The 57,671-nt window shown below is 50.5% G+C and carries 50 protein-coding genes and 1 tRNA gene (2 of these 51 cut by a window edge); 20 read left to right on the forward strand and 31 right to left on the reverse strand.

Translation table 11 applies throughout. From position 1 onward, the window contains the following. The 3 genes in view from L9P87_RS03240 to L9P87_RS03250 are tightly spaced (at most 59 nt apart) and all read right to left on the reverse strand, a layout consistent with a single transcriptional unit that may run on beyond the window. Window positions 1-595, reverse strand: partial view of an SDR family NAD(P)-dependent oxidoreductase gene (locus tag L9P87_RS03240; RefSeq protein WP_237443240.1) — the 5' portion only. The gene continues 326 nt to the left of window position 1, outside the view; 595 of the gene's 921 nt are visible here — the first part of the coding sequence; the start codon lies at window positions 593-595; its stop codon lies beyond the left edge, outside the window. Between the two features lie 59 nt (window positions 596-654). Beyond that, complete coding sequence (locus L9P87_RS03245) at window positions 655-1,116, reverse strand: MaoC family dehydratase (protein ID WP_237443241.1); 462 nt, start codon at window positions 1,114-1,116, stop codon at window positions 655-657. Between the two features lie 48 nt (window positions 1,117-1,164). After that, on the reverse strand, window positions 1,165-2,967 hold the full coding sequence (locus tag L9P87_RS03250; protein WP_237443242.1) for an acyl-CoA dehydrogenase: 1,803 nt from the start codon (window positions 2,965-2,967) through the stop codon (window positions 1,165-1,167). A 147-nt stretch (window positions 2,968-3,114) separates the two neighbouring features. On the opposite strand from L9P87_RS03250, the gene L9P87_RS03255 reads away from it, so the two are divergent. The 3 genes from L9P87_RS03255 to L9P87_RS03265 all read left to right on the forward strand — a co-directional run bounded on the left by L9P87_RS03255 (window position 3,115) and on the right by L9P87_RS03265 (window position 6,200). Further along, entirely contained in the window at window positions 3,115-3,954 is an 840-nt protein-coding gene (locus tag L9P87_RS03255) for a helix-turn-helix domain-containing protein (RefSeq protein WP_237443243.1), read from the forward strand. 143 nt (window positions 3,955-4,097) lie between these two features. Beyond that, window positions 4,098-5,267, forward strand: coding sequence for a GGDEF domain-containing protein (locus L9P87_RS03260; protein ID WP_237443244.1), 1,170 nt, complete (start codon window positions 4,098-4,100; stop codon window positions 5,265-5,267). Window positions 5,268-5,342: 75 nt separating this feature from the next. Then, window positions 5,343-6,200 carry an RluA family pseudouridine synthase gene (locus L9P87_RS03265; protein WP_237443245.1) on the forward strand — a complete coding sequence of 286 codons (858 nt, stop codon included), beginning with the start codon at window positions 5,343-5,345 and terminating at the stop codon, window positions 6,198-6,200. Between the two features lie 11 nt (window positions 6,201-6,211). On the opposite strand, the gene L9P87_RS03270 is transcribed toward L9P87_RS03265, so the two are convergent. Continuing rightward, window positions 6,212-6,907 (reverse strand): endonuclease, encoded by a 696-nt coding sequence (locus L9P87_RS03270; RefSeq protein ID WP_237443246.1) that lies wholly within the window; start codon window positions 6,905-6,907, stop codon window positions 6,212-6,214. 635 nt (window positions 6,908-7,542) lie between these two features. Here L9P87_RS03270 and L9P87_RS03275 point away from each other — a divergent pair. Next, window positions 7,543-8,943: an L-serine ammonia-lyase gene (locus tag L9P87_RS03275; RefSeq protein ID WP_237443247.1), complete on the forward strand. Its 1,401-nt coding sequence runs from the start codon at window positions 7,543-7,545 to the stop codon at window positions 8,941-8,943. 47 nt (window positions 8,944-8,990) lie between these two features. On the opposite strand, the gene egtD is transcribed toward L9P87_RS03275, so the two are convergent. The 6 genes from egtD to L9P87_RS03305 form a co-directional block, all read right to left on the reverse strand. Beyond that, window positions 8,991-9,947 carry an L-histidine N(alpha)-methyltransferase gene (gene egtD / locus L9P87_RS03280; RefSeq protein WP_237443248.1) on the reverse strand — a complete coding sequence of 319 codons (957 nt, stop codon included), beginning with the start codon at window positions 9,945-9,947 and terminating at the stop codon, window positions 8,991-8,993. A gap of 14 nt (window positions 9,948-9,961) precedes the next feature. After that, window positions 9,962-11,239 (reverse strand): ergothioneine biosynthesis protein EgtB, encoded by a 1,278-nt coding sequence (gene egtB / locus L9P87_RS03285; protein WP_237443249.1) that lies wholly within the window; start codon window positions 11,237-11,239, stop codon window positions 9,962-9,964. Next, entirely contained in the window at window positions 11,236-12,021 is a 786-nt protein-coding gene (locus L9P87_RS03290; RefSeq protein ID WP_237443250.1) for a PhzF family phenazine biosynthesis protein, read from the reverse strand. The genes egtB and L9P87_RS03290 overlap by 4 nt, the downstream gene beginning before the upstream one ends. A gap of 110 nt (window positions 12,022-12,131) precedes the next feature. Next, window positions 12,132-12,668 (reverse strand): DUF1415 domain-containing protein, encoded by a 537-nt coding sequence (locus tag L9P87_RS03295; RefSeq protein WP_237443251.1) that lies wholly within the window; start codon window positions 12,666-12,668, stop codon window positions 12,132-12,134. 87 nt (window positions 12,669-12,755) lie between these two features. Continuing rightward, window positions 12,756-15,842 (reverse strand): efflux RND transporter permease subunit, encoded by a 3,087-nt coding sequence (locus L9P87_RS03300; protein ID WP_237443252.1) that lies wholly within the window; start codon window positions 15,840-15,842, stop codon window positions 12,756-12,758. A gap of 2 nt (window positions 15,843-15,844) precedes the next feature. Next, window positions 15,845-16,975: an efflux RND transporter periplasmic adaptor subunit gene (locus L9P87_RS03305; RefSeq protein WP_237443253.1), complete on the reverse strand. Its 1,131-nt coding sequence runs from the start codon at window positions 16,973-16,975 to the stop codon at window positions 15,845-15,847. A 115-nt stretch (window positions 16,976-17,090) separates the two neighbouring features. On the opposite strand from L9P87_RS03305, the gene L9P87_RS03310 reads away from it, so the two are divergent. Continuing rightward, the gene (locus tag L9P87_RS03310) at window positions 17,091-17,696 is read left to right on the forward strand and encodes a TetR/AcrR family transcriptional regulator (RefSeq protein WP_237443254.1); all 606 of its coding nucleotides are present in this window, start codon (window positions 17,091-17,093) and stop codon (window positions 17,694-17,696) included. 124 nt (window positions 17,697-17,820) lie between these two features. Beyond that, window positions 17,821-18,210: a type IV pilus assembly protein FimV gene (locus L9P87_RS03315; RefSeq protein ID WP_237443255.1), complete on the forward strand. Its 390-nt coding sequence runs from the start codon at window positions 17,821-17,823 to the stop codon at window positions 18,208-18,210. 64 nt (window positions 18,211-18,274) lie between these two features. On the opposite strand, the gene L9P87_RS03320 is transcribed toward L9P87_RS03315, so the two are convergent. Then, a complete protein-coding gene (locus L9P87_RS03320; protein WP_237443256.1) occupies window positions 18,275-20,416 on the reverse strand; it encodes a TonB-dependent receptor in 2,142 nt (713 codons plus the stop codon). Between the two features lie 287 nt (window positions 20,417-20,703). Between L9P87_RS03320 and L9P87_RS03325 the strand changes: the two genes are divergently transcribed. Together L9P87_RS03325 and L9P87_RS03330 are read left to right on the forward strand one after the other, a co-directional pair. Beyond that, window positions 20,704-21,666 carry a YheT family hydrolase gene (locus L9P87_RS03325; protein ID WP_237443257.1) on the forward strand — a complete coding sequence of 321 codons (963 nt, stop codon included), beginning with the start codon at window positions 20,704-20,706 and terminating at the stop codon, window positions 21,664-21,666. 98 nt (window positions 21,667-21,764) lie between these two features. Beyond that, window positions 21,765-23,501 (forward strand): FAD-binding protein, encoded by a 1,737-nt coding sequence (locus tag L9P87_RS03330; RefSeq protein WP_237443258.1) that lies wholly within the window; start codon window positions 21,765-21,767, stop codon window positions 23,499-23,501. Window positions 23,502-23,575: 74 nt separating this feature from the next. Here L9P87_RS03330 and L9P87_RS03335 read toward each other — a convergent pair whose 3' ends face one another. From L9P87_RS03335 to L9P87_RS03345, 3 genes are all read right to left on the reverse strand, one after another. Beyond that, entirely contained in the window at window positions 23,576-25,039 is a 1,464-nt protein-coding gene (locus tag L9P87_RS03335) for an NAD-dependent succinate-semialdehyde dehydrogenase (protein ID WP_237443259.1), read from the reverse strand. Window positions 25,040-25,145: 106 nt separating this feature from the next. Beyond that, entirely contained in the window at window positions 25,146-25,709 is a 564-nt protein-coding gene (locus L9P87_RS03340; protein WP_237443260.1) for a regulatory protein RecX, read from the reverse strand. Window positions 25,710-25,721: 12 nt separating this feature from the next. After that, the gene (locus L9P87_RS03345) at window positions 25,722-26,600 is read right to left on the reverse strand and encodes a LysR substrate-binding domain-containing protein (protein WP_237443261.1); all 879 of its coding nucleotides are present in this window, start codon (window positions 26,598-26,600) and stop codon (window positions 25,722-25,724) included. 186 nt (window positions 26,601-26,786) lie between these two features. Here L9P87_RS03345 and cysC point away from each other — a divergent pair, with 186 nt between their 5' ends. Both cysC and sat read left to right on the forward strand, forming a co-directional pair. Beyond that, window positions 26,787-27,407, forward strand: coding sequence for an adenylyl-sulfate kinase (gene cysC, locus L9P87_RS03350; protein WP_237443262.1), 621 nt, complete (start codon window positions 26,787-26,789; stop codon window positions 27,405-27,407). A 48-nt stretch (window positions 27,408-27,455) separates the two neighbouring features. Then, window positions 27,456-28,646 (forward strand): sulfate adenylyltransferase, encoded by a 1,191-nt coding sequence (sat, locus tag L9P87_RS03355; protein WP_237443263.1) that lies wholly within the window; start codon window positions 27,456-27,458, stop codon window positions 28,644-28,646. A 163-nt stretch (window positions 28,647-28,809) separates the two neighbouring features. Here sat and recA read toward each other — a convergent pair whose 3' ends face one another. Next, the gene (recA, locus tag L9P87_RS03360; RefSeq protein ID WP_237443264.1) at window positions 28,810-29,892 is read right to left on the reverse strand and encodes a recombinase RecA; all 1,083 of its coding nucleotides are present in this window, start codon (window positions 29,890-29,892) and stop codon (window positions 28,810-28,812) included. A gap of 351 nt (window positions 29,893-30,243) precedes the next feature. On the opposite strand from recA, the gene L9P87_RS03365 reads away from it, so the two are divergent. Beyond that, the gene (locus tag L9P87_RS03365; RefSeq protein ID WP_237443265.1) at window positions 30,244-32,835 is read left to right on the forward strand and encodes a PDC sensor domain-containing protein; all 2,592 of its coding nucleotides are present in this window, start codon (window positions 30,244-30,246) and stop codon (window positions 32,833-32,835) included. Between the two features lie 94 nt (window positions 32,836-32,929). On the opposite strand, the gene L9P87_RS03370 is transcribed toward L9P87_RS03365, so the two are convergent. After that, window positions 32,930-33,005: transfer RNA gene (locus L9P87_RS03370), tRNA-Glu, on the reverse strand. Between the two features lie 315 nt (window positions 33,006-33,320). On the opposite strand from L9P87_RS03370, the gene L9P87_RS03375 reads away from it, so the two are divergent. From L9P87_RS03375 to L9P87_RS03385, 3 genes are all read left to right on the forward strand, one after another. Beyond that, window positions 33,321-33,857 (forward strand): YfaZ family outer membrane protein, encoded by a 537-nt coding sequence (locus L9P87_RS03375; protein ID WP_237443266.1) that lies wholly within the window; start codon window positions 33,321-33,323, stop codon window positions 33,855-33,857. Between the two features lie 223 nt (window positions 33,858-34,080). After that, window positions 34,081-35,361: an NAD(P)/FAD-dependent oxidoreductase gene (locus L9P87_RS03380; protein ID WP_237443267.1), complete on the forward strand. Its 1,281-nt coding sequence runs from the start codon at window positions 34,081-34,083 to the stop codon at window positions 35,359-35,361. Window positions 35,362-35,568: 207 nt separating this feature from the next. Then, window positions 35,569-36,852, forward strand: a complete 1,284-nt coding sequence (locus L9P87_RS03385; protein WP_237443268.1) for a dicarboxylate/amino acid:cation symporter — start codon at window positions 35,569-35,571, stop codon at window positions 36,850-36,852. Between the two features lie 416 nt (window positions 36,853-37,268). Here L9P87_RS03385 and sigZ read toward each other — a convergent pair whose 3' ends face one another. The 6 genes from sigZ to L9P87_RS03415 form a co-directional block, all read right to left on the reverse strand. Beyond that, entirely contained in the window at window positions 37,269-37,838 is a 570-nt protein-coding gene (sigZ, locus tag L9P87_RS03390) for an RNA polymerase sigma factor SigZ (RefSeq protein WP_237443269.1), read from the reverse strand. 3 nt (window positions 37,839-37,841) lie between these two features. Further along, window positions 37,842-38,489 carry a trimeric intracellular cation channel family protein gene (locus L9P87_RS03395; protein ID WP_237443270.1) on the reverse strand — a complete coding sequence of 216 codons (648 nt, stop codon included), beginning with the start codon at window positions 38,487-38,489 and terminating at the stop codon, window positions 37,842-37,844. Window positions 38,490-38,543: 54 nt separating this feature from the next. After that, the gene (locus L9P87_RS03400; protein ID WP_237443271.1) at window positions 38,544-39,413 is read right to left on the reverse strand and encodes a LysR family transcriptional regulator; all 870 of its coding nucleotides are present in this window, start codon (window positions 39,411-39,413) and stop codon (window positions 38,544-38,546) included. Window positions 39,414-39,499: 86 nt separating this feature from the next. Then, window positions 39,500-41,626 (reverse strand): NAD(P)/FAD-dependent oxidoreductase, encoded by a 2,127-nt coding sequence (locus tag L9P87_RS03405; protein WP_237443272.1) that lies wholly within the window; start codon window positions 41,624-41,626, stop codon window positions 39,500-39,502. Window positions 41,627-41,749: 123 nt separating this feature from the next. Continuing rightward, window positions 41,750-42,271 (reverse strand): SRPBCC domain-containing protein, encoded by a 522-nt coding sequence (locus L9P87_RS03410; RefSeq protein ID WP_237443273.1) that lies wholly within the window; start codon window positions 42,269-42,271, stop codon window positions 41,750-41,752. Between the two features lie 2 nt (window positions 42,272-42,273). Beyond that, window positions 42,274-42,993 carry a hypothetical protein gene (locus tag L9P87_RS03415; protein ID WP_237443274.1) on the reverse strand — a complete coding sequence of 240 codons (720 nt, stop codon included), beginning with the start codon at window positions 42,991-42,993 and terminating at the stop codon, window positions 42,274-42,276. A 151-nt stretch (window positions 42,994-43,144) separates the two neighbouring features. On the opposite strand from L9P87_RS03415, the gene nadE reads away from it, so the two are divergent. Continuing rightward, window positions 43,145-43,975 (forward strand): NAD(+) synthase, encoded by an 831-nt coding sequence (gene nadE, locus L9P87_RS03420; protein WP_237443275.1) that lies wholly within the window; start codon window positions 43,145-43,147, stop codon window positions 43,973-43,975. 77 nt (window positions 43,976-44,052) lie between these two features. Here nadE and L9P87_RS03425 read toward each other — a convergent pair whose 3' ends face one another. The 9 genes from L9P87_RS03425 to L9P87_RS03465 all read right to left on the reverse strand — a co-directional run bounded on the left by L9P87_RS03425 (window position 44,053) and on the right by L9P87_RS03465 (window position 53,948). Beyond that, window positions 44,053-45,558 (reverse strand): parallel beta-helix domain-containing protein, encoded by a 1,506-nt coding sequence (locus L9P87_RS03425; RefSeq protein ID WP_237443276.1) that lies wholly within the window; start codon window positions 45,556-45,558, stop codon window positions 44,053-44,055. 73 nt (window positions 45,559-45,631) lie between these two features. Next, complete coding sequence (locus L9P87_RS03430) at window positions 45,632-46,828, reverse strand: cytochrome-c peroxidase (protein WP_237443277.1); 1,197 nt, start codon at window positions 46,826-46,828, stop codon at window positions 45,632-45,634. Window positions 46,829-46,837: 9 nt separating this feature from the next. Then, complete coding sequence (locus tag L9P87_RS03435) at window positions 46,838-47,443, reverse strand: c-type cytochrome (protein ID WP_237443278.1); 606 nt, start codon at window positions 47,441-47,443, stop codon at window positions 46,838-46,840. A gap of 313 nt (window positions 47,444-47,756) precedes the next feature. After that, window positions 47,757-49,169: a molybdate ABC transporter ATP-binding protein ModF gene (modF, locus tag L9P87_RS03440; protein ID WP_237444363.1), complete on the reverse strand. Its 1,413-nt coding sequence runs from the start codon at window positions 49,167-49,169 to the stop codon at window positions 47,757-47,759. Between the two features lie 59 nt (window positions 49,170-49,228). Continuing rightward, window positions 49,229-49,471, reverse strand: coding sequence for a hypothetical protein (locus tag L9P87_RS03445; protein WP_237443279.1), 243 nt, complete (start codon window positions 49,469-49,471; stop codon window positions 49,229-49,231). 26 nt (window positions 49,472-49,497) lie between these two features. Further along, window positions 49,498-50,835: an MATE family efflux transporter gene (locus tag L9P87_RS03450; RefSeq protein ID WP_237443280.1), complete on the reverse strand. Its 1,338-nt coding sequence runs from the start codon at window positions 50,833-50,835 to the stop codon at window positions 49,498-49,500. 62 nt (window positions 50,836-50,897) lie between these two features. After that, window positions 50,898-51,431 (reverse strand): HugZ family pyridoxamine 5'-phosphate oxidase, encoded by a 534-nt coding sequence (locus tag L9P87_RS03455; RefSeq protein WP_237443281.1) that lies wholly within the window; start codon window positions 51,429-51,431, stop codon window positions 50,898-50,900. Window positions 51,432-51,436: 5 nt separating this feature from the next. After that, on the reverse strand, window positions 51,437-51,829 hold the full coding sequence (hutX, locus tag L9P87_RS03460) for a heme utilization cystosolic carrier protein HutX (protein ID WP_237443282.1): 393 nt from the start codon (window positions 51,827-51,829) through the stop codon (window positions 51,437-51,439). A 55-nt stretch (window positions 51,830-51,884) separates the two neighbouring features. Then, window positions 51,885-53,948, reverse strand: coding sequence for a TonB-dependent hemoglobin/transferrin/lactoferrin family receptor (locus tag L9P87_RS03465; protein ID WP_237443283.1), 2,064 nt, complete (start codon window positions 53,946-53,948; stop codon window positions 51,885-51,887). A 180-nt stretch (window positions 53,949-54,128) separates the two neighbouring features. On the opposite strand from L9P87_RS03465, the gene L9P87_RS03470 reads away from it, so the two are divergent. The 5 genes in view from L9P87_RS03470 to L9P87_RS03490 are tightly spaced (at most 6 nt apart) and all read left to right on the forward strand, a layout consistent with a single transcriptional unit that may run on beyond the window. Then, complete coding sequence (locus tag L9P87_RS03470; RefSeq protein WP_237443284.1) at window positions 54,129-54,848, forward strand: energy transducer TonB; 720 nt, start codon at window positions 54,129-54,131, stop codon at window positions 54,846-54,848. A gap of 6 nt (window positions 54,849-54,854) precedes the next feature. Next, a complete protein-coding gene (locus L9P87_RS03475; RefSeq protein ID WP_237443285.1) occupies window positions 54,855-55,457 on the forward strand; it encodes a MotA/TolQ/ExbB proton channel family protein in 603 nt (200 codons plus the stop codon). Then, window positions 55,450-55,878 carry an ExbD/TolR family protein gene (locus tag L9P87_RS03480; RefSeq protein ID WP_237443286.1) on the forward strand — a complete coding sequence of 143 codons (429 nt, stop codon included), beginning with the start codon at window positions 55,450-55,452 and terminating at the stop codon, window positions 55,876-55,878. The genes L9P87_RS03475 and L9P87_RS03480 overlap by 8 nt, the downstream gene beginning before the upstream one ends. After that, window positions 55,875-56,729, forward strand: coding sequence for a heme/hemin ABC transporter substrate-binding protein (locus L9P87_RS03485; RefSeq protein WP_237443287.1), 855 nt, complete (start codon window positions 55,875-55,877; stop codon window positions 56,727-56,729). Before L9P87_RS03480 ends, L9P87_RS03485 begins: the two co-directional genes overlap by 4 nt. Continuing rightward, window positions 56,726-57,671, forward strand: the 5' portion of a protein-coding gene (locus tag L9P87_RS03490) for a FecCD family ABC transporter permease (protein WP_237443288.1). 80 nt of this gene lie beyond the right edge of the window; only the first 946 of its 1,026 coding nucleotides appear in the window; it begins with the start codon at window positions 56,726-56,728; the stop codon falls past the right edge of the window. The genes L9P87_RS03485 and L9P87_RS03490 overlap by 4 nt, the downstream gene beginning before the upstream one ends.

Here is a 57,671-nt window from a genome sequence, read left to right on the forward strand (position 1 = left end):
TGGCGGCAGTGGGCGCCAGGCAGTTAATACGAATGTTGTTTTTTGCACTCTCATGCACCAGCGTATTCATCAAACCGACCACGGCCATTTTAGCGGCACCGTAGTTTGACTGACCGAAATTACCGTACAGGCCACTGGACGATGTGGTATTAACAATACGGCCATAGTCCTGATCTTTCATGATCTGCCAAACGGCTTTAATACAGTTGACCGTACCCATCAGGTGAACATCCATCACCAATTTAAAGTCAGCCAGCTCCATCTTGGCAAACGATTTATCACGCAGAATACCGGCGTTATTGATCAGTATATCGACCCGCCCCCATTTCTCCATCGCCTGGTTAACCATGTCTTGTACCTGATCGAAATCAGCCACGTTGGCACCGTGGGAGAATGCATCGCCGCCGTTGGCTTTAATCAGCGCAACCACTTCGTCTGCCGCTGCAGAAGACGTCCCTTCACCACTGCGGTTACCACCGAGGTCATTGACCACGACCTTGGCACCACGGGCAGCTAACTCAAGTGCGTGTGAACGCCCTAAACCATTACCGGCACCGGTAACAATGGCCACACGGCCGTCATAGTTAATCGTCATTCTTTTTTCCTTTTTGCATTATTTTAATACGTTGATAATGTGTTAATAGATTAAAAAAGTTATGCCACCATCTGGATACTAATCCATTCGGCGATCAGCGCCGGGCGATCTTCACCCTCGATTTCGATGGACACCTCAGTCATCACACGATATTGACCGGGCTTCTTCTGTTCAATTTGGGCAAACTTGGCATGAACTCGGATACGGCTCCCTACCTTCACTGGGGTGATAAAACGCACCTTATCGAAACCTGAGTTAATCCCCATATAGAAGCCGCTGATCAACAGGCTGTAACTTTCAGCAAAGTGAGACAGCATAGACAGGGTCAAAAATCCGTGCGCAATAGTGGTACCAAAAGGCGAGTCTTTGGCCTTTACCGGGTCGACATGGATGTACTGCTGATCCAGGGTGCAATCTGCAAACTGGTTGATCTGTTCCTGTGTCACCGTGTGCCATGGCGTTGGCTCTGCCTCGAAGCCGATATACTGTGCAACCTCAGCCTTCTCTATGATGGTGGGCATATTATTTTCCTTTTATTCATTTTTTATTTTAAAAATCCAACGAGCCCGTTAAAACCACTCAGCCTTCATGTCGTAACTGGTGGTATCCAGGTCGTTCAACAACTTCGCCCAGGCGCCGATTTCCGGCAGTTCAAAGCGGAAGAAATACTGCATCGCCTGCAACTTGCCGCGATAGAAGTTTTCATCGGTTTGATGCGGCTTGGCGGCCAATGCCTTATCGGCGACCATGCCTTGCTTAAGCCAGATCCAAGCGATGACCACATTGCCAAACAGCTCTAGGTATTTAACCGAGTTAGACAATGCCATATCGATATTTTCCGTCATCATTGCGCCAAGCAGCTTTTCGGTGGTCGATTTCAATACACTGATCGCCTGCGTCAGCTCCTCGGCAAATTCTGTTAACCCCTGCTGTTTCGCCGCGGCAGCGGTTTTCTCCATCTGGGCCACAAACGCGATATAACCGGCCATATTGTTCATCGGCACTTTACGCGCTAACAAGTCTAAAGACTGAATACCGGTGGTGCCCTCATGAATCGGGTTAAGACGGTTGTCGCGGTACATCTGCTCGACCGGATATTCATTGGTATAACCGGCACCACCCAATACCTGAATTGCCAAGCTGTTGGCTTTGGGGCCGTATTCTGAGGGCCAGCTTTTAATGATTGGTGTTAAGAAGTCGAGGATTAGATGCGCATGTTCTCGTTCTTGCTGCGTCGGCGCAGTGCGCTCGTCATCGGCTAGCTGAGTACCGTACAAGCACAGTGCATAGGCACCTTCTGCGTAGGCTTTTTGCGCCAACAACATACGACGAACATCGGCATGTTCGATGATATTGACCATCGGTGACATGGGATCTTTACACGACGCCAATCGGCCCTGTGGACGCTCTTTGGCATAATCCAGCGAGTATTGATAACCGGTCAGCGCCAATGTAGCAGCACCGGTACCCACCAAAATTCGAGCCTCGTTCATCATATGAAACATGTACATCAGGCCCTTGTTGGCCTCACCGACCAAATAACCCACCGCACCCTCATTCTCGCCAAAGCTGAGTGAGGTTGAGGTCTGTGCACGGCCGCCCATCTTATGGAACAAGCCGGCTAAAGCGACATCGTTGCGCTCGCCCAGTGAGCCGTCATCATTGACTAAGAATTTGGGCACGATAAACAGCGATATACCTTTAACACCTTTTGGTGCGCCCTTGATTCGGGCCAATACCAGGTGAACAATGTTTTCTGTTAGTTCGTGATCACCGCCTGAAATATAGACTTTATTACCGCTGACAAGGTAGTTGCCATCGCTGTCGGGCACTGCCGTGGTGATCAAATCACCCAAACCAGAACCGGCACCGGGCTCGGTCATCGCCATGGTGCCAGAAAAACGGCCAGCAACCATCGGCTCGACCCAGCGCTTAATCTGCTCGGCACTACCGTGCGCCTTAATGAGGTTGGAGTTGGCCGCCGTCAGCGCGTGATAGCCTAAAGCCGTACTACCCGCCGCCGTCATATAGGTACTAGCGGCACTGGAGACGATCGGCGGTAACTGCATCCCACCCATCTCATAATCCGCCGTTGCCGCACCGAAGCCTGATTCGGTCACCGCATCACAGGCCGCCTTTATCTCGGGCACCATTTGCACTTTTTCGCCATCAAATGTCGGCTGGTTTGAGTCTATTTTCTGACGTGTTGGCAACAGATACTTCTCGGCTATCGCCTTGGCGGTATCGATCGTTGCGGTGTAAGTCTCTTTGTTATGATCGGCGTAGCGCTCACGTTTATTCAAGCCCTCGGCATCAAATAATTCGTAGAGCATAAATTCAATATCACGATCATTGAGTATTGGAGCTGCCATGGGATATTCCTAGTCTGACGGTGCGTTCATATTCGTTTTGATTTCTCAACTGTAGTAGCATTGTGTAGTGACAAGGCTGCAGTGAACATGACATCGCATGTCCGGTTGCGTTTTAACGCTCATATGATTGACTAGAGAACTCCGAATATGTCGACAGAAGTCGCACCAGAACTAGCCTTTGGCCGTTTTTTGAAATTTTGGCGAGGCGTTCACTCTTTGAGCCAAGAAGACCTGGCTGAAAAATTAGATAGCTCGCCACGACATATTAGCCGACTCGAAAACGGCAGCGGCCGCGCCAGCGAGGCATTGGTATTAGATATCGCACGCGTATTAGACCTCGGCAAACGCGACCTTAACCACCTGCTTATCTCCGCCGGTTACGCTGCCCAAGAAGAAAAGGTCGACTTTCATTCGCCGGAGCTTAAATGGCTACGCAAGTCGATGATGTACACCCTCAAAGCCCTCGACCCCTACCCCACGACCATCATGGATGGCTCGACCAACATTCTGATGGTCAATCGTGCCTGGGTGGCCTTTTTTCAACACCGCATCCCTAAAGCGATGCTCGACAAGGTGGATAATCACTACGATTTTTTATTCAGCCACGAGGGCGCCGGTAAAGATGTCAGCCAATGGGAGGACACTCTCTCGGTTATTTTGATGTCGCTGCAACAAAAGGCGCTATTCAGTAATTCAGCCGTCGACCAAGCGATGCACGACCGACTCACCAAACTCCCCGTCGTCCCCAGCGACTGGAAGCAGCGCGCCAGTAAAATTGAACCCATGGCCAGCTTTCGGGTGCAGACAGAAATCAACGGCGCCCTGCATAAATTCTTCAGTGTCAGCAGTACCGTCGGTGCCATTGGCCCCGCTGCCTATGTGTCCGAACCACAGCTCACGATTAGTACCCTGTACCCGGAAGACGAGTCGATGGATTTAAGCTCGCTGATCCAGCCAGACCTCAGCCACCCACTCTTATTTTACTAAGGCGATGAGCCGCACAATTCTATTGTTTTTACCAAATGCTGGGCAGATAAAAAAAGGGACTAATTGATTGTTTCATGGTACGTTTAGCTATCGCCATCCAGTGACCGGATGGAAAGAATAAAAACAAAAGAAGAGCTGCTACCATGAATGGCGACCTCTCAGAACAGAAAAAATCTCTGATACTTCTTGATCTCTTTATTCACGACAGCCTGACACCGGACGGTGACATTCTTCATCGCACCCGCTCATTAGTCGGCTTGCTGTTAAGTTACAGCTTAATCTGTATTTTCACCTCTGTAATCATCGCCCTGACTATTTCCTTCGACAGTCACCTGGTCAGACTCGGCAGCGGTCTGACTGCCGCCCTTGCCGCGATATTTGTCACCCTGTTAATCTCAATACGAATTAACGGCCGCTTTGAATTACACACTAATATCACCGTCGCTACTTTCTTTACCGTTGTGCTGATTGCCATGCTGGTCTCGAGTGGACCACTTAACTCACCGGCGACCGTATTACTTACCGTCCCTCCTATTTTGGCTTTTTGCCTGCTCGAACGCCGCCAAGGCATGACCTGGTTTTACATTTGCGGTATCAACTTAGTCATCCTGCTGGGTGCCGATTTACTGAATATCATTCCATTCTTTAACCTTGTCGACCCACAATATGAACGGGCAACGGTGGCGCTGACAATAGTCGCCGCCTACACAGCCATCGTTTTGATGGTATTAATCAATGACTCCATCAGCCGCCACTATAAAGCCGAACTCGATTTTCAACATCGCTACATCGAACATTTGGCCAATCACGATCAACTCACCGAACTCTATAATCGCAGTAAATTCAATACTGAACTGAGCAAGGTGCTGAACAGCCAGCATCGCCGCCAGGACGATAATCACAACCCGGCAGTACTGTTTTATATCGACCTTAATGGTTTTAAGGCCGTCAACGATACCTATGGCCACAATGCCGGCGATGAATTGCTCCGTGTCATTGCCCAGCGGCTGCGCCAATGCCTGCGCAGCGATGATATTATTGGCCGACTCGGCGGTGATGAATTTGCCATACTCAGCTCTGGTTTAAGCGGCGACGATGACTATCAAGCGGTCTGCAAACGGTTGCTCAAGGCCATTGCCAGACCCGTCGACTACAAAGAGCACCACCTCCAGGTCAGCGGCAGCATTGGAATAGCCGTTGCTAAACAGTCTGATCACTGCGCCGACGAACTGACCAACCACGCCGACTCGGCGATGTATGTGGCGAAAAAACAAGGGTTGGGCTGGCACATAGTTGACAATGTCATCGCTTAATTCTCCGACCAATCGCCTCTGCCAATTCGCCCAATAGTCGATTATAATCGATGCTTTATTCAGAGCCTTCTGACCGTGTCTTCTTCTCAGCCCCCTACCAATACTGTTATCGAACATCACTGTCAACTTGAGCAGGGCTGTCCCGATGCTGCCGCCTTACTGGCGCTGGAAACAGGGCTCTCGAAACAACAGATTAAGCAGGCCATGCAAAAAGGTGCGGTCTGGTCCGGCAGTGGCAAAAAGCCCCAGCGCCTCCGGCGCAACAAGGCGCTCGCCGCAGGCCAACAACTACATCTCTACTTCAATCATAACGTGCTGGCACAAATGCCAGGGAATGCCCAGTTAATCGACGATAGAGGCAGCTACAGTATTTGGTATAAGCCCTGTGGCATGTATTCTCAGGGCTCTAAGTGGGGCGACCACTGTACCATAGCGCGCTTTGCCGAACTGGCCCTGCAGCGTCCGGGCTTTATCGTCCATCGCTTAGACCGTGCAACCTCGGGCCTGATGTTGGTCGGCCACAGCAAGACGACCACCCGCAACCTGTCCGAGCTGTTTCAGCAGCATGCTATCGACAAACAATATATGGCGGTATGTGAGGGTTTATTAACTGAGCCTGCGACAGTGACAAGAGACATCGATGAACGCAGTGCCTGCAGCCATATTACACCGTTAGAGCAGTGTCAACGCCCGGCACAAAGCCTGGTCAAGGTGGCAATCGAAAGCGGCAGAAAACATCAAATTCGCCGCCATTTACTCAGCCTTGGCCACCCCATTATCGGCGACCGCCTGCACGGTAATGCCAATAAAAACAGCCCCGACTTACAGTTGTTTGCCTACCGACTGGCCTTTGACTGCCCTGTTACAGGCCAACCATTAAGCTATCAACTCGAACCACAGTTTTTGCCGGCGCTGCCTGTGCTGGCCGGCTAAGCCCTCCCTGTCTACCAGCCTATTTGTTCACAGCGTGAGCGGACTACCTCATTACTATTGCCCTGTAAAGCCTCGATTAATACTGCCCGCTGGCACTCCCACTCAGTAACCGGGTACTGTTTATCCCAGGCCGTCATCAACTGACGCTGCGCTCGACTCATCCTGTAACGCGCATAGCTATCGTCCATATAAAAGTAGGTTCTGGCAATCACCCCGCGACTACGTTCAGGGGGCTGAGCTTTGCGGTTGTCGATTCGCATATCGCAGCTGCCAAAGCCGCTTTTTACATTGCTGAGCATGGCGAAGTTATAGTTGCTGCGCATCGCATTCACCGCTCCTATGGCAGGGAACAAATTGTGCATATCAGCCTGCATATAGCGATATTCGGTGTTGATTTTTTCGGCACATTTGCGACCTTTGAAATGCTTGCCACGGCTGTCAACACACTGACTATGCCCATCGCGCCATTCACCAAAGCTCTGACCGAAGTTTTGCGCAGGCACCACGTGCTCCCACTCTACACGCTTGGCACGTTTAACATGCTTGTCGGTTTTGAAGCCAGCAGGGGCAGTGATATTCTTTTTCTCATCATAGACCGCATCGCAATACAGGGTACGACGCACCGACTGGTGATTATAAACTTTGCGCTCAAGGGTTTTCTTGGCGCTATTAAATGACTGAACCGTTTCATTGCCAGCTTGAGACAAGCAAGAAACACTAAAAATAGTTAATAAAAAAAAGGGATAAAATTTATTTTTAAACAAAAAAAACAACTCATTGAAAAAACATCGTACAAAAAACTATTCACACAGTGTTAAACGCCATAACAACCAGCATCCCTTGCCGGAAACTTTATATTTATTTCAATAAAAGATTTTCTATATCGAAGATAAAAAATCCAATACCAAAGGGGCGACATACTATCCACTACCTTGTTAGCAGAGGTAAGAGCATTTTCTCACCCCCATGGCATAGATATCTTTTGACACCGTTCGCCCTGTTATTTATGTCAATCATAAGGCAAAAGAATTGTCCGTCAAAGCCCTTTCGAAGAGTATTCTTGCACTGGGCATCCACAGTGCCCTCATAACGACTGGCGACCTTGTGTACAACACATCTGAACCATTATCGATTCAGACATATCTTGATGACAATCAAGCTTTTTGGCAAAAACATCAGTGTTTTCATTCCACAACGCCTGCTACATTAACCGCAGCATTATCAACCCCAGCAAAACTCGTTATTTACCCATTGCCATGATAGTGTCGCAATAACGTTTCGCTCAAAAATCACTCAATGTCGCGATACAGGGATGACCTATATCGTCGCTCGGATAAATCCTATGACCCTCAGTGTTTTCGATGTATTCAAAACAGGCATTGGCCCCTCAAGCTCTCACACCGTTGGGCCAATGTGGGCAGGCTTACGCTTCGGTGAAGAGTTGCAGGGTATTGGTCTGCTCGACAACACTGATAGCATCAAAATCCATCTTTATGGCTCACTGGCACTTACTGGTGTTGGCCATGGCACGGATAAGGCCACCCTTCTTGGACTATCAGGTTTCCGGCCAGATAGTATTGACCCAGATCTTGCCGACAGCATTTTCGACACCGCCAAGAGTAGTGGCCGCTTAAACCTTGCCGGTCAGCGTAAAATCGGCTTTGACTATCAACAACAGGTTGTTTTTCATCAAAGCGAAGCACTGCCTGAGCACCCGAATGCGATGCGCTTATTTGCCCTCGACAGCAGTGGCATTATCGTGCATCAGCAAACCTATTTTTCTATCGGCGGTGGCTTTATTGTCACCGCTGACAAGTTCAATGGCGACGACAGCCTCGACCGCCACGAGCAGTGTGCAGTACCCTACCCCTTCGGCAATGCCGCCGAATTAATTGCTCAGTGCAAACAGCACAAGATATCGATTGCTGAGCTGATGTATGCAAATGAACTGGCCCTGCATCAGTGCGGTAAACAAGAGGTAGACGGTCGCCTCGACGAGCTTTGGCAAACCATGCACGACTGCGTTGAACGGGGCATGAGACAGACTGGCGTCATGCCTGTCAGCGGCATCAAACGTCGAGCTGCCGATATATATAACAAATTACTAGCCCATCCAGAGGCGATGCTGCGTGACCACTTTGCCATTATGGATTGGGTGACCTTATTCGCTATGTCAGTCAACGAGGAAAACGCCTGTGGCGGCCGCGTGGTGACGGCGCCAACCAATGGGGCTGCAGGGGTTATCCCCGCTGTTATCTCTTATTACCAGCGCTTTAATCATGAATCCAGCCCACAGGGAATTCGCAATTTCCTATTAACCGCTGCGGCTATTGGCGCGCTGTACAAAATGAATGCCTCGATTTCAGGTGCCGAAGTCGGTTGCCAGGGAGAGGTTGGAGTTGCCTGCTCGATGGCGGCCGCCGGACTTGCTGCTGTCAGCGGTGGCAATATCGATCAAATAGAAAATGCTGCCGAAATTGGTATGGAGCACCATCTAGGCATGACCTGCGACCCGATAAACGGGCTGGTACAGGTGCCCTGTATAGAGCGCAATAGCATGGGGGCTATTAAGTCCATTACCGCCAGTAGAATCGCGATGCGCGGCAACGGCGAGCACGAGGTTCCCCTCGACAGCGTCATCGAAACCATGTACCGAACGGGTATGGATATCCAGGCAAAATACAAGGAAACCAGTCAAGGTGGACTGGCTATCTATGCTAATAAAAACCACATTGCCTGCTAGCAAAAACACTTTTTCACCCAGCAGCACTCGTTGCGGCTGCATGATTACTAGTCGGCCAGCAGGTAATGTAGGCTGAACAGCCTATCATCATCGAGCCAACTCTTTACACCGATAAAGCCACACTCCGCCGCCAACTGGATAAAAGACTCGACAGTGTATTTATAGGAGCATTCCGTATGAATACGTTCGCCATTATTGAAATAAATACGGCCGCCACCACAGTCGATATGCTGCTGGCAATTACTGACTAAGTGCATTTCTATGCGCTGCATCTCATCATTATAAAACGCCAGGTGGGAAAAGTTTTTAGTATCAAAATTGGCGTTCAGCAATTCATTGGCATGATTAAGAATATTCAAGTTGAATGCCGAGGTAATACCCCCTTGATCATTGTACGCGGCATTTAACAGCGATGACTTTTTCTGTAAATCGACCCCAATAATTAAGCCGCCACCGTGCCCCACCAACGCATGCAACTGGCGCAAAAACAAGGCGGCAGCCTGAGGGTGAAAGTTGCCGATAGTTGAACCGGGGTAAAACACCACTCTGCGCCCCTGCGGCAGTGGTGTCGATAATTCCATGCCGGCAGAAAAGTCGCCGACGACGGGCTCCACATTCAACCAGTGAAACTGCTGTCTTAGCTCAGCCGTTGTCTGCTGCAAGAAGGCTGCTGAGATGTCCTGCGGCACATAGGCTTTCGGTCGCACGACAGGCAACAGGGCCTTAACCTTGTCGCAGTTGCCGGCACCGGGCTCAATTAAAACGACATCATCACCAATATAACCGGCAATTTCCATGGCGTTATCGGCCAGTATTTTCTTCTCTGTTCGGGTTGGATAGTACTCTTCAGTCTGAGTAATTTGATCGAACAATTCAGAGCCGCGCTGATTGTAAAAAAACTTGGGATCAATGATTTTTTTATCCGCCGACAAACCCTCATATAACTCTTCGGCCAGTGGCGAAAATATCTGTTGATCACACGGCTTTTGACTGATTCGCTGCATGGAAAACACCTTTTTTAAACGCTGTTTTTGGCCAATCGAATACCGCTGAACTGCCAGCGCTGACCGGGATAAAAGAAATTACGATAACTGCTGCGATAATGCCCGGGCGATGTGACACAACTGCCACCGCGCAGTACTAATTGGTTGGCCATAAACTTACCGTTGTATTCACCCACGGCACCGTCCTCAACAACAAAACCAGGGTAGCCACTATAGCTACTGCTGGTCCACTGCCAAAGCCCGTCACAGGCATTAGGCTGTGTCATCAGCTCGGGTCGTAACAACTGCTGCCGTCTTTCGCTGCCATTAATATGCCCTTGTTGTGCGGCCCACTCCCATTCCTGCTCAGTCGGCAGTCGTGCCCCAGCCCAACTAGCATAGGCATCCGCCTCATAGGCCGACACGTGACAGACCGGTCGATCAAGGTCAACCGGCAGCAATCCATGCAGGGTGAACTCATGCCAGCAATCATCGATCTTTTGCCAGTATAGCGGTGCCTGCCAGCCCTGTTGCTGTACCGCAGCCCAGCCATCTGCCAACCAAAATTGCGGCTGTCGATAACCTCCTTGTTCGATGAATTGAATATATTCGCCGCAGCTGACCAATCTATCGGCAATACAAAACCCACTGAGCTGATGCAGGTGTTGCGGTCGCTCATTATCAAAACAAAAGCCAGTACCGCCATAACCGATCGACACCAACGCGGGGTTAAATCGATGATAGCCTATCTCCCCCAAGGTGGCTGTTTCGCGGGTTGATAATGGTGCCTCAGTGAATACTGGTAACAGCGGGTTTTGTCCGAGGTTGTATTTGATATCGGTATAAAACAACTCCTGATGTTGCTGTTCATGGTGTATACCAAGTGTCAGCAGTGCGGTAATCACCTCAACGAACTCACTGTCAGCCCCCAACAGCGCTGAGATTTCGCCATCGACATAATCACGATACTGCATCACCTCGGCGACACTTGGCCGCGACAGCAAACCGCGTTTTTGCCGGGGGAATTGTTCGCCGACACCGTTATAATAGGAGTTAAAGACGTATTCATAGTGTTGGTTCAAGGGTTGGTAATCGGCCCGGTATGGTTTCAATATAAAGGTTTCAAAAAACCAACTAGTATGAGCTAAGTGCCACTTTGTCGGGCTGGTTTCCGCCACCGCCTGTAAGCCATAATCCTCTAACTGCAGGGGGCGACAGCTGTCTACCGACTGCAGGCGGACGCGCCGAAAATCTGCCAACAACGCCTTGTCAAAGTGTTTGTCGCTGGTCTGCTCGACCTCTCTAACGCTCATACCCGTTCCGCCTCACTAAGATAAATATAATCGTCCTCAACACTCACCTGTAACAACCCTCCGCCAGGTGAAAACTGTCTCACACGGTAGTGCGTCTGTGGCTGGTATTGCTGCCAATAGTCGGCCAATACACGCTGAGCCGACCCCGTCACCACATCCTCATCGACACCATACTGCGGGGCGAAATACCGTAAGCCATAGTCGGCTTCTTGTTGCCCCAGCCACTGGGTCACAATGATTGCCCGCTGGCTGTACTGCTGCAATCTCTCCAGCCTAGGCCGTAGTAATGGCAGTGTAATATCGTCATCGAAGTGGAGAATTAAATAACCCTGCTCATCACCGGCGAAAGCAGCCGTCAGTGGATGTGCGTCAAATACCTGGTTTAACCAATCAGGGATGGCAATAACATCGCAACCCAATCGCGGTAGACCGACTGCGACTGTGGGCTGATATCGCACCGGTAGCCGATTATCTGCCACTAAGAAATAGCGGGGAAGATGGGGTTTAAGGTAGTGCGCTGCGGCTAATAATCCATGGCCACAACATTGAATAAGCTGCCTGGCATTAAAGCAGTAAAGTCGGTAACTGGTCTTCGATTCAGGCCAGAGAAAACAATAAGCGGGAGCTGATGTTGCTGGCTGCGTAGCCGCCAACGAAACGGACTGCTGCATTGCCTGCGCAGACAGCGGTTGCGGGCTGGCACTGATGGCTGCGCTGGTACCCACGAATAACGATGTCGCAAAGACATCAATGTAACTAAAACGATGTTGATTATGATCCATATAATCAAAACGGCTCTGTGATTGACTTTCTTCACCATAACCTATTAATCATGACAACGAAAAGAAACAGAGTGAATTTAAACAGTTTTTTTGGCCCTATTGAGCCGATATTACAGCGAGTGAAAAAGCTGCTGCCAAAAAGCACTGCCCTTTTCGCGAGTTAATCGAATATTGTTATCGGGAATGGATTCCGGCTCTTTATAGTTCTTCAGTGCCTTTTCCATGCTGGCTTCACGGATAATATGAAACATCGGATAGGGCGAGCGGTTGGTCACATTCGACGCATCGTCCTGAGGCACCCCATCGAAGCAGTAGTCGGGATGAAAACTGGCCAGCTGATAGACGCCCTCGTAGCCTTCTTCAAGTAATAATTGATCGGCAACCGAGAGTAAATCCAGATAATCATAAAACCCCTCCATGCCCGAGGGAATAATCATCAGCGTGGTTTCTGTCAGCGGCTGATCATCGAGATAGCGGCACTCGTCCAGTAGCGATTGCAGCAGCGATGCCGGTGTGGATTCAGTGGCAACACAATAGCGAATCGACTGGGCTTCCACCTCCCTGCGGGCAAACGGGCAGATGTTGTATTTAACAATAAACTGACCGACCCAGGCCGAGGTTTGTTCAATCATCTTCTGTGTTTGCATGCGGCTCTATCCAATCAATAAAATAAAACCGCATGTTAAGAAGCCCAACGGCGAAAGACAACCGCTTTTTTACTCAAACTCATTCGGCTAACGATTTGCCGCCAGTGCCGTTGAGCTCTGTTGTTTCCCCCGGGACAGCTTAAACGCTGCCGGTACAAAGAAAAACGACAGGATGGTGGTTAACACCGTACCACCGGCAATAGCCACAGCAAACGGCGGCCAGAAGCCACCACCGGCCAGGATCAACGGCAGAAAGCCACCCACCGTGGTAATCGTGGTCGAGGTAATATGACGAGTACAGCTCATCACCGCGTGTCTGATCGCCGACACATCGCCACTGACCGCCGCCTCATCGGCCTGCAATTCAGCCAAAATAACAATGGCCGCATTTATCGCCAAACCGACCAGCCCCAAAATACCGATAATCACGGTAAAGCCAAACGGGTAGCCAAACAAATAGACACAGAGTAAACCGAGGCCAGCTGCCTGCAGTGCCACCAGCAAAATAATGGCCCCGAGACGGAATGAATTAAACGACAGCACAATTACCGCGATTAACAACGCCACAATTACCGATACATAGGTCATCAAATCGCTGATCGCATCGGCCCGCTTATCGGACTCGCCGCCGATTTCTAAGCGATAGCCCGCCGGCACGCTAAAGCCCTGCTCTTTCATTTTTTGTTGAAAATCTTTTAATACGGCATCGGGCAATACATCGGCGGCTAAGTAGGCCTCAATAACATTTACCCGTTCTCCATCACGGTGTGGGATAGCACCCCGCGATGGCTGTAGATTAAGATCTGCCAAGGCCGCCAGACGCACGCCACTGTTAAACTCCTGCCCAGCCGTCGGCAGCGTTAAATCACCCAGCGAAGCCAGATTTTGTCGTTGCTGATCACCGACACGGATACGCACCGGAATCGACTCTGTCGACTCAATCACCGAGCCCTTGACCGCACCGTGCAAGTTGGCCTGCAACTGCAGCGCCAGCTGTGTTAATCCCATACCACTGATCAGGCTGGCCTCTTCATTGACATCAACCAACACCTTTGGCATGCCCGGCTCCAGTGTTGCCCGGCTGTGCACCACATGTTCGGTGGTCGATAAAATACGACGTGCCTCATCGCCCAGTTGTTTCAGTTGATCGAGATTAGGGCCATAGATACGCATCTCAATCGGCGCGTTGAATGGCGGGCCCTGCTCCAGCTTCCGGACCAAGATTTGTGCGCCGGGAAACTGGGCATCCAGCGTTTTTTGCAGCTGGGGAATCAAGGCATTGGCGCTATCGAAATGATCCATTGTCACCATCGCCTGTGCATAGTAATTGGCACCGCGCTGGCGGGGCAGCAAATTATAATAAAACGAGGGCGCGCTGTTGCCAATATACCAACTCACCGATTCGACCCCTTGCTCGGCAGACAGGTATTGACTGATATCTTTGGTTACCTGCTCGGTGGCAAAAATACTCGACTGACTCGAGAGATAGACCTCGATTTGGAACATGTCCCTGTCGGAGGGCGGAAAAAATTGATTAGTCAGATGTTTGGCGCCAAAGAAACCCAACAGCGGTATCATCATCACAATGGCAATACTGGTTTTTGGTCGCGATAAACTTGTCGTCAGCAGCGTCTCAAATTTGGCGGTAAGCGTGGGTAGACGCAGACCGATATGGTACCAACGATTACCATCGGTATGACCATAGGGTATTAAGCGGCCGGCAATACTGGCAATAACAGTATGCGATAAAATATAAGAGCCTATCAGCGAGAAAATAACACTGAGGGCGATGCCGCCAACAAACTCACCACTGCTGCCTGGCATCAAAACAATAGGCAAAAAGGCCAGTACCGTGGTAATCGTTGAACCCAGCAATGGTAACCAAAGATGGCTGACCGATTCGGTCACAGCCTGTAATCGGGCCAAACCCTGCTGACGTTTGTGGGCAATACTATCGACCATAACGATGGCGTTATCGACCATAATACCCAGTGCCACAACCAGCCCTGTCACTGACATTTGATGGATAGGCAGGCCGTAGAAGTTCATCCAACTGAGGGTAAACATCAGTGTTAACGGCAGTGAGAAGGCGACGATTAATGCCGAGCGTAAACCCAGTGTGATCAGCAGCACAACAGCCACGAGGGCAAAACCCAAAAGAATATTGTCGACCAATTCAGACAGTCGCTGATCGGTATAGTCACGTTGGTCGAAGGTTTTTTTGACGACAATATTACTGGGCAATTCGGTTTGTAGCTGTGCCAACATTTGGTCAACCTTGGTCATCCAATCATTGATCCGAATATGCGCATTCATCCGCACAGCCACCACCACCGAGGGTTCGCCATCGACGCTAACCACCTCTGCTGGCGGGTATTTCGCCTCGCGATAAACCTTGGCCATATCACCGACGCGATACACTAAACCGCCCTCGCTCACCACCACCGGCACCTCTCGGATACGCTCGATAGAATCCAAGGTGCCACCAAGTTCAACCTGAAACTGGCTGCGATCATTGTATAATTGACCTGCAGCCACCTTGGCATCGGCTGAGGCGATAGCCTCGGCAATAGAGCTGGCCGACAATTTTAATGAGCTGGCCATGCCGCTGTCGATCTCAACCAGCACCTCTTCTTCAGGCACGCCAAATAGCTGAATATACTCCGTGCCCTGCAGCTGGCGCAGGCGACTTTCCAACTCCTTGCCATAGCGCCCTAAAATACTGAGATCCGGTTCACCCTCACCCTGCCATCGTAATGAAATAAGGCTGGTAAAGGCATAACCCCTATCGCTGTTCAAGGTAGGCGGCAATGCACCATCAGGCAGATGTGCTTGGGCGCCGGCTAAATAATCTCGTGCCAGCGACCAAACCGGTCCCGGGTCCGTCACCTCGGGCTTGAGCATAATGCTGACGATGCTGACACCGGGTCGAGATGTCGAGGTAATCTCCTCGATCTCACTAAGACGTCGCAATTCATTCTCTATTGGCTCAGTGACCAAAGCCTCTACCCGCTCTGCGCTGGCACCTGGATAGATGACCGTGGCAATGGCAAAACGGTTAATCATATGGGGGTCTTCCATTCTCGGAATGCTTTTCAGCGCCCCGAGACCGGAAACAAACAACAGTGCAATGGCCAGAATCAACAGCCGTGGGTTATCAATCAATTGCTTCATGACTACTGCTCCACCACCGTCATCGAAGACTGATCAGCCAGCGTTACCTGCTGACCGGGCACATAGCGGTGCAAGCCATCACTGACAACCTGCTCACCCTCACTGATCGCGCCCTGCACATAGGCCTCTTTGCCGGTGGCATAGAGGATACGAATATCACGCTTTTCAATTTGATAGACACCATTGCCCTGCTCGCTCAAGGCATAGACATTCCATAGCCCGCGAATACCATCCGTCAGCGCTGTCAGGGGCAGCCAATAACCCTCACGTTCAATCTGTTCAGGCAATGTTAAATAGGCTAACTCACCGCTGATTACCTCACTTTCGACCGGCAGGGCTAAACGTAGCTGGACAGTACGTGTGGCGGGATCAATCACCGCACCCTTGGTAATTAACTGCGCAAAATATTGCTGACGGCCAATGGTCACTGGCAGCGCGTCACCGACACTTAACTGACCAAGCATACGGGAAGGCACCCCGACCTGCGCCTCGTTCGACTGCTGTAACAACAAAGAATAAACCGGTGTTCCGGCGCTGACCACCTGCCCTAACGACACCTGACGCTTGCCGATAACACCATCAAACGGCGCCTTTAGCAGTGATTTTTCAATTTTAATTGCATTGGCATTCACCCCTGCGCGCAATTGCTGCAACTGTGCCTCCAAACTGTTTTGCTTGGCAATCTGCTCATCGACACTCTGGGTCGAGGTATAGCCTTTCAGCTTCAGCGATTCGAGGCGTTCGAGGTTGGAGTTAACCAGTTTTAAATCAGATTTCACCTGACGCTGCTGGGCTATCAATTGATTGGTTTCAGTTGCCAGCAGACGGGTATCCAGTTGCATTAACGGCTGACCGTTGGTTACAGACTCGCCTTCATCGACCAATATCTTGGCGATTTTTCCGCTTAACTCAAAGCCGATGCTACCGTTTTGACTCGGTGTCACAACACCGACAAACTCTCGATTGAGTTCTAGCTGCTGGCTTTTTTCCAACGCCACAGTGGTCACAGGGTGCAGGTGCTGCTCTACTTTCGCGGTATCACCTTGGCCACAGCCACTGAGCAGAGTGAAAATGGGGGTAATAGCGCTCAACAGCACAATGCTAGCTACTCGGTTTCTCATCGCCCTATTCATGGCAACATCCTTAGGTTTTATCGTATGCAATATTTATGTAATAATTAGACTGGCGAGTCTAGTTTAGTTCAAACTAGACTCGCCAGTCCAGTCTGATGTGATAATGGGGAGCAAAATGACCACCGTATCCAAGAGTAAAAGCGCGCTAAAAACAGAGCTTATCCTGCAAGCCGCAGAACAACTGTTTTGCGAGCTGGGCTTTACCCATACCAGTATGGATGCCATTGCCAAACGTGCTGGCGTTTCCAAGCAGACCGTTTATAGCCACTTTGGCACCAAGACCGATTTATTCAGCGCCGCCATCAGTGCCAAATGCGATGTATACCAAATCAATGAAGAGATTTTCCAACAAAACCAGCCGATCAAAGATACCTTGATCGAGTTTGGCCGCCGCTTTCACCGGATGGTTATCAGCGAGGAGGCGGTGTCGATTTATCGCACCTGTGTCAGTCAATCTAAAAGCCACCCTGAACTCGGCCAACTGTTTTATCAGGCTGGCCCACAGCGTATTGCTCAACTGCTGGCAGAGTATTTACAGGAACAAGTACGCATTGGCCGACTGGGCATCGACAACATCGAACATGCCTGTTTCCAGCTGTTATTAATGCTTAAAAGCCGCTCAAAAATGCAGTTAGACCTTGGCGTGCCAAGTGATAACGAAGATATGAGCGACTACATTGAGAGTTGTATCACACTGTTTTTGAACTACTATGAAAAATAATCTGTCGCTGGCGACATAACCCCAGTTCACAACGCTGTCATTAATCAGCAAGACGTGACACAGCGCGCGAGTCTTGACGGTGAAATGGGTTAAATTAATGCCAAATCAATAACACGAGACGATTATGAAAAAAATAATTACCGCTATTGCCTGCAGCCTCTGCCTGCTAATGCCACTATTTGGCCACAGTCTCAGCGCCGGAAAACTCACCCAGTTATCGGTGATCAATCAGCCATTCGAAGCAAAAATAGCCTTGAAAAATATTGGCGAGCTCGATGAGTCGACGATTAAAGTCGGCTTAGCCGATCAGGCATCATTTGATAAAATCGGCACCGAAAGAAAATTCATTCTGACAAAATTAAAATTCAAAACTGTTATCCAAGGTGGCAGTGGCTACATCCTCATCACCAGCCACAAGCCGATACAGGATAGCTTTCTCGATTTTGTGATTGACGTTAAGTGGCCCTCCGGCCGTATGATCAAACCCTACACGGCACTAATACAGACACAATAATCGAAGTAATGGAGACAAAAAAGGCAGCGAAATCGCTGCCTTTTTTATTGCCTGCATTTAATCGTTAGTAGTTAAACGTGACATCCAAACCGTAGCTTAATGGCTCACCGAAGTAGCCGTTGTGCATGACACCTTGACTGATCGTGTGAACAATGTATTCCTCATCGGCCAGGTTTTTACCCCACAGGCCAAATTCCAATTCACTGTCGCCAGCAATCTTGACACCGCTCAATTGTACTCGGCCATTCAGCAAACCATAGCTATCAATCTTAAAGCCTTCCATATCGGGGTTGGCCGCAGTACCAAACTGCACATCACGCCAGTTGTAGTTCAGTGAGCTGGCCAGCGTCATATCACCGATTGCCAAGGTGTGATCGAGACTGATGTTATAGCTGTTTTCAGGGGCATAAGGCATGGTATAGCTGGACGTCACATCGGCACCAGACTGACCGTCGCTGACCTTGTCGAATTCCGCATCGAGGTAGGCGTAGTTAGCGGTGACACTCAAACCCTCAATAATCATCGCCGTGACATCTAATTCAATACCCTGGGTCGTCGCCTCACCAGCGTTAAATACATCGGTCAGGAAGATTTTGGTATTATCGGTAATCTGTTGAATTTGCATGTTGCTGTAGTCGTTATAGAACACCGCAGCATTTAAGCGCACACGGTCGTCGAGTAACATCGACTTTAGACCCAGTTCATAAGACCACAGTTCCTCTTCATCAAACGGCTTCTGGAAGCCTTCTTCGGTGCTACGCGCGTTGAAACCACCGGATTTATAACCATTAACCACCTTGGCATAGGTGCTGACATCGTCCATCCAATGCACGTTCAGGGTTAGGCTGGGGTTAATATTGGAATAGGTCTCTGAGCCGGAGTGCTGTTGGGTAAAGTTGATGCTGTCCTTACTCGCCTCGCGCTTGTCCTCGGTATAACGCAGACCGGCGGTCAGATCGATCATCTCATTGAAGCTATAAGTCATCTGACCGTAGGCGGCCAAGGCCTCGTTTCGAGACTGTATATAACGGTTTTCTACCACACCTACCGCATAAGTAGGCGGTAATGGCGCGGTGTCATATTCTTGCTCTAACGCCTTCTCCTTGTAGTAATAGAGGCCGGTGACATAATTAATATTATCGCCGATATCACCGAGCAACTGGAATTCCTGCGACCACTGTTCGTGATTAACGTCAATATTGACCCTAAAACCAGGCGCAAATGACTGGCCAGAATAATCCTGAATAATGCTCTCATCCAAGTTGCGGTAGGCGGTAATCGACTTGATGACCGCCGCACCCAGATCATAACTGGCTGTTAAGCTATGGCCGTAGACCTTGGTATTGCTGTCCTCAACGTCTTCAGCCCAGGCTCCCTTATCCTGACGCTTTGCTTGATACGGGCCAACACTGCTCCAGGTGGTCTGATAAAATTGCTGAGGGCCGGTGTTTTCCGAGTAGTCGTAGCCATAGTCGAAGCTCAATTCTTCGGTGGGGGCAAAGCTGATGGCAACACGCCCAGCCGTTTTCTCCTCCTCACCAAAGTCGTTACCGCTGCCGGTATTTTCTACCCAGCCGCCGTTATGGGATTTTAAGAAGGTCAACTTCGAGGTTAAGCCATCAATGACTTCACCGCTGTCTACCGTGGTGACCGACTGCCAGTAATCATTATTACCACCGCTCACCTTTTGCTGGAAACCAAACTCTTGTGTCGGCTTGGTGGTGACATAGTTGATCGCACCACCGGTGGTGTTACGTCCGTAGAGTGTTCCCTGCGGGCCACGCAATATTTCAATACGCTCCAGCGCTGCCACATCGGTGGTAAGGCCTGTTGATCGGCCAACGTAGACGCCGTCCATATAAATGCCGACAGCCGGGTCCTGGGTGGTCTGGCTGTCGTTATTACCGATACCACGAATAAACACCACCAGTGAGCTGCGGCTGGTCGGGAATGGTGTGATCGATAGGTTCGGCGTCATACCCTCTAAATCGCCAATATTCTCGATACGGTATTTATCGAGCTCTGTTTGATCAAAGGCAGCGATCGAAATTGGCGTATCCTGCAGTGACGCCTCGCGTTTCTCTGCGGTGACAACCACCTCTTCTAACGCAGGAGTATTGTTTTGCGCCATAGCAGCAGAGGTCAATCCAACAGAGGCCATCGCAATGACAGCGGCCAGAGGCTTGCGGGTAAAAAACGGTAACATTATGTCTCTCCATGCATAGCTAATCTGTTAGCTATGATATTTTTATTGTGTTTAATGGCTCGAACCATTTTTTTTATTATGATTAACACGCGATAGTCTACGAGCCAATAATCCGTATGTCATACGCATACTACAAAAAATACTATCGACTAATACAAATGGGTTAAAGTAGTTACGTATAAAAGTGTTCAACATCTTGAGCCAGGTCTTTTTTTTTCAAAAAAACATGCGCTGTATTTTCAAACACCACTATTCTTATGGATCGAGCAGGCTTTACCGACATCACAATGAAGACATTCAAACCGCCAGTATTATTAAGAAACCCTCATATACAGTCGATTTTATCGTCGGCTCAACCACGCAAGGCAGTGGTGCGTCACCGGGCAAGGGGGTGGATAAAACACAGCCAGCGACACCTGTTCGACTGTAATGGTATTACCATGGAAGCCTTTAGTAATATCGTCAGCGGCGCCGAGCGATTATGCATTCTTATCCATGGCTGGGAGGGCTCGGCAGAGTCCAATTATATGCTGGCCAGCTGCACAGCCATGCTGCAAGCCGGTATCAGCGTTGTTCGGCTCAACCTCCGGGATCACGGCAATACCCACCACCTTAATCGTGAGCTGTTTAACTCAACTCGGCTAGAGGAGGTGCTACTCGCACAACAGGCGATACAGCAAGCCTTCAACCATCAGCAATATTTCCTCTGTGGCTTCTCACTCGGCGGCAACTTTGCCCTGCGAAGCGCTGCCGATAGCAGCACCGGTATCAGCCACCAAAAAGTCATTGCTGTCTGCCCGGTCATTTCGCCCTACCTGACTATGCAAACCCTCAATACTGGGCCGGTTATCTACCACAATTATTTTGCCAAAAAATGGAAGCGTTCACTGCAAAAAAAGCTGATACACCACCCGGCATTAGGCTACCAAGAAACCCTTAAAGACCTGTACACACTCGACGATATGAATGCATATTTTGTGCCCAACCATACCGATTATGATGATTGCGACAGCTATCTTAACGGCTACTCTGTCGAGGGCAGCCGACTGCAAACACTGCACTGCGACACCCATATTATCAGTAGCGCCGACGACCCGGTGATTCTCAGTGCACACCTGGATCGACTTAAACAGAGTGACAGGCTTACCGTAGAACTCAGCCAATACGGTGGTCACTGCGGTTTCCTAGCCAACTACAAACTCAATAGTTGGCTGGATACCCGCCTACCCGAACTGATTAGCCTCCGTTAAAATGACAAGAATTTAATTAAGGTCGGCGGCGCCGATAGTTTCTAATAGTCACTAATGAATAATAACAAAGCCGATACAACGGCATTTACGGTGTATTTATGAGCCAGCAAGATTGGGATTATAGTGTCGACGTTTTAATTATCGGCTCTGGTAACGGCGCGATGACAACAGCGCTGTGCAGTCATTTCAATGGAATAACCGACGTACTACTGGTTGAGAAAGCCGATAAATTTGGCGGTACCAGCGCCCTATCTGGCGGTGGTATTTGGGTGCCCAATAACCGCTACGCCAAAGAGGCCGGAGCCGAGGACAGTATTGCCGATGCCAAGGCCTATCTGACTGAGACCATTCCCGACAATATACGCCGCGATGATATGATCGACGTCTATCTCGAAAACGCGCCAAAAATGGTCGATTTACTGCATAACAACACCCAAATTCGTTATGACAGTCTGGCCAAATACCCCGATTATTACTCCAACGCCGAGGGCGCACGTAACGGTCACCGTTCTTTGGAGCCAACCCCATTTAATGTCGATGCCATGGAAGCTGACCTCGACGACATGCTACCCGGTACCATTTGTATGTTTGACCGCATCCACATGTCACAGCAGGATGCACAGATTTTATCGAACAACTCGCCGGGCTGGCGCCAACTGGCCTTTAAAAAAATATTTAAACACTTCACCGACATCCGTTGGCTGCTCAAACATCGCCGCGGTCGCGAAGTTGCCTGCGGTGTCGGCGGTATTGCCCAGCTGTATATCGCGCTAAAAGAACGCGACATCCCGCTTTGGCTGAACTCACCAATGACCGAATTAATCCGCGATGATCACGGCAAGGTTGTCGGTGCCATCGTTGAGAAAGAAGGCAAGCCAATGCGAGTACAAGCGCGAAGAGGCTTGGTGCTTGCCTGTGGCGGTTTCGAACACAATCAGCAGATGCGCGAGCAATACCTGCCCTCGCCGACGAATACTCACTGGAGCGCAGGCACCACCAGTAACACCGGCGATGGTATCAACGCCGGTATGGCCGTTGGCGCCCAGACCTCTCTGATGGATAACGCCTGGTGGTGTACCACCATGCATATTCCTCGCGTTCCCTACCCGTTCTTGAGTATTGTTACCAAGGCCCAACCCGGTACTATTGTGGTCAACAAGGCAGGCAAGCGCTTCAGCAACGAATCACAAAACTATATGGCTTTTTTGAAAGAGTTGTTTCAGCAGCACAGTGATGACAATCCCTGCGCCCCCTGCTACATGATTTTCGACAGCAACTTCAAAAAGACCTATGGCGCCTACCCCTTAATGGGTCCCAAGTGGTCTATCCCCAAGGATTACTTCAGCGAGGGATTGGTGGCCTGTGGCGATACTATTGAAGAACTCGCCGCCAACGCCAAGCTCGACGTTAAGACCGTGTGTCAAACCGTCAGCGATTTCAATGGCTATGCCAAGACCGGTAAAGACCTCGATTTTAAACGGGGCGATTATGCCTACGACCGCTACTACGGCGACCCTGCAAACAAACCCAACCCGTGTTTGGGAGAGATTGCTAAACCACCGTTTTACTGCCTTACCCTGCAGGCCGGAGACTTTGGCACCCAGGGCGGCTTAACCACCAATACCGATGCTCAGGTGCTGGATCAGCAAGGACAGGCCATCGGTGGCTTATATGCCACCGGTAATTGCTCCGCGGCCATTCTCCCCACCTACCCCGGTCCTGGATCTACACTGGGCCCGGCCATGACCTTCGGGTATTTAGCCGCAGAACATATTGCCGCAGCGGCCAACAGCGATACCGGTAATACCGAGGCGACTATACCGCAGAGCGCCTAATAGCGTAGCGGGCAAGCTCAAAATCAAGGCAAAAAAAACGCATCGATAACGATGCGTTTTTTTATCCAGCCCAGTTAATCCAAGCCAATACAGTGGTACTTCACATCGTAAAAATCTTCGATGCCTTGATGACCACCCTCCCGACCAATACCCGATTGTTTAACGCCACCAAAGGGCGCCACCTCACTGGAGAAAACACCGGTATTCGCTATTACCATACCGTATTCCAACTCTTCTGCCAGGCGGAATACCCGGCCGACGTTGGCGGTAAAATAGTAGGCCGCCAGACCGTATTCGGTGTCGTTAGCCCGCTCAATGACTTCATCGTCACTGGTAAAAGTCTGTACCGCTGCAATCGGCCCGAAAATTTCTTCCCGCCCTAGATGCATGGTATCGGTGACACCGGTCATCAGCGTTGGCTGATAGAAACACTGGCCTAACGCATGACGCTGGCCACCGGTAACCACTGTCGCGCCATTGGCGACACCATCGGCGATCAAGCGGTCCATATTGGCCACCGCCTTGTCACTGTACAGCGGCCCCATCAACACCTCGTCGGTGCCACTGCCAACCGTCAAGGCCTCGATTTGCTGCTGCAGTTTGGTCGTGAAGATATCGGCTATGCTGTGATGGACAAAAATGCGGTTGGTGCAGACACAGGTTTGGCCGGCATTTCTGAACTTTGTCGCGATACAACCGGCAACAGCCTGATCAATATCGGCATCGTCAAAGACAATAAACGGCGCGTTGCCACCAAGCTCCATCGATACTTTCTTGACCGTCGACGCACACTGCGCCATCAATAGCTTGCCCACCCGTGTCGAGCCGGTAAAGGTAAACTTAGCGACGGCGGGGTCGGTGGTTAGCTCGACACCCAGTGCCTCGCTGTCGGTGCCAACAACAACGTTAATAGCACCCGCGGGGATTCCGGCACGCTCGGCCAGCACACACAGAGCCAGAGCCGACAAGGGCGTTTCTGCCGCCGGTTTAATTACCACGGTACAGCCAGCTGCAAGCGCCGGGGCAGCCTTGCGAGTAATCATCGCCGAGGGGAAATTCCACGGTGTGACACAGCCGACAACCCCCACGGGTGTTTTTATGGTTTGCATGCGACGGCTGTTATCGCCAGTCGGGATGGTATCGCCATAATCGCGCTTGCACTGCTCGGCAAACCATTCGATATAACTGGCACCGTAGTGAATCTCACCAACGGCTTCGCTCAGCGGCTTGCCCTGCTCGGCGGTCATAATTTTGGCCAAGTCTTCCGCGTTCTCTGTAATCAAAGCAAACCATTTTTTCAACACTGCCGAGCGCTGCTTGGCGGTATTCTTACGCCACTGTTTAAAAGCCTTGCTGGCACTGTCGATGGCCTGCTTCATCTGATCAGCATTCGCATTGGCCACAGCGGCAATGCACTCACCCGTTGCGGGATTAAGCACCTCAAAACGGCTGTCAGCCTCCAGCCATTGGCCATTAACATAGTTGTCGGTGCGAAATAGGCTGGCATCGTTAAGCTGAAGTGGATTGGTACTGGGCATCTTGTGGCCTCCTAAGCGGGTTTTCCATTATCAATATAAGCAGTAGATTAGCCGGTTTCAGCACCGATTACGACAACCCAATAGCGTTATATTGCCCTCTCAGCCACTAGCGAAAAGCCGCCAGCAATTCGGTGATATCACCGCTGTTATGTCCGCGATAAGCCATAAATCGTGCCCGTTTGGCGTAGTCTTTTTGATCGATGATTTTGCTGTCTCCAAACTTGCGCTGGTAGCAGTCGGCGGCAACGGCAAACCAGTCGATGCTGAGTTCAGACAACAGTTCTTCGAGTAAATGAGAGGCGAGCTTCTTTTGCCGTAATTCTTGCCGGATGCGAAACAGGCCATGACCACGATTGACCCGGCTATTGACAAAGCTTTCGGTAAAACGCTGATCGCTCTGCAGGCCATCCTCAATCAGCTGATCCAGCACGAGCTCCGCCAGTGCGGGCAATTCGAAGCGACGCTGCAGCTTGTCAGTGAGTTCACCGCGAGAGTATTCCCGCCGGGCCAGCAGGTTCATCGCCGCGAAGCGCATCTCCTTATATTTTTTCTTGCCCTCGTCATCGTCGACCGGCTGCTCATCCTGCTGACTGGACGCCCGCAGCGTCTGTTCTATCATCTGCTCAAGCTGCTGCTTGTTCAACGCTTGGGTGTTCACTTCATCTACCATATAGACCTCTGGCTATTTATGCTGACACAGGTCGATCCAACGACTCACAGCACTGCTCGGATGGCGACTTTTATGTAACAGAAAATAAAAGTGTCGACGCATGTCTCTATTATCAATATCCAAGGCCACCAAGTCACCCCTGCGCAGCGGATATTCTAGGGCAATCTCAGACAGGCAACCGATGCCCATGCCCGTCTCAACCGCCCGCTTAATCGCCTCATTATGGTTCAGCTCTAAGTAAATATTGAGCTTCGATTTCAGGCCGGACATTGCCCGATCAAAGGTCTGTCGAGCCCCGGAACTCGGTTCACGTAGTATCCAATTAGCCGCCAACAAATCGCCATCGGTCAACGCCTTCTGCTTTGCCAGAGGATGATGCTTGCTGCAAAACACCAGCATCCTATCCTCTCGCCAGGGCAGCACATCGATGTCGGGGTGATGAATTTCAGCCTCAACCAGTCCGACGTCGATATTAAAACGTAGCAGCTGGTCGACAATCTCCGGCGTGCTGGCCACGTTATATTGAGTCTTCGCTTGCGGGTACTGACTCTTATAGCGGGTCAGGTAGTCCACGGCTAAATAGTTACCAATGGTTAAACTGGCACCAATATTCAAATCGCCGGCCTGGTCCTGGCCCAAAAAGCCCTGATGTAACTCCGCCGCATGCGCAATCAACCCCTCAGCCTTGGGTCGCAATGTTCGGCCGGCGGCACTGAGTTTTAAGCTCTTGCCAATGCGCTCGAACAGGCTAATCCCATAGTTCTGTTCCAGCTGCTGTAAGGCAGCACTGGCGGCGGATTGCGACATGTGCAGGGCCATTGCGGCGCGGCTGATATTCTCCTGCTCCGCAATGGCCAAAAATATCTCCAATTGACGCAAGGTAAAACGCATAACCATCCCCTTTGTGACCAAGGCATATCCAGCGGCTCTGGCCATTGGACAAAGCGCTACTTACCTATAAAACCGATAACCGATACCAAAATATTGCATTTTCCAAATAAACACCAGCGTTTTACACTCACCGTCATTGCATGAACAAAGTATTACCCTTCATTCCTCAGATATATAGGCACCGATATGGCAGAGCAAAAAGCAACCAACGTCCACTGGCACGATGGCGAAGTCAGCACTGAGCAACGCAACGCGCTGCTCAAGCAAAAAGGCGCCACTCTTTGGTTTACCGGCCTCTCCGGCAGCGGTAAATCAACCGTCGCTGTCGCTCTCGAGCAAGCCTTACACCAGCTAGGCCACCTCAGCTACCGACTCGATGGCGATAACATCCGCCTCGGTATCAACAAGAACCTCGGTTTTAGCGCCGAAGACCGCACCGAGAATATTCGTCGTATCGGCGAAATCTCTAAACTCTTTGTCGACACCGGCGTCATCACTCTCTCAAGTTTTGTCAGCCCCTACCGCAAAGACAGAGACAGCGTCCGTCAACTGCACGAAGAGGCCGGCATGGTGTTTATTGAAGTCTTCGTCGATGTCCCCCTCGATGTTGCCGAAGAGCGTGACCCCAAGGGCCTGTACAAGAAAGCTCGCGCCGGCGAAATTAAAAACTTTACCGGTATCGACGACCCGTATGAGGCACCGGTCAATGCTGAAATCATTCTCAACAGTCACGAGATGAGCCTGCAGCAGGAAGTTGAGCTATTAATTAATCTACTGCGCGAGCGCGGCATACTCCCCGCCGCCTAGTATCACCGCCTTATTCAGTCCCAATCATTCTTTGAAGAGATAATTATTATGATCAAGCCCCACGGTGCCGAACAACTCAACCCGCTGTTCGCCTACGATACCGAAAAACACCATGCCTTAACCGCCGAGGCAGCCACCCTGCCCAGCCTACTCATTAGCTCTGCTGCCGCCGCCAATGCGGTAATGCTGGGTGCCGGCTATTTCACACCGCTGAACGGTTATATGAACCTGGCCGACAGCCTCAGCGTGGCCCGTGATATGAAGACCACCGACGGACTATTTTGGCCCGTGCCGGTGGTCAATATGGTCGACGATGCCGCCGATATTGCCATTGGCAGTCGTATTGCCTTAAAAGACCCCAATGTTGAAGGTCAACCGGTGATCGCCATCATGAATGTTATCGGTATCGACACCGCCACCGACGCCGAGATCGACACCATTACCGAAAATGTTTTCGGCACTCTCGATGGCGACCACCCCGGTGTTGCCACTTTTAAGGCGCAGGGAAATACCTTTCTGTCAGGCGATATCGAGGTATTAAACTTCTCATATTTCCAGGCCGACTTCCCCGATACCTTCCGTACCGCCGTTGAGATTCGTAACGAAATTACCGAGCGCGGATGGCAGAAAGTGGTGGCCTTCCAAACCCGTAATCCCATGCACCGCGCCCACGAAGAACTCTGCCGCATGGCGCTCGATGATTTAAATGCCGATGGCGTGTTGATTCACATGCTGCTTGGTCAGCTCAAGCCCGGCGATATTCCTGCCCACGTGCGCGATGCCTCTATCCGTAAGATGGTCGAGGTTTACTTCCCCGCCAATACCGTGATGATTACCGGCTATGGCTTCGATATGCTGTATGCCGGCCCACGCGAGGCAGTATTGCACGCGGTATTCCGTCAAAACTGCGGCTGTAGTCATCTGATCGTTGGCCGCGACCATGCCGGTGTTGGCGATTACTACGGCGCCTTCGACGCTCAGACTATTTTCGATGAGGTCCCCGAGGGGGCGCTTGAGATTGAGATCTACCGCGCCGACCATACCGCCTATTCTAAAAAACTTAACAAGGTCGTGATGATGCGCGACGTGCCCGATCACAACAAGGAAGACTTTGTGCTGCTGTCAGGGACTAAGGTTCGCCAGATGCTGGGCGAAGGCATTGCGCCACCGCCAGAATTTTCACGGCCAGAAGTCGCTCAAATCCTGATGGATTACTATCAGATTCTTGACCAGAAATAATCAATAATGCGCTGTCTTGTCGGTGAGACTCACAGGCCAGACAGCAAAAATCTCCAATAGAGAATGCTGAGGGAGCGTGTTCTATTGGAGATAAAAAGATTAACTAGACTGTGTTAACTATCTAACACAGCCTTTTTTCCTTAAACCTTCGCAGGTTTGCACCTTAAACCTTCGCAGGTTTTGCAGCCTTGGCTGGTTTTTCTGCCACCTCATCTGTCACTGCCGCGGCGGGTTTTTCCTCATCACCCTTACGTGTTGGAGTGACTAACAGCTCAGCACGGATGAGACGATCCAGCTCTTCGCTGATCTCTGGATTTTCTGTCAAATAGCGCGCAGAATTAGCCTTACCCTGGCCAATCTTGCTGCCCTTATAGGCGTACCAGGCACCGGACTTATCGACCAGACCTAGCTTCACACCGAGATCGATAATCTCGCCCATGCGATAAATACCCTGGCCATACAGAATCTGGAATTCGGCCTGCTTAAACGGTGGCGCAACCTTGTTCTTCACCACCTTAACCCGGGTCTCGTTGCCGATCACCTCATCGCCATCCTTGACTGCACCGATACGGCGAATATCAAGACGAACCGATGAATAGAACTTCAATGCGTTACCACCGGTGGTGGTTTCTGGGCTGCCGAACATCACACCAATTTTCATACGAATTTGGTTAATAAAGATAACCAGGGTATTGGAGTTTTTGATCACACCGGTCAGCTTACGCATCGCCTGAGATAACAAACGAGCCTGTAGACCAACATGACTATCACCCATGTCACCTTCGATTTCAGCCTTGGGCACTAACGCCGCCACTGAGTCGACGATTAGCACATCGACAGCGCCGGAGCGAACCAACATATCGGTCACTTCTAACGCCTGCTCACCAGTATCCGGCTGCGAGACAATTAAGTCATCGATATTGACGCCCAGTTTCTCAGCATAAATAGGGTCTAAGGCGTGCTCCGCATCGATAAAGGCACAGGTGCCACCGGTTTTTTGCGCCTGGGCGATTACTGATAGAGTCAGAGTTGTCTTACCTGAGGATTCTGGCCCATAAATTTCAACAATACGGCCCTTGGGCAAACCACCTATGCCGAGAGCAACATCCAAGGCCAACGAACCCGTAGAAATTGAGGGGATTGACTGTGCCTGCTGGTCCCCCATACGCATTACTGTACCCTTACCAAATTGACGATCAATTTGCTGCAGCGCGGCAGATAAGGCTTTATCCTTGTTTGCGTCCATAGGTGTGCTCTCTCTTTACAATTAAAATAGGCCAAATAGTCGGCCAACATCGGGCCGTATAATATCGCTGTTACTGGCTGTATACCATACTATTGATAGCGTTTTCTCGCACTACTATCACCGCTGACCCGAAGGCCAATAACAACCAAATTCAAACAGTGAAACTACTGTACACTTAATCAGGTGTATAAATCAACAGTATTTTTTCGCCCCCCCTAAACGGCAGCGATAACGGCCTGAAAAGTCGCGTAAGCTCTAGCCCGCAACACACCTATGACGTTTGACTTAACCGTTGATTAAACTGAGAATAGCCCTACTGACCAGCGACTATATAATAACGAAGAGTATGTAATGCGCCTTTCCATCCGTAACAAAATGCTCCTGTTCATCGCATTGCCCACCACGGTTATCTACCTGCTCGCACTGACCAACATTCTGTTATCGACCTGGTCACAGACCAAGAGTCAGGCCGAACAGTCGATCAGCGAAATCACCAAAGTCAGCGCCTTTCAATTTAATCAGTACATTTCTAAGGCGGCCAAGGTGGCCGATACTGGCGCCAGTTTTCTTGATACCGTGCCGGATATCAGCGAGGCACAGCTCTATCAAATACTACGCTCAAACGTGATTAACAATACGCCAATATACGGTTCTGCCATCGCCTTCGAACCAGGCACTTATCGCCCTGGCAACGAATTATTTGCACCCTATGTTTACAATAACAATGGGGAAATTATCGCGATGAATATCAGCCGGGATGTACTCGACTGGTATAATGATCCCCATTGGCAGTGGTGGCACCGACCTAAATCTGAACACACCGGTTTATGGACGGCGCCTTATTTTGATGACGGCGCTGGCAACATCTTAATGACCACCTATTCCGTTCCCTTTTACAAAAAAGGTGTGTTTCGCGGCGTCATCACCGTCGACATTGACCTGCAGGGACTGGAAAAACAGCTCGGCGATAGTGCCGATAAGGCCATGCAATTTGCCATTATCACCGGCGACTCGGGCCAGTTTGTCTACTCCCCCCATATTGAAGATATTATGGTTAAGGACATTTATCAGCAGTTACAAACACATCAACCCAGCGACTACCGCCAGATTGGCGACCTGTTAACGGCCGGAGGCAGCGGTACGATTACCCTCGATGGCTTATTTAAAAACGAACACAGCCTGGTTGCCTACACCCCAATTAATTCGACCGACTGGGTACTCATCGCCACCCTGCCGGCCAGCAATGCCAGCAGCGCCTTCAATCGCTATATTCCCTATATCGTGCTGCCGTTTATCATCGCCATCCTGCTGACCAACGGTACCATTTTATTTATTTCCAAACGGCTTACCCTACCACTGCGCATATTACGTAATCAAAGTTTAAAGATTGCTCAAGGCGATCTTTCCAATAGGATAACACTGCCTGAAACCAACGATGAAATTGGCGAGCTATCCCACGCTTTCAACCAGATGAATAGCGATTTACAGGCCAATATAGAACGGCTCTCGATAGAACACGCCGAACGTCTAGAAGCAGAGGAAGCTAATCGAGCCAAGAGTGAATTTTTATCTAACATGAGCCATGAGCTGCGGACACCGCTGAATGGCATCATGGGTTATGCCCAAGTCATGCAGCGTGATGGCAAGGCCAGCAGCGAACACCTTGCCATGCTGGCCTCGCTGCTTAACTGCAGTGACCACCTACTCAGCTTAATCAATGACGTACTGGACTTATCTAAGATTGAAGCGGGTAAAATTGAGCTAGATATCAGCAGTACCGACCTGCACAAATTATTACAGGATGTCTCCGATATTATCAGCGTGCGGGCACAGGACAAACAGCTCACCTTTGCCGTGATTACCTCACCAGAAGTCCCACGCATCATTGATACCGACGACCGCAAGCTACGTCAGATACTGATTAACCTGCTGAGCAATGCCATCAAGTTCACCGACAGCGGCAGTATCACGCTAAAAGTATACGAGCAACCAAAGAACCGTATACGCTTCGATGTCATCGATACCGGCAGCGGCATTGAGGCCGATAGTTTGGAGCAGATATTTTCCCCCTTTAAGCAAATGGAAGCAGGGAAAGTCGCCGGCGGCACAGGGCTCGGACTCGCTATCAGCCGCCAACTCTGCGAGCAGATGTCAGGCTATCTAACCGTCGAAAGCACCGTTGGCGAGGGCAGCCAATTCTGCATCGAGCTGCCCTTGGTAGAGAGTGGCGACAATGACATTGACGCCGTCAGCGTCGGCGAGAATTATGAGTTTGCCCAATTGCAGTCGCCACCGCTGGAGGTGTTGATTGTCGACGACAGCAAGACCAACAGAGAGGTGTTGGATTACCTATTAACCAATGCCGGTTTCCACTGCCGAACCGCCAACGACGGTCTGCAGGCGGTCAACATGCTGCGCGACCAGCACTTTGACCTGGTGCTGATGGATATCCGTATGCCGAACATGAACGGCATCGAGGCAGTGCAGTTGATCCGTCAACACCACAGCAGTAACAAGCTGGCCATTATTGCGATTACCGCCAGTGTTTTCCCCGAGTTTAAGCACCAGGCCAGCACCGTCGGCTTCGATGGTTTTCTCGCCAAGCCATTTAAGGCCGCCGAGTTATTTGAGAAAATCCAGCGGCTTTGTCATGTCCGTTACAGCGACATATCACCCACGGGTTCGACACCACAACCATTCGTCACCCCACCGCAATCGCACACCGTAGCAGTTGCTGAGAGTGCCGGTGATAGCCTGCAGCAGCTAGATCAGCACACTGTCATTCAATTGCTGCGCGCCGTCAAAGTGAACAATATCACCGCTATTCTGGCGATCTGCCAAGACCTGCCCGAGAGCCAACAGCAGGGCGCCGATACCATCACAGAGCTGACCAACGCCTTCGAGTTCGAACAGTTAAAGCAATTACTTGAACAGCTGATATAACCAAAGAGCCAGGCAGGTCCCGGCCTGGTCGGCGAGGACAAATTGGAGACAACAAAAAGCCCGCTTATATTGCTATAAGCGGGCTTTTAAAATATGGCATCCCGTAGGGGACTCGAACCCCTGTTACCGCCGTGAAAGGGCGGTGTCCTAGGCCTCTAGACGAACGGGACGCGATGCCTTGCTAGATTTTCAACCACTGAAACAGTCGCTTCGATCTTGCTCTGAGGAGGCCAACTCCTCAAGACGGGGCGAATATTATAGAACTCACTTTTTATTGCAAGCACTTTTTTCCAAAGGCCGGAAAATAACCGCTGAGGTCGCCGGCTGACGATATCTCGACTCAATTGCTAAGTCTGTCACACTAAAGCACTTAATTTTCATTCATTGAGTAAAAATTTGATCGAAAGTCGTTGGAAATTGTATATCAACTCGGTATTTTAGCGCTGACACTGCCTTATTCAATGTTTAACAAGGATTACCCTTAAATGCTTAAAAAAATACTTGCCACCACTCTAATCGCTGGTGGCCTGGTCGCCGCCAACAGCCATGCCTCTGATCTCGGCATCAATATCAGCGAACATGCCGCGCAGTTTAAATATGGCTCGGAGTCAGACACCATGGCGTGGGATGGTAGTTGGTTATATGAAGAGGACAACGGCAGTGTCTTCAGTGGTGGACTTTATGCCAAGGGCCAGGAAGGCATGTTCAGCGCCAAGTTAGGCGGCCGTGTGTTTTATGCCGACCTCGATAACGGCGACGGTTACGGGATGGCTTTAGGCGGCACCGGAGCCCTACACTTTACCCACCAGTTTCGCGTCGAAGCAGGCCTACACTATGCCCCCAGTATCTTAAGCTTCAGCGATATCGAAGGTATGACCGATGCAGAAATTCGCGCAGTGTTTCAAGTCGTGCCCAATGCCTCCGTGTCCGTCGGCTATCGCGACGCCTCTGCAAAAGTCGAAAAGTATGGCCGCGAAGAGATTTTCAAAGGCTTCTTTTTCGGCATGAATATGAGTTTTTAACCCCTGCGGCGGGAAACGCAGCCGCTTTCTCGCCAGTATAGGCATTTCAATTGACGCTATAATCATAGAAAATAGCCATAAAAATCAGCAGATTAAAACAAATACCAGGCTGATTCACACCAGCAAACAGTAAAATCTTGCCCCACTCCCCGCCTGCCTCTGTCCCACCGTAATTATCATCGCTACAATAGCCCCACTAAAAATTTATAGCGGATTGTTAATAATGAAAAAAATACTGATCGTCGGAGGAGGCGCTGGCGGCTTACCGTTAGCGACTTTTCTCGGTAAGAAACTCGGCAAGAAAGGCAGGGCGTCAATCACCTTAGTCGACAGCAATCACTCGCATATCTGGAAGCCGCGCTTTCATGAGGTGGCCACCGGCTCTCTTGATACTGATCTCGATGCCATCAGTTATCGAGCGCATGCCAAGGTCAATCACTACAACTTTGAACTCGGCACCATGACGGCTATAGACCGAGACAACAAAACCGTGCAACTCAGTGCTATCGACGACGACAGTGGTGGCGAGATCCTGCCCGCTCGTCAACTCGACTACGACTATCTGTGTATTACGGTAGGCAGTCGCAGCAATGATTTTGGAGTCGGCGGGGTACAGCAACACTGCTATTTCCTCGACTCCAGCGCCCAGGCCGATCGCTTTCGCACCCAGTTTCTCAACAACTGCCTCAGCGCCAACCACAGCCAAAAGCCATTGTCGATTTCCATCCTTGGTGGCGGCGCCACCGGTGTTGAGCTGGCCGCGGAAATTCATCATGCCATCGATCTACTGAAGCTCTACGGTCACGACGAACTCGATCGCAGCCGCTTGGACGTCAAATTAATTGAGGCTGGTGAGCGGTTACTGCCGGCGCTGAAAGAACGTATTTCGTATGCAGCCCGTGCACAGTTAGAAGCGATGGGGGTCAAAGTCCACACCTCAACCGCGGTGACCAGCGTGACCGAGCAGGGCTTCAATACCAAGGACGGCGTTATCAAAGGCGATATTTTAGTCTGGGCCGCGGGTATTTTAGCTCCTAAGTTTCTCTCCGAAATAGCGGGACTGGAGAGTAATCGCATTAACCAGCTGTTGGTCAAACCAACACTGCAAACCACTAACGATGACACTATTTTTGCCTTTGGTGACTGCTGTAGCTGCCCCGATGAGAATGGCAAGCCGATTGCACCGAGAGCACAGGCTGCCCAGCAAATGGCTAAGCACACGGCAAAGAATATCGTTAATCTGATCAACGACAAGCCACTGACTAGCTTCAAATACAACGACAAGGGTTCACTGGTATCACTGAGTAAATTTGCCTCTGTTGGTTATATGATGGGCAACCTACGCGGCAGCAATTTCTTTGTTGAAGGCTGGCTAGCCCGAGTTATGTATATCGGTCTTTATCGTCTACATCAGGCGGCACTATTTGGCTGGCCTAAGACTATTATGTTACTCACCGCTGGTCGCTTTAACAGCCTGGTTCGGCCAAAACTTAAGCTACATTAATGTTAAATACTGCCCGGCGCTGCAATGGCGCCGTGCTGGCGCTTTCTCCCTCCCGGGGGAGAACTAATAATTTCTTGATATCTCGCAATATTTAAAGAACACCACCCCCTTAGAATGTCGGCTATAATCAACGGTAATTATGTCGATTTTGACGCCTTTAATTACTATTTTTTTACCTCAGCGACCTCGTCATTCAGGGATTACATCATGACTACCAGCACCAGCACTCACCCGCTTCGGCATTGGATTAACCTCGCCCTCTGGAAAAAAATTATTATTGCCATGGCCCTCGGCGTCATCGTCGGCTTGATCCTGGGCAAAGATGCAGTATGGCTAAAACCCATTGGCGACCTATTCGTCAGCACCATTAAAATGCTTATTGTGCCGCTGGTATTTTGCTCATTAATTGTCGGCACCACCTCGATGAAAGACTCTACCACCATGGGGCGTATTGGCATCAAAGCAATCGTTCTGTACCTGGGCACCACCGCCATTGCCATTTCCATCGGCTTGGCCATGGGCCATTTCTTTGCTCCCGGTGCTGGTATGAACCTGGTCGCAGACCCAATCAACGCTGAAACAGTAAAGGAAGCTCCCACCTTAGTACAAACGATACTGGCGCTGGTGCCCGCCAACCCAGTAAACGCACTATCGAGCGGTAATATTCTACAAATCATCGTCTTCGCCCTTTTCCTAGGCGTCTCACTGGCATTGATTGGCGACAAGGGGAAACCTGCAATTGCTGTTTTTGAAAGCTTGGCTGAGGCCATGTACAAGCTAACAGAAATTGTTATGAGTCTCGCACCCTACGGTGTTTTCGCCCTGATCGCCTGGGTGGCCGGTACCTACGGGCTGGAGATCTTAGGTAACTTAGTCTGGGTCGTACTCGCCGTCTATATCGGTTGTCTGCTGCACATTTACTTTTTCTATGGCACCACCATCAGAGTATTGGGAGGCCTCAGCCCTGCCCGCTTCTTCAAGGGCATATCTAACGCTCAAGCTATTGCCTATACCACTTCAAGCAGCGCCGGCACCCTGCCAGCCAGCTTGGCGGCAGCACAAAATCAACTCGGTGTTAAAAAAGGCATTAGCAGTTTTGTCCTGCCTCTGGGCGCCACAATTAACATGGATGGTACTGCCCTTTATCAAGGTGTCTGCGCCCTGTTTGTCGCCCAGGCCTTTGGCATCGACCTCAGCATGGCCGACTACTTCACCATTATTATCACCGCCACTCTGGCCTCTATCGGTACCGCCGGCGTACCCGGTGCAGGTCTCATTATGCTATCGCTGATTCTGAGCACCGTCGGCCTGCCGATGGAAGGTATTGCCATTGTCGCCGGTATTGACAGGGTATTGGATATGGCCAGAACAGCAGTCAACGTCTCCGGTGACCTCATGGTGACGACACTGATAGCCAAAAGCGAAGATCAGCTAGACGAAGAGATTTACAACGATCCCACCACGGCGAACAACCCTGTTGCCAATGGCTAGTTAGTTTACTCTCCGAAAACAACCACCATAAAAAAGCCGCTCAGCGGCTTTTTTATGGTCTCGAAAAAACCAGCCCTGTGCCAACTTAAATGCCAAGGCGTGGCTCAGCATCAGCAACTTGGTCTCGTCATTCACCGCGGCACGTTGAAATGATTTAGCAAAAAAGTGGTCTCTATCTCGGCATGGCTATTGGCTAGGCCGGCAACCATGTAGCGAGACGAGCCAATCACCCTGCCCGCGGCCTTTTCAATGGTGGCAAAGGTTAAACCTAGAGGCTGTGATGAAGCATACTCAGCGGCGCCACCGAACGGTATCACCCTCTAAAATCACTTTTTCAAAAAACTTCACGCGACTGGCTTTCTTGCCATCAAATCGACTTTTACAGTGGGATTTTCAACGCCTATCAGAGCGTAACCTTAACAGCCTAATTTTCCCGCCGGCGGCGGACAGGGCTTTGGTTTTTCCTCAAATTCGATCAAACGCCCGTCTTTATCGAGGTCAAACTGACAGCAGCCATCGAACAGCGCACGCAAATCCCTACGGCTTTTCTGCACCCGCGACTTCAGGGTGGAGTAACTAAGGTCGTGCACCTCGGCGTATTCTTTTTGTGACATACCCTGTAGCTCGACGGCATTTAACAATGCCGCCTCATCGTCGGGCAGGCCTTGAATAAAGGGCGCAATACACTGCGCCAGCTGTTGGCGAACATCGTCGTCCTCACCGCCATACCACAGATCGTCCTCACTCAGGCCTCGCCCCTTGGCTGTGCGCCGGTAATAATCGATGATGGCGTGATTAGCGATTTGAAACAGCCACGCCTTTACGCTCTGACTATTCTTCAACGAGGTGAGGTTTTCATAGGTTTTGATTAACACCTCTTGCAGCAAGTCTTCAACCTCACTGCGGTTTGATATGCGGCTGTGCAAAAACGCCTCGATACTGCTGCGATACTCTGCCCAGATAGCGTCCAGCTGTAAATCACTCATAGACTAGCGACCCCGCTTATAGCCACTGATGCCCTTAAACTTAGGCAGCTGCAAACCAAAGATGATGGCGGCAGCACGCAGTGTAAACGCTGCAGCCGTGCCGGTGAGCAGAGCCAGGGTGTTAATGGCGTCATACTCGGCCATGATGACATAGGTCGTAGACCCCACCAACGCTGCCGAGACATAGATCTCGGGGCCTAACAATACTGCTGGGCGGTCTAAAATAGTATCGCGAATAATAGAGCCAAAAGTCGCCGTCATCATACCCATGACCACGGCAACGGTGGGTGAGGCACCCAGTGTCAGCGCCACCGCCGAACCCTGCACGCAGAATATAGACAGGCCGACCGCGTCCATCCATACCAGCGGCTTGCTGATTGAGGACAACGAGTGGGCAAAGAAATAAGTCATGACAGCACTGGCTAATGCAATGTGTAAATGGATATCGTCGGCCACCCAAAAAACAGCATCGCGGTTTAAAATCAAGTCCCGTGCAGTACCACCCCCTATCGCTGTCAACACGCCGAACAAACAAAAGGCGAGGATGTCCATACGTTTTTCAGCGGCAGCCAGGGCACCGCTGACGGCAAAGACAGCCGTGCCCAGTAGGTCACCGTAAAAATAAAAATGACTGAATAATTGTTCGTTCACTGTCAGTATTTCGCCGTTTAAATGAATTTGCCGCTATTTTCACCATAGCCTGCACTACAACGCTTGATGTACCGCATGAATTACTGTTTTCACCCGATTAGCCAAGGCTGTCTGCCGATTATAGCTTAGATACAGTGTTTCATAGACCGGCACCGCCAGCGAATGAACAGTAACACGCTGCTGGTCAGAGAAATCCTCAACGGCAAAGGCTGGCAATACCGTAAAGCCTAAGCCGCGGGCCACCGGTTCGAGAATCAGGTGAATCTGATTGGAAAAACCACGTTTGATGAATTGGTCACAGTGTTGAAACTGGGGAAAGTTTTCGCGCAGTAATAAACTAGCATGATGGCTGGCATCGGGGTGGGCAATAAAGCCCAGCTCGACTAAATCGGACCAGGCAACACTGTCAAAGCCGGCAGGCGTTACCAACACCAGCGCCTCCTCGGCAATCGGCTCGCAATACACCTCATCGAGCAGCGAGGGACGCGTCATCAAACCCAGGTCGCAGTCGAAACTCGCCAGCGCGGCCTCGACCCCTTCATTAGAGGTGAACGAGTAATCGATGACTAGTTTTTCAAATCGCTGCTGTAACGCCAACAACTGCGGATAGAGTTTTAGACCAATACTGCCCGGCGATAGCACACGTACCACGCCTGCCTCGGCGGCATCCTCGCGCACCGATTTCTCCAGCGCATCCAGGGCAAGTAGTATCTCGCTGCCGCGCTCATACAGCTGTCGACCGGCGTCGGTCAGGGTGAATGACTTACCCTGACGAATCAACAATGCTGTCTCCAACTGTTGCTCAAGTTTACGGATATGCTGGCTCACCCCAGACTGCGTCATATGCAACTGTTCTGCGGTGCGGGTAAAATGGCCAAGCTCCGCCAGCAGGCAGAAACTGCGTAATAGCACGGGGTTAATCATTACACGGTGTTCTCAAAGCAATGTGAATCAATCAGTCAAAATAATACACCATCACTGATCAGATTGCCTGCCCAACACCGCGTTGATCAGTTAATCTTAACCGCCAGCTCTGCCGCCGACGCTATTGCGCCCTCGATATAACCAACACCGTTACAATCACCAATGGTATGAGTGTTAAAGCCGGCCTCGGTCAACTGCTCGGCGAGGCGGGTATTACCCGTCGCTCCCTTGGCAACAATCACGTGGTCGGCATCGAGGTGACGAGTCTGGCCACGGTAGTTCTGATAGCTGACCTGCTGATCTTCGATGGCTATCTGCTGCGCCCGGTTAATAATCGTCACACCGAGATGCTTTAATTCCTCCAGTAGGCGTAAGCGACGCACTAAATATAAGCCCTGTCCTGCTCTGTTGGCGCTGTCGACAACAGTGACCTTGCGACCGCGTTCAGCCAAGAACTCAGCCAACTCTAAACCGACCAGCTCGGCACCGATAATCACCACACGCTGGCCCAGCGGCAACCACAGCTTGGATGCCTGACGCAGTACACCGGCGTTCTTGGTCAGCTTACTGAGTGCACCGGCCTTCACTAACCATCTTGTTGTGGCGCTAGTCTTTCGCGTTAATTGTGCGTTGTCTTGGGCCAAGACCAAGGCGCGCATTTCATCGCCGCTGAAGACAAAGTCTTTATCACCACCGGGGATATCCGGCATCAACCGCTCAGCGCCGGTGGCGACAACCACCTCGTCGACACTGAGTTGCTGCAACAGCGCTGTCGTGGCCTCGGTCTCTAACATGACCTCGACATTGGATATGGTCAATTGACGGCTCAGCCAATCCAGTAGGCGCTGGTTAGGCGGGTAGGCAATGCTGGCAAACTGAAGCGTGCCCCCTAGCCGGTCATCGCGTTCAATCAGCGTCACCTTGAAGCCGCGCTGCGATAACCGCCGCGCCACTTCCATGCCGGCGGGACCGCCGCCGACAACAGCAATATGCTTACCACTATCGGAGGCGATGAGTAATTTACGCTCACGTTCAAAGGCAGTCTCTGGGTTGACCGCACACTTGACCGGCTTCAGCGTGTAAATTTGGCTGACACAGCAATAACAATAAACACAAGGCCGAATCTGCTCTGGTGTGCCGAGGATAATCTTATTGGCGATATCGGGGTCAGCCAGCATTTTTCTGCCCATGGCAAAGAAATCGAAGTCACCGTGTTTAATATGCTTCTCAGCACCGCTGGGTTCTATTCTGCCGGCGGTGATAATCGGGATATTGACCACCTGTTTCATCGCCGTGGCATTGGCCACCAAGCGCTCGGGCACATGGGGTATATTGGATTCAGAATGCAGCGCACCGCGGCCGGGGTCGTGGTAGGCGGTGACGGTGATCGCATCGACGCCGGCGGCCTCTGTCATTCTGGCTGTCGCCTTGGCATCGGCCAGTGAAATACCCTCACTCTTGCCGAACTCCTCAGAATCGAGTTTGCACCAGATCGGATACTCTCGCCCCACCCTCGCCCGAATGGCGGTAATAATCTCGAGTAACAACCGGGCTCGGTTGCCTAAACATCCGCCGTATTGGTCGTCACGACAATTAGTCAACGGCGATAGGAACTCCGAAATAATATAGCCGTGGCCGGCATGAATCTCACAGCCATCCAGCCCCGCCTTTTTCGCCCTCTCGGCAGCATCGGCAAATTGTGCCACCAGCGTATTAATATCATCCTGGGTCATCACATGTAACTGTGGTGGCGGTGCATCCGGATCATGAAAGACTGCAATTTCAGTTTCTAACATGCCGTCAAAAAGGTCACTGCTCGACTTTTCAGGGTATGACGGTACCCAGATTGGCCGCCCCTCCTTACTATCTTGGGCGGCAACCAAGCCACCGTGGTGCAACTGACAAGCAACCTTGGCACCGTGACGATGAACAGCCTCGGCCATGGCCGTTAGGCCGGGTAAAAACCTATCGTCGGAAATAGCAATTTGTCGCGGCAGATTGCCACCGTGCGGCCAAGCTACACCGGTGACACCGAGAATAATCAGACCGGCACCGCCCTCGGCTTGACGTTCATGAAAGGCAATAATCTGTTCACCGCAGTGGCCATCGGGCTCGGCCAGGTTAACCCCCATCGCCGTCACGATCATGCGGTTTTTCACCGTCATCGAACCAATCCGACCCGACTGGATTAACTGTGGGAAATTGCTCGCCATACTACCCTCACCTTGCACGCCTACTGTTGTTACTGTTCAGTAAAACACAGTCTGTTGGCGAAGTGGCATGACGGGGAAAATAAGCGGGGGAGATTACCGAAGTTTAAGCTTGCTGAAAGTGCGCTATGGCCGAGACTGGGCGGCTATTTTCTCGGCCTGTGTCGCCAGTGAATTATCGACCAGCGCCAAACCACGCTCGATACGCGGCCGGTATAAATATTCTATCAACCAGGCCAACGGCCCCTGCATCACCTCATGGTGAATCAGCTCGGTGCCGCCACCGGCGGTCTTGCTCAACCAGCGGCAGCGGATACCGTTGGCTAAGAAGCCATACCAATCGGCGGAGCCCCAGCACAGTTCTCGCTGTGGCTCTATTGATAACACATAGTTTTGCACACGCCGCACCTCGTTATCGAGGTGCGCCTCCACCCAGACCACTTCACCGACAGCAAGGTTGCCCTCCACCGAGGGGGAGTAACGGTTCCACTGCGCATAGCCTGGCAAGTCGATTAACAACTGCCAGACAATGTCGGGACTGGCATCTATGTCCACCCGATGTTGCACCTCCCAATCACTGTCAACCAACACCGATAGTGCGATAACAGCAGCCAGCAGGCTGATCAGTCCCTTCAACCATAAGAGCAAAATTAGCTCGCTTCAGCATCCGCCTTGAGCACTTCGACGGCAAATATTTTAGTCTTGGTCACCACCACGGCATCACCGATATTGGCTCGCAACAGATTGGCTGGATCCTTGGCGGTAAATTGCTTAATACCACCCTCGATATTCTTTAATTTAAACGTATTATTCTCTAAATCGATGGCTTCAACGGTATAGACTGTGACGGTTTTCTCGGCCTCAATAATGCCTGGCATCTCGCCTTCTTTGGCACTGTTCAGGGTATCAACAGTGGTCTCCTCCGGTAAAAACTTCTGACCATTGGCTGCCACCAACTCGATGCTAACGCGGTGAGCGAAGCGAGCCTTAACGGTATCACCTGGGTTAATCTGCGCCAGATTTTTGACCTCATCACCGGCGACAAAATCGAAGGTTTTACCCTCGACATCAACCAGCGATACATCACGAGTGGTCAGATCAACAGCCACAACCTTGGCACTGAGGGTTTCAATTTCGGTGGTCGCAGCGAAGGCAGTTTTGGCGTTTTCATTTGAGGTTTCAACAATTTTTGTCGCCTCAATCCCCCCCTCTTGTACTGTCATCCGCTCAGTTTCAATCCCCGGCACAGACTCTGTTGCCGGTGTTGCCGTCTCGACGGGGGCTGGCTCAACAGGCTCTGCTGATTTTTCACAACCAACAAGCACTACCACGGCTGCCGCTAACAAAGTGGTTTTGACGGATACATTCATAGTTATTCCCTAACGTTTATTTATTGATGTTTGTAAGTATTAATGTCATTAAGCCATAGTTTCCCCAGCGAATCACTATGCCGGTGGCGACAACCGCTGGTAATAGTCAACAATCCGGTTAAAATGCTGGGTATTCGTTAGGGAGTAAATCATGGACACGTTAAAACAGCGCATTATTGCTGAGATGAAAGTACAGCCATCGATCGACATCGCACAACAGGTGCGTCTTCGCATCGACTTTATTAAACAACAATTACTCGGCGCGGGTCTTAAAAGCTTAGTCCTCGGTATCAGCGGTGGCGTCGATTCATCCACCTGTGGCCGGCTGTGTCAATTGGCTGTCGAAGAACTCAACCAACAGGGAGACGGCTATCAATTTATGGCCGTCCGTCTACCGTATTCTGTTCAGGCCGACGAGGAGGATGCCCAGCTAGCCCTGCAATTCATTAAGCCTATGCACTCGTTGGTAATCAATATTGAGGCAGGGACGGACGGCATGCATCAAGAGGTATTGCGCTCTGTCTCCGCTGCCGGGCTGGCCGACACCACCGCGTTCAACCAAGATTTCAACAAGGGTAATGTCAAGGCTCGCATGCGCATGGCTGCGCAGTATGAGGTCGCCGGCCTCTATCAAGGCCTGGTTCCCGGCACCGACCACAGCGCCGAAAACATTTCTGGTTTTTACACCAAGCACGGTGATGGCGCCTGCGACTTGGCGCCATTGTTTGGTCTCAACAAACGTCAAGTACGCGCCCTGGCCAAGCATCTTGGTGCCCCTGTTTCGGTTTATCAAAAAATCCCGACGGCCGATCTTGAAGAGGGACGTCCGCAGCTTGAAGACGAAATCGCTCTGGGTGTGACTTATGACCAAATCGATGACTTCCTCGAAGGAAAAACTATCGACGCCAAGGCTGAAGAAAAAATTATTAGCACCTATCTGAAGACCTGCCACAAACGCGACCCCATCCCAACGCCCGTCTAAGGCGCATCGGTAAAACACAAAAAAAGCCCTGTTAAGTCAACTTAACAGGGCTTTTTATCACAGTCTATATCGGTGGATTACTTTGTAACCGTCAACAAATATTCGGCAATAGCCATTTGAGTTTCTTCATCAAGGTAATTTTGCGGTGGCATCTCTGGGAAGTCTGGACGCTTTTTCACCGGTGCATTGATGTAGTCAACAATACCCTGGGGGTTATCCATATACATTGCCTGAATAATCTGCGTTGGCGGACCAATCATGCGAACACTGTAGGCATGGCAGCCGGCGCAAATACCAAAGTAACCACGCTCACCCAACTGCTCTTTGGGCACCTTACGTGGCGCGACTGGCTCGGCCAAAAGTTTGGTACGAATATGATGGGTGTTGTAAGGCTCACACTGGGCGTAATCAGGACCGAGGTTAATCGAAGTGATCGCTCCCCAGTTGGCCGCACACTTATTTTCACCCTTACCGGTGTCGGCAAGATCTGGCCCCTTATCGGTAAACGTAGCAGCCAGAATAACCTTCAATTCACCGACCGGGTTATTACCATTATTGAACATCATATTATTTAACAGCTTAATGCCATCGGGGTTGGGCTCAGAATCTGGATCGTTAGCAACATTGGCCGCCATGCTTAAATCGGTAATAGTAATACCGGCATTATCGTTACCGCTGATAATATTATCCTCGATAACAACGTCGTCCGCAGCCATCACCAGAATACCTGTACCGGCTGGAATACCGGCGACAATTGAACCCGGCGCACCAAAGTTTTCGTGATTGTTATTGACCACAAAGTTTTTACGCACAATCACATCGTATGTTGTTTTGATTGGCAGGCCTGGGGTAATAAAAATTAAAATACCGCCGGTGTTGTTATGGGTATAGTTGTTTTCCACCAATGCATGGCGAGTATTCTCGATTTCAATGCCAGCAACGCTGTCGAACACTTCGTTGTTACGCACATCGATGTTATCGCACATGCCGACATAAATAGCCGCATCTTCGATGCCACTAAGCACATTGCGCTCAATTAAACCGTTCTTACCATACTGCGGGAAGATGCCATAGACACCGGTATCTATTACCCAGTTATTCCGAATAATAAAATTATTACCAGCCTGCCCCATAATAGCATTGCCTTTATAATGAATAATTTTAAAATTCTCAATGGTGACACTATTGCCTGAATATAGAATCGCATCATTGCGCTGATGCTCGCCATCGAGGACCGGCCACTCTCCGTTTTTAATCACACCTAACAGTCGAATATTGTCCTTGTCGATATAGACAATTTGTTTATAGGTTCCCGGCATGACGGCCACAGTATCGCCAGGCTCAGCCAGCTCTATCGCATCCTGTATAGACTCGCCATCATTGACAAAATGTGTCTGCCCATCATAGACATTGCTGATTTGCGCCGCCGCCTCATCGGGGCTGAAGTCATCGCCAACAATGGCCGCCGCTTGGCTCACCGGCGCAATAACCACCGCCGAAGACCCTGCACCCATCTGTCGCCCTGCGACGACACCCAGTGCAATCAACACTATGACTAACACAATTTTTAAAATAGCTTTCATTTCAACTCCAACAAGAACATTGTTATTTTTATCATCCAATTAATTTAAATCTTATCATCAAGTACATTGTTTTTTAATGGGCAAGTTGCAAACCCGACGGCAACTGCTGCGGAACCACTGGTTTAAATGATTCATCGGTTAGGGTATGCAAGAAATCGACGACACGATCAAGCTCTTGATCCGTTAACTTAGGCTCCCAAATATGCCAATGAATACTGAGTTCCTCCCCTGCTGGCACAGCATGGCCACGCCCCTTGGTATAAAACTCTGCCGCCTCTCGCAGGGTAGCAAAGCGTCCGGAGTGCATGTACGGCGCGGTCAAGGCGATATTACGCAGTGAGGGGACTTTGAAACTTGCCCGTTGACTACGATCACCGGTGACACCTTCTGCTCCGAGATCTCTGGCCATACCCTCTGGCTCTGGGGTACCGATAACAGCCATCTGCTGATTGGTAAACAAGGGGGGCGTGTGGCATTCGCCGCAGCGAGCAACAAACGAGCGAAAAACATTCAATCCGGCTTTTTCATCCTCATTCAACGCCTCGGAATATCCGTGGGCATATTGATCGTAACGACTATTTAATGAAATCAGCGTCGACTGAAACGCTGTTAATGCCGTTACAATCTGATCCAACGTAATCGTCGTGCCCTGGCCATAAACCTGCCTGAACAGCCCCCGATAGGCGGCATTATCATTAATTGTTTCCAGCAACCGAATCGGATTATTAGCCATTTCACGAGGATCAAACAGCGGGCCAACAGCCTGCTCTTCCAGCGTTTTAGAACGACCATCCCAGAAAAACTTATCATAGAATGCAACATTCCATAGCGACGGTGCTGAACGATCCAACGGTTCACCATTAGAGCCTAAACTACGCCCTAGGCCGTCGCTAAAGCCCTTGTCGGGGTCGTGGCAGGTGGCGCATGACATTTTTCCATCTGGCGACAGAATGGGGTCGAAAAATAAATAGCGACCGAGATCGATCAACACTGGGCTAAAGCCATCGCGATACGCCGGCGGCAGCGCAATTTTCAAGCCGCCTAAACCTTGATTTTTAAGCGAGTCATAGTTTTGGTAAAGACTGCGAAACAGACACTGTTGATTGACCAACTGAAACCCCGGCGGACAAAAGTTGTTTAATACAACCTCTGCTTGGCCAGGATTGTTACTCTTGGTATGACTGACCGATACAGACCAACTCAACATAGAAAGTAAGGCAAGGGCAAAAATGCTAACCAAACTATAACTGAATTTTAATTCGCGAGACATTGCCACCCCCTACTGCCCTAACGACTCGATATAACTGACCACATCAACCACAGCCTCTTCATTGGGCAGGGTTGCCGCCATAAAGACCATCGGCTTGCCAAATTTATCATTGGGGTGCATGCCGCGTTTCTTGAGCTTAAAGTTATCAATTTGGCGATAGATGTACTCTCCTCCAAGACCGACTAGGTTAGGCGCATTTAGGGCCTGGTTACCGACCGCTGCGGTACCATGGCAGGCGCCACATTTTTGATTAAAATAGTTTTCACCGTTTTTAATATTTCCCTGGTACTTAGCGATCACTGGCGTCTTGGGCAGAGCCGCAATATAGTTTGCCATCGCCGTCACAGCGGCATCATCCACCAGCGACGCAGCCATGGGTTTCATCGTCTTGGCCAATGCATCTTCATCGCCACGAATGCCATTACGGTAGTTATTGAGCTGACGCTCAATATACCAGGCAGATAACTGATTGAGGCCGGGGCTGCCAGCAGTGGCACCGCCCTCGGCATTGGCGCCATGACAGCTGGCGCACAATTGATAAGCAGCCTCGTCGGCATGACTGCTGATAGCCAGCAATACAAGTGGTAATAACACAACAGAGAGTAAAGTACGCATCAACAGTCCTCGTGGCAGTATCGGCAGCTAAAGACCAGGTTGAGCTGGCTAATCGCATGACGATATGCAAATTTATTATTATACTGGCACTATCGTACCATTAAAAAATGCGCTGTGAATCTTTATTTGCCTGTTGTGCTGATATTTATCGAAACAATTCAATTAATTGTTGCGAATGATTATCAATTGCAATATAGTGTTTTCCATCCGCTGCCGTTCTGCTAACAGGTCTAACGTGCAGCTAGAGCCTTTATCGCTCATGGATATTCTCTATCCTGCTAGATTTAAGGGGGAGACAACTCCCCCTCTTTTTTTAGCTATATTTCTCCAGTTCCAAACGCTGCTTAATCGATGGTATAACATCATTTGCATGATGATTAACATATAAAACCGTTGTACCTCTCGCCTCACAGACACGCTCAATCAGCGTCAATATCAGGCCACGATTCCATTCGTCCAGGCCCTGACAAGGCTCATCTAAAATCAGCAGGGCCGGATGCTTAACCAATGCACGTGCGATTAATAACAACCGCTGCTGACCATAGGATAACGATTGGAACGGCTGATTCGCCAACGCCGTCATTCCCAGCAACCCCAGCCACTGCTGCGCACAATGATGCTCAGCTTCGGTAATCTGCTGATAAATACCGATGGTATCGTGAAAGCCTGAGACAATGACGTTGATCGCACTGATCGACACACGGTATTGCCATTGCAACGACGCTGAGACATAACCAATATATTGTTTAATCTGCCAAATCGTCTCACCACTTCCCCGGCGAAAGCCAAAAACATCAATGGTATTGCTGTAACACTGCGGGTGGTCACCGTTGATCAAGTTTAACAGCGTCGTCTTGCCACTGCCGTTTGGCCCACTCAGCTGCCAGTGCTGGCCTGGAGCAATCGTCCAATTGAAGCCGTCGAAGACGGTTTCATCACGGTATTGAACATGAATATTGTGTAGCTTTACCAGCGGCAGTTCAGGCTTCAATGCTGGCGGTGGTGGATTCACCGCGGCAGGGACCTCAAAGTCGACAGTGGCAAGGTGGTACTGCTGGCCAATCAGTGCATCAGCATCGGCCCGCGAACACTGGCTGACAATACCATTGTCGATACTGGCGATGTGACTAATGAAGTCGGCAACCTCATCATAACGGTTACACACCATGACACACTGACAATAGGCGCTGAGCTGGGTCAACAGCGTTGTTAGCATCGCTGCGCTCTCGGTATCGAGGCCATCATAGACCTCATCGAGCACCAGCAAGTCTGGTTTTTGTAGCAGCGCACGGACAATCAACAGCTTTCGCGTCTGCCCCGTCGATAACTTACGAAAGCCCCGCGACAACAGCGGCTGCAATGAGAATTGTTCGATTAACTGTAGTCGGTATTCACTGTCATCACTGACTATTAATTCATCGACGCTACGCCCGCCGTTGAGTTCTGCCACACTGTCGGCATCATCAAGTAAGTATTGTTGCTCAATCAACTGGCGCTGCTGCTCCAACGAAACCGACGCAATGTTGAGCTCACACAGCCCGGATACCTCACCGCTGACTAATTCACCCTCACCCTCAAACAAGGCTGCCAGGGCCGATTTACCGCTGCCGTTGGCGCCGATAATCGCCCAATGCTGGCCTGAATCTATAGACCAATTGTCGATGGAGAGGTGAAAATCACCGTCAAAAACTGCCTCAATCTGCTTAAAACCTATCACTGTTACCACACTCAACTATTGTTATTTAGTCCAGTGTAATAGCCCTTGCAGTAATTCTCTAGCACCAATCAATGCTGCGATTTAACAAAGGTCACGGTATCAATAATCAGCGGTGTACAACTGCCGCTGTCAATCAACTGAGCCTCTATCAGATAGTGACTGCCCACCACCGGCACGATACTAAAACGCGACAGCTGGATTTTGGCATCGATAAAGCGATCGATATCAAAATAGGCAAAATCACGGTCGACTTTTTTAGTTTCACACTCGCCACTGAACGGACTGTAGCTACAGTTTCCACCTATCTTCATTCACTTTCTCCTGCTCTAAATCGCTATTACTGCTGCATAGACAATGCTGGATATCGTTGTGACAATAAATAAAAAGCCATAGCCAACGCCAGCAAGCCGAATAGCATCATGGCAAGCGAAGAGGCAACAACGACACCCGGCGCTCCCCACAGTGTAGCCCCGACAGAACAGAACAACCATGTTGCAACAGTGGCGCGCACAACATTAAAGCCGGTAGACCACAATGGCTTACCGCAATTGTTGAAAATCGTATTCGATAACGCCAGCAAACCCAGACCAGAGGCCAGCGGCACTTGATAGTAACAAAAGGTGATTATCATCTGTGCTGCCAGGCCATCGACAGCGTATAAACGGATAATCAACGGCGCCATGAACACCAGGGTTAACCACACCAACAGGGTATAAGACAACACAACCATCATGCCACTGCGCAGCACCATCAATACACGCTCAGGCTTGTTGGCGCCGATATTTTGTCCGATTATCGGGCCCGCAGCACCGGAGAGAGAGAAGTACACCGAAAACAACAATGGTGCCAAACTACCTACCAGGGCATTACCCGCCACCGCCTCGCTGCCGAACGGCGCTAAATATAACATGACAATAATGCCACCAATCGGCGTTGCCAAATTAGTAATAAGTGCAGGAGCGGCAATACGCAATGCCGGCATAATAATGGCTTTTAAATTTGGCCACCTCACCACAATAAACAGCTGGTGATGCCGCTGAATCAGCCAAATCGCCACGAAAAAACAGCCGACCCTTGCCGCCACGGTTGCCCAGGCTGCACCCTCAAGCCCCATATCCAACACAAAAATAAACAGTGGGTCGAGTACAATATTAATCACCGAGCCAAGCAGCGAGACCCGCATCGCCCGCATCGGGTCGGCCACTGAGCGCAGCGAAGCGCTGAAGACCATGGCCAGGGTTGCCAATGGCATGGTCGGCAAGACTATCATCATATAACGCATCGCCTGATCCGCGGCAGCATCCGAGGCGCCCAACATCTGCAGAATAGGCAGCAAAACAGGGTATAACAGCATCGTCAGTAAGAATGACAGCGCCACGGCAATCGCCACAATCGTGGTAAAGTAGGTCGCGCCCTCTTCCTTGCCTCCGCGGCCGACAGCCTGAGACAACAACACACCGGTGGCCACCGAAAAGCCAATACCAACAGAGCCGGTGATAAACAGCACCGAGCCTGCAAAGCCAATGCCGGCCAAAATATCGATATCGTTTAATAGGCTTAGAAAATACATGTCGACAAGGGCGACACTGAACATGCTCAACATGCCGATAACAGAAGAAAATGTCATCGTAATTAAGGCTTTGTTGATAGAGCCTTCGGTAAATGATCTGGTCATTAAAACCTCAAAAAAAAACCCAGACAGGACGCTGTCTGGGTTTGAAAATTATAATTTAGTGATTAACTGGCAGCGCTGACGCGGGGCTTATGGCCATCACGTAGATGCTCAATACTCTCACCAGCCAGTGTTTTTCCGGCTATGGTAAAGGCCTTACCGAAATCTTTGACATAACGGCCGCCGAGTGGCGTTAATTTAAATAAATTGAAATCGGTCATCTGACGAAGGTTATGAATTCTGTCGCCCTGCTTATTAAACAAACAGGCAATACCTTGATCGTAATCGGCACCTGATTCAAAGGCAATATGCTCTGCACTAACCTGGTAGTTAACCCGGATGCGGGCAAAAATTGTCTGCGCCTCGGATTCATCCTCAACGATTAAAACCGCCGCCTTGTTATTATTTTTTAAATTGACACCATGAATCGCGATATCGCTAAGTAATACATAAATACAGTCATTGGCGATAGCAAAAGGGGCGTAGGAAGCATAGGGGTGGCCGTCCTCGTCGAGGGTCGACAAATTAAGCGTTTTTCTGGTATTGAGAAACTCTAATAGCTCATCGCCTAATCGAACTTCCATTGCTTTATTTTTCATGGTATTTACCCTTGTTGGTACTGTTGTTTCATATCTAAGTAAGCTGTTTTTTGCTCCGCGTGTAACACCCCAGCGGCATCACGACCAAGAAACACCTTAAAAACGCACTCACCATCCTTGTTTTCAAAGACGAAGGCATGGCTTTCTTGACCACGGTGATCCTTACTCTGAAAACTAATCGCGGCAACCTTGGCCAGGTTTAAATGCCCTTCAAAACCCGTGCCGGCCTTGAGGTTGTAAAACCCATGAGCCATTTCACCCGGTGGAAACACCCCCTTGAACTCAAACACCGAGCCGCCATGAAGAATAATCGTGGTGGTGTTTTCCCACTGACTAAACATCTGCAATAACGGCATCGCTTGCTCTGCCGGCATTTTTTTTTGCGTTTGCTCTAACACTATGTACCTCTCTGACTAAAACACCGGCTGGTTAACCCAGCCGGTATGACAAAAATTAAAAACTGTATTGGGCCGAAACACGGACTGATCGGCCAATCTCGTAGACTGAGGCCCAGGCGTTGCGATAATTGGTATCGAAGGCGTTGGCCACGGTCAAATCAACCTTGACGCCTTCAAGCGACTCACCGGTAGGTTCCCATGTTGCATAGAAGTCAGCGGTGGTATAACCCTCGTAAGGCCCCTGAGTATCATCGCTCGGCACGTGGTTCTGATCACTGGTTTTTATCGCACGGACGCCCAACTTGGTATCGATATCCCAAAAACCATAATCAAGCGATGCGACCCACTTATCGGCGGGAATACCCGATAAGTATTCGCCGCTGTCGGCATCCTCACCACGAGTCTGACCGTAGGATAACGCTGCCGTTAACGCATCAATTTGATAGACCGCACCCAACTCAAAACCCTTTAGGCGAGCGTTGGCTATATTGTCCGAGGTTGAGGTGCCGGCACAGCCTTCACCCATACCAGGAATAAAACATGTGGGCGGCATATTTTCTGGTACATAGACACTTAACTCGATAAAGTCTTCAACCTTGTTATCAAACACAGCGGCGGTGAAACTCAGACTGTCATCGGCAAAAACATTTTCAAACTCAAAGTTACCTTTTAGCTCGACGTTTTTTGATTTCTCTGGCTTCAGCTCTGGGTTGGGCACAAATACGTTACTCGGGCCACCGGGATAAAAGGCGAAGTGAGTGCCATCCATATACAGTTCGTAGACATCAGGGGCGCGGAATGCCTCATCATAACGTAACGACCATGCCATCCAATCTGTCGCCTGCCAGGTCACCGCCAACGAGGGCGACAGTGCCGATTCTTCACTATTGTCGAAGCCTTCCGCCTCTGATTTAAAGGTGTCATAACGAACACCGGCCTCTAATACCACAGACTCTAGCAGCTGATAATTGGCATAGACAAAACCGCCCAGAGTCGTGGTCTTAGCATCGGCCGGCGGATTGGGTCGGCCATCACCACCGCCAGAGCCTGGACGCTCGGTATCAAAGCCATCCTCGTAGCCATCGAGACCGGTGAAGATATTAAAATCGCCAATCTCTGACTTATTGGTGAGCGAGAAACCCAGGGTTTCAATATCACTAACATCAAGACCATTATTGATATTTGTTTCTTCGATTCGAGTTTTATTCTGATACAACTTCGAATCTAAATTAATTAAATCACTGCCGGGGTTAAACTGATAACTCACCGCCAGATGCTCATCATCGGTGGTGCGGTCAATCAAGTTGTCCGAGGCATTGAGCTGATCGTCGGCACTGCCGACCACCGGCGGGTGGCCATCGTTGGTGCTCGTACGATAGTTAATACCCACCTTGTTAGCATCGTTTATTTGCCAGTTGATCTTGGCCAAGGCAGTGCTATTTTTCGTCTCACTGCCCCATAACGTGTCACCGTTGCCCTGCTCCATGGTATCGCTGTCAAGATAGGTGCCCGCTAACAGCCAATCGACATCACCCTGCTTACCGGCAACACCAGCAGTCGTCGACCACTGCTCACCATTACTGTTATAACCCCCTTTGACAAAGCCACCAATAGACTCACCGTCATCGACTAAATCATCGGCACTGATTGTCTGCTGGGCAACAACACCACCAATAGCGCCTGACCCCCAGAGAGAGCTGACCGGCCCCTTCACCACATCGATAGAGCTGAGCAACGCAGGATCAAGAAAATATGAAGGGCGGTGGCTGAAGTTGGTATTCACCCGGGTGCCATCGACAACCTGCAACACCTTGTTACCAGACATACCGCGAATATTCACTGACTGATTACCGGGGACAGGGCCACCAGCGACACTGACGTTGGGTTCATACTTAACAGCCTCGGCAACGGAGTTTGCCTGTATTTCATCTAGCGCTTGCTTGTCGACACTGTCAATACTTCGACTGGCCTGCTCTGTTGTTTGATCCATCCGCGAGGCTGAAACCACCACCTTCTTCATGGTGGTAACAGCGGGCTGCTGACTTTCAGCATAAGCCGGTTGCAGCACGACCAAAGAACAGAAGCCTCCAATGGCCAGGCTTGGAAATACGTTTTTCATGACAAACTCCAACTTCTACAAATCATCACTGGGCGATTTTTTATTAAACGGTTATTCAACGAGACGGCGAGAATAAAACAATAAAAACCAAATGTAAACGCTAAACATTCTCATTTGCATTACGAATAGTGAATTGCTAGACTTCTGCTACTCACATCGCCACTGATGATTTTCGTTGTAATGAAATTAGTTAGAACAGCCTGTATTTTCAGCGCCATCGCTATCCATGGCCTGCTATTGGCCTCGATTCCTGAGCCACTGTCCGATGTCACCCTCGACACCGGTGGCGGCGCATCCTCCCCTATGGCGGTCTCTGTTGGCTTTCAGCAAACAGCGGCCGCCAAGGCCGTGACAAAAGAAAACAGTGACCCGGTTGAGCAGGAAGTCGCTACCCCGGTGCAGCCACCAGTAAAGCAAGATAAGCCTGAGCAAGAGTTGGCAAAAAACGGCTCGGTTATGACCAACAAGCCTGAGCCTTTAATAGAGCCAGAGCCGCAGCAGATACCACAACCAACAGAGCCTGTAGCCGACACCATAGAGGAGCCGGATACCACAGAGCAGCAACCTGCACCGGAGGCAGCCCTGGCCAGCAGTCAGACCATTGCCAGCGGCATCCATCACAACATTATTACCGAGCCACTGTTTGCCAGCAGCCCAACCCCACCCAGCTACCCAACCATTGCCCGTAAACGTGGCCAACAAGGCGTGGTGTGGTTGGACATTAAGCTCGATAAACACGGTGAACAAACCGGGGTGGAAGTGTTTCAAAGCTCAGGCGTTCGGTCACTCGATCGCGCCGCCTTAAAAGCCGTCAAGCAATGGCAGTTCCTGGCCCATAAGGTAGGCAACCTGACCGTCGCCTCCCACATTCGTATACCTGTAGAATTTTCACTGGATTAAACCATTATGCCGCTGTACCAACACCTACACGATCAATTGGGCTACCTCACCCTACCCCTGCTACTGTGCTCTTTATTGGCCCTTGCCCTGATCATAGAAAAAGTCTTTGTGCTGACTCTGCAATCCTTAAAAAAAACCAAGGTCACTGCCAGTGCCGCGGCCTTTAGCAATCAGAAACAGCCACCACTGGTGGCTAAGGGGCTGGGGTTATTAGCCATCCATGGCCAGGAAAAAAAATCGATGCGCGAGGAAGTTGCCGCCATCTGGTTGAATGCTCAGCGCCGCAAATTATCCAGCGGCATACGCCTGCTACAGGTCATCGCCCTGCTGACACCACTGCTTGGCCTGTTAGGTACTGTACTTGGTTTAATCCAGGTCTTTAGTGACCTCGGCGACCACCAGGGCCCTATCGAACCCTCACTATTGGCCGACGGGCTTGGGCTGGCCATGTACACCACCGCCGCCGGTTTAATCATTGCGCTTCCGGCACTGGCCGGCGCGCACGGTTTTCAGATCTGGATCGACAGAATCATCAACCGGGCTGAACACACCATGAATCAGGTGAATCTATTAATGGACGGCGTCGACATGGATAAGTGCCATGATTAATAGCCGCAGCGAGCAGGACAGCGGTGTTTTTGGCGCACCCGAATTAACGCCACTGATCGACATCGTTTTTATCGTCATTGTCTTTTTGTTGCTGACCGCAAATTCGCCACTGCTGAAACTGCCGATCGATATTCCCGAGAGCAGCGAAGAGACAACACTGGCGGCATCCGACGCCCCGGTAATAACCGTTGCCATCGCCGCCGAAAAACCCTATTGGCGTATTGAAGAGCAACCTTTTACCGACTGGGTCATCTTTAAAGAAAGCCTGCTGGAGCAAATGGCAACAGCCGATCAAACCATCACTATCGCCGCCGACAAGGCCGCACCGACGGAACCCTTATTACAGTTGTTGGCCTTTTTACATCAAAACAATATCACCAACACACAGATTATCATGGAACAACCGAGTTCATCATTATGAAAAAAATACTTTCCTCTTATCGCCTGCCCTTTGCCGCCTCTATTTTTGCCTCCGCCGTGTTGCTCAGCAACCCATTACAGGCAGACCGTATTATCAGTACTGACGCTGGCAGCACCGATATTTTATTGGCCTTGGACGAGGGCAACGATCTGGTTGGCGTTGATGTCACCAGCGTCGTCCCCGCAGAATTATCAGTGGCTAAATTAGGCTATCACCGCATGTTAGCCACCGAGGGCATTTTAAGCCTCAACCCTGGGCTTATTATTGGCAGCGAGCACATGGGGCCACCGGAGACTATCGCGGCGATAGAAAAAAGTCAGATTGAATTATTGCAATTGCCCGCAGCCACAAACGCAGATTCACTAAAATTAAACATTAAAAAGATCAGCACCGCCGTGGACAAACAACAACAGGCGCAGCCACTGCTGGCACATATTGATAAGCAAATGCTATCGATCAACCAACAACAGCTGGCCGCCGATACTAAAGTCGCCTTTCTTTTACAAATGGATGGACGCAGCCTGCGCTTAGCCGGTGAAAACACCACCGGTAACGATATTATTAGGCTGCTTGGCGGTGAAAACTTATCGCAGCTGCCCGGCTACCAGTCAATCTCAGCAGAGGCGCTGATCAGCCTTGAGCCAGAGGTAATTATTATTGCCAGCCGAGACATGTCTAAACCGCCAGTAGAAGCCCTGCTTAAGGACAATCCTCTGTTAGTCCATACCCCTGCCGGCCAGCAGCAGAAGATTATTGCGGTCGATGGTCGCAACCTCATCGCCGGCATCAGCCTCACGGCCATCGATAGCCTGGCCGATATTGCCGACACACTGGCTCAGGCTCAGCGATGAACCGTTTCGCCTTTTCCAAACTGGCGCCGCTGACGCTACTGTTAATTGCCACCGCGATGACGCTGTCATTGACCCGTGGCGCCATGCAACTGCCGACGAGTGCCAGTCTGTTATCACTTTGGGACGGTCTCTGGGGAACACAGTACAGTGGCCTCGAGCACTACCAGCAACTAGTGATCTTAGATCTGCGCCTGCCCCGGACACTCTTAGCTCTGGCCGTCGGTACCATTCTTGCTCAGTGTGGCGCAGTCATGCAGGGGTTGTTTCGCAACCCGCTGGCAGACCCGGGTATTATTGGTGCCTCATCTGGCGCGGCACTGGGTGCCGCCATTGCCATTATTCTTTTACCAACGGCGCTACAATCGGTGACGACCCCCTTGGCCGCCTTTATCGGCGCTCTGGTCACCACACTGTTGGTCTTTAAGCTGGCTCAGAGTAGCAATGGCACCTCGGTGGTGATGCTGCTGCTTGCCGGGGTTGCAGTTGCCGCCTTTGGCGGAGCCATGATGGGTTTTTTAAATTACATTGCTGACGATCAAGCACTGCGCGATATCACGCTTTGGCAAATGGGCTCAGTCGCCCATACCGACAGCACAACACTGCTACTGTGTACTATGGCGGCAATCATTTTAGCCCTTTATTTCCAGCGTCATGCCCAGTCTTTAAATGCATTATTGCTGGGTGAGTCGGAAGCCAGACACCTGGGAATTGACATCGAAAAGCTTAAGATCAAACTGATTATTGTCGCCACCATTGGTATCGGCATCAGTGTTTCAGCCGCCGGTATTATTGGTTTTATTGGCCTGGTGATTCCCCACTTAGTCCGTATGTTAGCGGGGCCAGATCATCGTAGCTTACTGCCACTGTCTGCCCTGCTAGGTGCCCTGCTTTTACTGCTGGCCGATATCGGCGCCCGCTTGCTGATGGCACCGGCTGAGCTCC

Origin of the sequence: Sinobacterium norvegicum, assembly GCF_923077115.1 — a bacterium.
Classification (GTDB): Bacteria; Pseudomonadota; Gammaproteobacteria; order Pseudomonadales; family Sinobacteriaceae; genus Sinobacterium; species Sinobacterium norvegicum.

What these genes read in the sequence shown, in the direction of transcription:
- L9P87_RS03245 (WP_237443241.1), bottom strand. Translation starts at nt 1,116, where the DNA reads ATGCCCACCATCATAGAGAAGGCTGAGGTTGCACAGTATATCGGCTTC.
- L9P87_RS03250 (WP_237443242.1), bottom strand. Translation starts at nt 2,967, where the DNA reads ATGGCAGCTCCAATACTCAATGATCGTGATATTGAATTTATGCTCTAC.
- L9P87_RS03255 (WP_237443243.1), top strand. Translation starts at nt 3,115, where the DNA reads ATGTCGACAGAAGTCGCACCAGAACTAGCCTTTGGCCGTTTTTTGAAA.
- L9P87_RS03260 (WP_237443244.1), top strand. Translation starts at nt 4,098, where the DNA reads ATGAATGGCGACCTCTCAGAACAGAAAAAATCTCTGATACTTCTTGAT.
- L9P87_RS03275 (WP_237443247.1), top strand. Translation starts at nt 7,543, where the DNA reads ATGACCCTCAGTGTTTTCGATGTATTCAAAACAGGCATTGGCCCCTCA.
- egtD (WP_237443248.1), bottom strand. Translation starts at nt 9,947, where the DNA reads ATGCAGCGAATCAGTCAAAAGCCGTGTGATCAACAGATATTTTCGCCA.
- egtB (WP_237443249.1), bottom strand. Translation starts at nt 11,239, where the DNA reads ATGAGCGTTAGAGAGGTCGAGCAGACCAGCGACAAACACTTTGACAAG.
- L9P87_RS03290 (WP_237443250.1), bottom strand. Translation starts at nt 12,021, where the DNA reads ATGGATCATAATCAACATCGTTTTAGTTACATTGATGTCTTTGCGACA.
- L9P87_RS03295 (WP_237443251.1), bottom strand. Translation starts at nt 12,668, where the DNA reads ATGCAAACACAGAAGATGATTGAACAAACCTCGGCCTGGGTCGGTCAG.
- L9P87_RS03300 (WP_237443252.1), bottom strand. Translation starts at nt 15,842, where the DNA reads ATGAAGCAATTGATTGATAACCCACGGCTGTTGATTCTGGCCATTGCA.
- L9P87_RS03305 (WP_237443253.1), bottom strand. Translation starts at nt 16,975, where the DNA reads ATGAATAGGGCGATGAGAAACCGAGTAGCTAGCATTGTGCTGTTGAGC.
- L9P87_RS03310 (WP_237443254.1), top strand. Translation starts at nt 17,091, where the DNA reads ATGACCACCGTATCCAAGAGTAAAAGCGCGCTAAAAACAGAGCTTATC.
- L9P87_RS03315 (WP_237443255.1), top strand. Translation starts at nt 17,821, where the DNA reads ATGAAAAAAATAATTACCGCTATTGCCTGCAGCCTCTGCCTGCTAATG.
- L9P87_RS03320 (WP_237443256.1), bottom strand. Translation starts at nt 20,416, where the DNA reads ATGTTACCGTTTTTTACCCGCAAGCCTCTGGCCGCTGTCATTGCGATG.
- L9P87_RS03325 (WP_237443257.1), top strand. Translation starts at nt 20,704, where the DNA reads ATGAAGACATTCAAACCGCCAGTATTATTAAGAAACCCTCATATACAG.
- L9P87_RS03330 (WP_237443258.1), top strand. Translation starts at nt 21,765, where the DNA reads ATGAGCCAGCAAGATTGGGATTATAGTGTCGACGTTTTAATTATCGGC.
- L9P87_RS03335 (WP_237443259.1), bottom strand. Translation starts at nt 25,039, where the DNA reads ATGCCCAGTACCAATCCACTTCAGCTTAACGATGCCAGCCTATTTCGC.
- L9P87_RS03340 (WP_237443260.1), bottom strand. Translation starts at nt 25,709, where the DNA reads ATGGTAGATGAAGTGAACACCCAAGCGTTGAACAAGCAGCAGCTTGAG.
- L9P87_RS03345 (WP_237443261.1), bottom strand. Translation starts at nt 26,600, where the DNA reads ATGCGTTTTACCTTGCGTCAATTGGAGATATTTTTGGCCATTGCGGAG.
- cysC (WP_237443262.1), top strand. Translation starts at nt 26,787, where the DNA reads ATGGCAGAGCAAAAAGCAACCAACGTCCACTGGCACGATGGCGAAGTC.
- sat (WP_237443263.1), top strand. Translation starts at nt 27,456, where the DNA reads ATGATCAAGCCCCACGGTGCCGAACAACTCAACCCGCTGTTCGCCTAC.
- recA (WP_237443264.1), bottom strand. Translation starts at nt 29,892, where the DNA reads ATGGACGCAAACAAGGATAAAGCCTTATCTGCCGCGCTGCAGCAAATT.
- L9P87_RS03365 (WP_237443265.1), top strand. Translation starts at nt 30,244, where the DNA reads ATGCGCCTTTCCATCCGTAACAAAATGCTCCTGTTCATCGCATTGCCC.
- L9P87_RS03375 (WP_237443266.1), top strand. Translation starts at nt 33,321, where the DNA reads ATGCTTAAAAAAATACTTGCCACCACTCTAATCGCTGGTGGCCTGGTC.
- L9P87_RS03380 (WP_237443267.1), top strand. Translation starts at nt 34,081, where the DNA reads ATGAAAAAAATACTGATCGTCGGAGGAGGCGCTGGCGGCTTACCGTTA.
- L9P87_RS03385 (WP_237443268.1), top strand. Translation starts at nt 35,569, where the DNA reads ATGACTACCAGCACCAGCACTCACCCGCTTCGGCATTGGATTAACCTC.
- sigZ (WP_237443269.1), bottom strand. Translation starts at nt 37,838, where the DNA reads ATGAGTGATTTACAGCTGGACGCTATCTGGGCAGAGTATCGCAGCAGT.
- L9P87_RS03400 (WP_237443271.1), bottom strand. Translation starts at nt 39,413, where the DNA reads ATGATTAACCCCGTGCTATTACGCAGTTTCTGCCTGCTGGCGGAGCTT.
- L9P87_RS03405 (WP_237443272.1), bottom strand. Translation starts at nt 41,626, where the DNA reads ATGGCGAGCAATTTCCCACAGTTAATCCAGTCGGGTCGGATTGGTTCG.
- L9P87_RS03415 (WP_237443274.1), bottom strand. Translation starts at nt 42,993, where the DNA reads ATGAATGTATCCGTCAAAACCACTTTGTTAGCGGCAGCCGTGGTAGTG.
- nadE (WP_237443275.1), top strand. Translation starts at nt 43,145, where the DNA reads ATGGACACGTTAAAACAGCGCATTATTGCTGAGATGAAAGTACAGCCA.
- L9P87_RS03425 (WP_237443276.1), bottom strand. Translation starts at nt 45,558, where the DNA reads ATGAAAGCTATTTTAAAAATTGTGTTAGTCATAGTGTTGATTGCACTG.
- L9P87_RS03430 (WP_237443277.1), bottom strand. Translation starts at nt 46,828, where the DNA reads ATGTCTCGCGAATTAAAATTCAGTTATAGTTTGGTTAGCATTTTTGCC.
- L9P87_RS03435 (WP_237443278.1), bottom strand. Translation starts at nt 47,443, where the DNA reads ATGCGTACTTTACTCTCTGTTGTGTTATTACCACTTGTATTGCTGGCT.
- L9P87_RS03445 (WP_237443279.1), bottom strand. Translation starts at nt 49,471, where the DNA reads ATGAAGATAGGTGGAAACTGTAGCTACAGTCCGTTCAGTGGCGAGTGT.
- L9P87_RS03450 (WP_237443280.1), bottom strand. Translation starts at nt 50,835, where the DNA reads ATGACCAGATCATTTACCGAAGGCTCTATCAACAAAGCCTTAATTACG.
- L9P87_RS03455 (WP_237443281.1), bottom strand. Translation starts at nt 51,431, where the DNA reads ATGAAAAATAAAGCAATGGAAGTTCGATTAGGCGATGAGCTATTAGAG.
- L9P87_RS03465 (WP_237443283.1), bottom strand. Translation starts at nt 53,948, where the DNA reads ATGAAAAACGTATTTCCAAGCCTGGCCATTGGAGGCTTCTGTTCTTTG.
- L9P87_RS03470 (WP_237443284.1), top strand. Translation starts at nt 54,129, where the DNA reads ATGAAATTAGTTAGAACAGCCTGTATTTTCAGCGCCATCGCTATCCAT.
- L9P87_RS03475 (WP_237443285.1), top strand. Translation starts at nt 54,855, where the DNA reads ATGCCGCTGTACCAACACCTACACGATCAATTGGGCTACCTCACCCTA.
- L9P87_RS03480 (WP_237443286.1), top strand. Translation starts at nt 55,450, where the DNA reads ATGATTAATAGCCGCAGCGAGCAGGACAGCGGTGTTTTTGGCGCACCC.
- L9P87_RS03485 (WP_237443287.1), top strand. Translation starts at nt 55,875, where the DNA reads ATGAAAAAAATACTTTCCTCTTATCGCCTGCCCTTTGCCGCCTCTATT.